The sequence below is a fragment of the [Erwinia] mediterraneensis genome, assembly GCF_900604315.1.
In the GTDB taxonomy this organism is placed as follows: domain Bacteria; phylum Pseudomonadota; class Gammaproteobacteria; order Enterobacterales; family Enterobacteriaceae; genus Pantoea; species Pantoea mediterraneensis_A.
In genome coordinates this window covers 3,296,013-3,352,196 of record NZ_LR026978.1, presented here as the reverse complement: position 1 = coordinate 3,352,196, position 56,184 = coordinate 3,296,013, and the positions used below count along the sequence as shown (strand labels likewise).

Genomic DNA, 56,184 nt, shown 5'->3' with positions numbered 1-56,184 from the left:
CTGTTTTTATTACCTTTCTCCGCTTTTCCGTGGGAAAATAACCGCGCGCCGATTGAAGTCTTATTGAAGACCAGTAGTGTAAGCTGTTGCTGGCAACCTTTTATTCGGATAAAGATTAACTTACCAGGTTTGTGTCTTATACTCATCAGAGGATATGGCGATAAACATGGCGCATTTTTGATAAAGGAGTTTCTGATGATCAAGCGTTTAGCAGCCGTGGCACTGACGGGGTTTATGCTGGCAGGCTGTACCAATACCAGCACTCTTTCGGGTGATGTCTACAGTGCCAGTGAAGCCAAACAAGTACAGAGCGTGTCCTACGGTACGCTGGTATCTGTTCGTCCGGTTCAGATCCAGGGGGGCGATGAGAATAATGTGATTGGCGCTATTGGCGGTGCCGTACTGGGTGGTTTCCTCGGGAACACCATCGGTGGAGGCAGCGGTCGCAGTCTGGCTACCGCAGGCGGCGCGGTGTTAGGCGGCGTTGCCGGACAGGGTGTTCAGGGCGCGGTGAATAAAACGAACGGCGTCGAGCTCGAAATCCGTAAGGATGACGGTAACACCATTATGGTGGTGCAGAAACAGGACGCCAGCCGCTACTCAGTAGGCCAGCGTGTGGTTCTGGCCTCAAATGGCAGTCAGGTCACTGTGTCTCCGCGCTAAGGCAGCCAGCAACAAAAAACCGACGCCCGGGCGTCGGTTTTCTTTTATTTCTCTTTGTGCTGCAGGTCGAGGATATTTTTCTCCAGACGGGCAATAAGATTCACCATCTGATTAATTTCCTCACGACTGATGCCGGAGAGAATATCGTCCCGGGTGGCATCAATCACACTTTCCACTTTCTCAATAATAGGCTCAGCCTGGCGGGTCAGTTTGATGCGTTTCGCGCGGCGGTCGCTGGTGCAGGTGGAGCGGGTAATCAATCCCTTCTCTTCCAGCTGATCCAGGGTTCGCACCAGGGAGGGTTGCTCAATCCCGATGGCTTTCGCCAGCTGAATTTGCGACTGTTCCGGTGGCAATTGATGAATATTGTGCAAGGTTACCCAATGCGTCTGGGTCAGCTCCAGCGGCTTAAGGCGTTGATCAATTAACGCGCGCCAGATGCGTACCAGCCGAGCCAAATCCGTTCCAATAGGCGTATCCATTTTATCTCCTTATAATTATCTTGCTAGCTATCAACCCTGATTTTACACTATTTTGCGGCGTAACAGGACAAATTACAAATCGTCCGCTACTGGTATACGTCCTTTGCCCTTTGCGCTGCTGAAATAAAGATGCGAAGAAGGACATCTTTACTGACAATATTGCGCCTGCTGCCGTTCAAAATCATTATGAATCTGCTGAAGCGTTTTAAGATCCTGAAAGCGACTTTTATCTTGTGCTGATACCGGCTCGATCACCAGCGCTTTTTCACCCGGAGAAAAAATAAAGCGACGCGTAATCTCTTCGCCGGTGAAGTTTTTGCCCTTAATTTCGCCACACACCATGGTCATCGAATGCTGATAAATGCGGGTGCGGGTAAAGCTGGTTTCGGTTGAACTGCGCAGCACATGCTGACACTCCTGCGCTTCCAGCTGCTGCACGGTTTTTTTGCTCAGTCTTTCGCGTCCACGTGCAATCTGTTCACAGACACCACGCTGGGGATTCATGTCTATGGTGCGCTGCAGCTGATGGCCAGTTTCGGTTATCAGCTGGGTTTCATCCGGACGATCACATCCCGCCAACAGCAGACACAGTATCAGCGCGCCCGTTTTCTTCATTTCTTCTTCCTTTGTCCCGCTTAATAACACCCTTCCTGTCAATTATCAATATCATAGGCCTGAACGGCCCGGGATGATATAGCCCACAGGTAAACAGAAACCGGATCGCGAAAAAATGTGCAGGGAGGCCAACGGGCCTCCCCTGGCTGATTAAATCACACCACAGGCAAAACGCCCACCGCCACCGCCGAGCGGTAATGGCTTATCCTCATGGTTATCTCCCCCCACATGAACCATCAACGCTTTCCCCTTAATTTCACTGATATTTTTCAGACGCGGCGCCAGAACCGGATAGGTTGACTCGCCTTCCGCGTTGACATAAAGGGCCGGGAGATCGCCAAGATGGCCGTTACGGTAAGGTCCGGCATGCTTCCGGGTATTGGCGGGGTCAAGATGGCCCCCTGCGGCGCCAGCAGCGACGATTTTGCCTTCGGATACGCCCGGTTCACAGCTGCCTTTCGCATGCACGTGAAAACCGTGAATGCCTGGCGGTAAACCGTGCAACCGGGGCGTAAACTGCAGCCCGTAAGGCGTTTCGTCAATTTTTATCGTGCCAATAGCCGCACCTTTGCCTTCTACCGTCACCTGATGGAGCTGGATCTCGGTGGTAGCAGCATGTGCGCCCATGCAAACGCATAGCGCGGCGGCGAGAGTGAATAAGCGTTTCATAGCATCACCTTTGACTTCACAGAATTTCCTTTAAGCCTGGATCGCTTTTATCCGCTTCGCCTGGTTTTAACCCGGTTTTGCGCTTCAGGGCACATCAAAACCCAGCGCTGCCTTACGGATACGAAACCACTGCTGACGATCCAACTGCAGCGACGCGGCATCTGCCGCTTCCCGCACCCGTTCTGCTTTCCCGGAGCCGATGATTGGCAAGGGACAGGAAGGCAGCTTCATTATCCAGGCATAGACCACCTGCTCCAGCGAAGTGGCGCCAGTCTCTTCTTTGATCAAGGTAAGTTCATCGCGCAGCGGCTGATAATGGGGATCAGAGAACAGACGGCCGCCGCCAAGACATGACCAGGCCATCGGCCGAATACGCAGCTGCTGGCACTGATCCAGGGTGCCATCCAGCAAAGTGCTTTGTTGTACCGGCGAAATTTCTACCTGATTGGTGACCAGGGTGAACGGCAGCCGCGACTGCAGCAGCGCATACTGCGCCGGAGTGAAGTTAGACACGCCAAAGTGCAGCACTTTGCCGCTTTTATGCAGCGAGAGAAAGGCTTCCGCCACCTCATCCGCCGCCATCAGCGGATCGGGGCGATGAATTAACAGTAGATCGAGCCGATCGGTAGCGAAGTGACGCAGTGAATTTTCTGCGCTGGCGACAATATGCGTCTGGCTGGTGTTGTAGTGGCCTATCTGATGCTCTGGTTTTGCACGTGTCGCAATGCCGCACTTGGTGACAATCTGCAGTTTTTCCCGCAGCCCTGGCGCCCGGCGCAGCGCCTGGCCAAAAGTGGCTTCACAGCGGTAATCGCCGTAAATATCGGCATGATCGACCGTGGTGATCCCGAGCTCAAGGTGATGCTCAATAAAGGCCAGCAGCTGATCGGGTGTCATGCCCCACTCCATCAGACGCCAGTAACCCATTACAAAATCGGAAAAGACCGGCCCCTGCGGGGCGATGGGCGAAGCTTGTCGCATAGCAATACTCCCTGTTATTACGTTAAGGCGAGGTAAGGTGTCAGGGAGTATAACGGAAAGTGCAGGAGTAAATGTTTGATCAAAACAGCGAAGGCTGCTCAGGCGTATCGGTCGGGTCCTCTTTACCGTGCCGCTGCAGACGCAGCCAGCGCTGACGGCACAGCCTCAGCACCTCACGTTTTTGCGCATCGCTGTAACGCATCCAGTTAAAGCGTTCTTCCCGGCTGCGCAGGCAGCCACGGCAGTAGCCACGGGCATCGCTCTGGCAGATCCCCCGGCAGGGACTGGGAACAGGAAAAAATTCAAGTTGTTCGGCCACCTTGACTCCCGGAGAAAAATTTCAGGGTTATGCCGTCAGCTTAGCCTGTCTGCGCCAGGTTTAAACCCCGTAAGCGCAAAAGCGTGCCCGTTTTCGCCTCTTTTCTCACCTGTCTGCACATCCGGGCGGATTCCTGCGCTGGCTTATCCTTTTGTGCCAGAGTGGGTGCGCGAACTTGCAACCGACCAGTCGGTCTATTACGCTGCATCACTATGAACAAAACGCTGCAACGTAACGAAACCCGTGAACATCTGCTGGCTACCGGCGAGCAGCTCTGCCTGCAACGGGGTTTTACCGGTATGGGTCTCAGTGAACTGTTAGCCCTGGCAAAGGTGCCGAAAGGCTCTTTCTATCACTATTTCCCGTCAAAAGAGGCGTTCGGTGTTGCACTGCTCGAACGCTACTTTGACCACCATCTGCGAGAGATTCAGCAGCAGCTGAGCGTGGAAGACGTTTCGCCACGGGAACGCCTGCTGCAGCACTTTCGTTACGCTGAAACGCTGTTCCGCCAGCAGGGACATATTGTCGGCTGTCTGGGAGTAAAGCTCTCAGCTGAAGTGTGCGATCTTTCTGAGCCGATGCGCAACGCGCTGCAGCAAGGGGCCAGCCGTACCATGGCGGTGTATGCCCGCGCCCTTGAGCAGGCACAGCAGCAGGAAGAAATTTCCCGGCATTACGCGGCACCGCAGCTGGCAGAGCTGCTTTACCTGTTATGGCTTGGCGCCAGCCTGCAGAGCAAAATTTCGCGTGAGGCTGGTTCGCTGACTCTCGCACTACACGCTATCGAACAACTGCTGACGCAGCAGTAATTAAAAAAACGCCAGTTTCAAGACGACTGGTCTATTTTTTAGGAGTACTAATGGCAAGCACTGAGCTTTTCCGTCCGTTACAGGTGGGCGCAATCAGCGTACCCAACCGTATTTTTATGGCACCCCTGACGCGTCTGCGCAGCATTGAGCCGGGCGATATCCCCACTCCGCTGATGGGCGAATATTATCGTCAACGCGCCAGTGCGGGGCTGATTATCACAGAAGCGACGCAGGTCTCTTTCCAGGCAAAAGGCTATGCGGGCGCGCCGGGGCTGCACACCGCAGAGCAGATCGCTGCATGGAAAAACATCAACGAAGGCATTCACCAGGCGGGGGGGCACAGCGCTGTCCAGCTGTGGCACACTGGCCGCATTTCCCACAGCTCGCTGCAGCCGGAAGGCCGGGCGCCGGTCGCGCCTTCTGCAATCTCCGCCGGTACGCGCACTTCGCTGCGCGATGCGCAGGGCCAGACTTACCGTGAAGAGACCTCTATGCCGCGCGAACTGAGCGTAGCGGAAATCAGACAGATCGTGGCTGATTTTGGTCAGGCAGCAATTAACGCACGTGAAGCGGATTTTGATCTGCTGGAACTGCACTCTGCGCATGCCTACCTGATGCACCAGTTCCTGTCGCCCTCCTCTAACCAGCGTACCGATGAGTATGGCGGCAGCCTGGAAAAACGCGCGCGTTTCCCGCTGGAAGTGGTTGACGCCGCGATTGCCGGCTGGTCTGCCGATCGTATCGGCATTCGTCTCTCCCCCATCGGCGTCTTCCAGAATCTGGATAATGGCCCGGACGAAGAGGAAGCGGCGCTCTGGCTGATTGGCGAACTGGCAAAGCGTAAACTGGCCTATCTGCATCTCTCCGAACCCGACTGGGCGGGCGGCCAGCCTTACAGCGAGGCATTCCGCCAGAAAGTACGCGCGCTGTTCCCTGGCGTGATTATCGGCGCCGGCGCTTACACGGTGGAAAAAGCGCAGGATCTGATCGCGCGCGGCCTGATCGATGCGGTCGCCTTTGGTCGTGATTTTATTGCTAACCCCGATCTGGTTGAGCGTCTGCGTCAGGATGCACCGCTGAATGAACAGCGTCCGGAAAGTTTTTATGGCGGTGGCGCGGAAGGCTACACCGACTATCCGACCCTGTGATCTCTGCTGTCGTAACCGAGTGTTACGACAGCGATTATTCTTTCCGGGGTTTCCTCGCTATACTTACCCCTTGTGCGATTTACAGATAACAATTTAATAAAAGAGGATGTTATGCGTTTACTTCACACCATGCTGCGCGTAGGCGATCTGCAACGTTCCATCGATTTCTATACACGTGTTCTCGGCATGCGTCTGCTGCGTCAGAGCGAAAACGCCGAATATAAATATACGCTGGCGTTTGTCGGTTATACCGAAGAGAGTGAAGGTGCGGTGATTGAGCTGACCTATAACTGGGGCGTAGAGAGTTACGATCTGGGCAACGCTTATGGTCATATTGCGCTGGGAGTCGATGATGTTGCTGCCACCTGCGATCGTATCCGTCAGGCGGGTGGTAAAGTCACGCGTGAAGCGGGCCCGGTAAAAGGCGGTAGCACGGTGATTGCGTTTGTTGAAGATCCGGACGGTTATAAAATCGAGCTGATCGAAAACAAACACGCAGGCCATGGCCTCGGCAACTAAATTTGCTGCATCAGCCTGTCCCTTCAGGACAGGCTGTTCTCTGCATTATCCCTTCTCTGCTGCACCGCCCGCCAATTTTTGCCATAATGCGCGCTGCCTTATTCCACCAATGAGATACTGATGTCCGAATCGAATCAACAGAACGCGCTGCATCAACGCTTCCGTGGCTTTTATCCTGTCGTTATTGATGTAGAAACGGCGGGCTTTAATGCGCAAACCGATGCGCTGCTGGAAATCGCCGCCGTCACGCTGAAAATGGATGAGGAGGGTTGGTTACATCAGGACCAAACGCTGCATTTTCACGTCGAGCCTTTCGCCGGTGCCATTCTCAATCCTGAAGCCCTGGCGTTTAACGGTATCGATCCCGGCAACCCTTTACGCGGCGCGGTCAGCGAATATGAAGCGCTGCACGCGATCTTTAAGCTGGTGCGTAAAGGGATCAAGGATAGCGGCTGCAACCGCGCCATTATGGTGGCCCATAATGCGACCTTCGATCTCAATTTTATGATGGCGGCAGCGGGACGTGCCGGACTGAAGCGCAACCCCTTCCATCCTTTCGCCACCTTTGATACTGCCGCATTAAGCGGTCTGGTACTGGGACAGACGGTACTGGCGAAGGCATGTAAAGCGGCCGGTATGGATTTTGACAGCACCCAGGCCCATTCGGCGCTGTATGATACCGAGCAGACCGCAACGCTGTTTTGCGAACTGGTGAATCGCTGGAAACGTCTGGGTGGCTGGCCCTTGCCCTTTGCAGAAGAGCCGGTGACCCAGGAAAGTGCAGAATAAGCGCGACGGGTAAAAGGCCGACATAATGCCGGCCTTTGCTGTTACTCCGCTTCTTTATGTTTTTCCGCGGTTTCTTTGATGATCTGCTGCAATTCGCCGCGCTGGAACATTTCTACAATGATATCGCAACCGCCAACCAGCTCGCCATCGACCCACAGCTGAGGGAAGGTCGGCCAGTTAGCATATTTCGGCAGCTCAGCACGAATATCAGGATTTTGCAGAATATCGACATAAGCGAAGCGCTCGCCACAGGCAGAGAGTGCCTGTACCGCCTGCGCAGAGAAGCCGCAGCTGGGCAGCTTCGGTGAACCTTTCATGTACAGCAGAATCGGATTTTCTGCGATCTGGCGCTGAATTTTTTCAACAGTACTCATAATTGCCTTCCTTAATTCCTAACTTCGTGTTTGTTTATTGTAGCGGCTTCACCCTGACACTGAAAACGACATTTTGCACCGGAAACCGCATACCGCCCTCTTTGCTAAGTCAGCGCCGGGCTTAATACATTTTCATCTTATTTACAGGTATGAATCAATTAATACTCTGTAATATTTTTGTTGGCTTAAGCGCCTGAAATTGTTTATTTTCGCCGCAAAGGCTCCCGGGTAAGGGCTTCGCTAAAAAAGACCTTACCTTTTACAAAAAATCTGGATTAGAATTGCTTCGACCCTGATCGCGGATCAGATTATTCCAACTTCATCGCGCCAGATTTTGCTGTTTATGATCGGGCGCTGAGCATGTAACCGGACTATGCGTTTACTGATTACGCTTTTTATACTGGCCATTGCGCAACTGTTCTTTAATGTCGCTTCTGCCTCACCGCAGGCGCCAGTGACTGCCAGTTTGCCCAAGGCGGAGAAAAAAAGTGCGCGCGCTGATGAGCGACGCAAACGACGTCCCGTTAAAGCCTCGGTGAAAAAGTCACGCGCTGAGCCCGTGCAGAAGAGTAAGGTTAAAAAAGCAAAACCCCTGCAAGCCGCTACGCTGCATACGGTCAGCAAAAAGCAGACCGCTGTACGCCATAAGAGCAGCGAGAAAAAGCTCGCCGCCACCGGCAAACACTACGGTAAGGCGCGTAAAGGGAAAGTCCGCGCGACGGAGACCCTTGCGCCGATCAAAATGAGCAAGGCGCACCGTTTACGCTACCAGAAGGCACGTGAAACCGCGATGAATAAGCTGATGGGGCAGCTGGGCAAACCCTATCAGTGGGGCGGCACGTCACCACGCACCGGTTTCGACTGCAGTGGCCTGGTGTGGTACGCCTATAAAGATGTGGTGAAATTTAAAATCCCGCGCACCGCGAACGAGATGTATCAGTTGCGCGATGCGGCTCCGGTGAAGCGCGAAGCGCTGGAGAAAGGCGATCTGGTCTTTTTCCGCATTAATAACCGCGGCGCGGCAGATCATGTTGGCGTCTATCTGGGGAATGGCAAGTTTATTCAGTCGCCGCGCACCGGCAAAGATATTCAGATTAGCGCGTTGGGCGAAGAGTACTGGCAACGGCACTACGTGGGCGCGCGACGGGTGATGACGCCCAAAACCATTCGCTAAAGATCAATCTGGCCGGGCTTGCCCGGCTTTTTGTTGCGCAACAGACCAGGGGCATGAAGCGCACACCTTAAACTTCACGCCTGGCCCACCAGAATACCCCATGCCGCTGAGCATTAAGTGCGCTACCCGCCAGCAAAGTTAATCAATTTGCCCTTTTTCCCCCTGGCCTTTGGTAAAAATCTCGTTTTATCAGATTAGCCTTGCTAGAATTCGCCCTTTCGTTGCGCAACCATTGCGACGCTGTCTCGTCCGCTGCTTTCCCTTAGACGTCCCCTGTCGTCAGAAAGTCAATTCACAGGCAATAAAGCATGTCAAAAGGCTGGCAACACCCTGAGCGGACGCAAACGTTTAACATTATGCTTATCAGCAACTTGAGATAGGCCGGGAGTACTCTTTTCATGGCAACAATTAAAGATGTGGCCAAACGCGCCGGTGTTTCCACCACCACCGTTTCACACGTCATCAATAAAACGCGTTTCGTTGCGGAAGAGACGCGTAACGCTGTCTGGGAAGCGATCAAAGAACTGCACTATTCACCCAGCGCGGTTGCCCGCAGCCTGAAAGTGAATCACACCAAAACGCTGGGACTGCTGGCCACCTCCAGCGAAGCTCCCTATTTCGCCGAGATTATCGAGGCGGTAGAAAACCACTGCTTTGAGCGCGGCTACACCCTGATTCTGGGGAATGCCCATAACGATCTGCAGAAGCAGCGCGCCTATTTATCGATGATGGCGCAAAAGCGCGTCGATGGCCTGCTGGTGATGTGTTCCGAATACCCTGATGATCTGCTGAAAATGCTGGAAGAGAACCGCAATATTCCTATGGTGGTGATGGACTGGGGCGAATCGCGCGGGGACTTTACCGATACCGTGCTGGATAATGCGTTCGAGGGCGGCTACCTGGCCGGACGCTATCTGATTGAGCGCGGTCATCGTGACATCGGTGCCATTCCCGGTCAGATGGAGCGCAACACCGGCGGCGGACGTCATGCCGGCTTTGTTAAAGCCCTGAGCGAGGCGGGTATCGAATTGCGCCCGGAGTGGACGGTACAGGGCGACTTTGAGCCAGAATCGGGTTATCAGGCGATGCAAAAGATTCTGTCGCAGAAACAGCGTCCGACGGCGGTATTTTGCGGCGGCGACATTATGGCGATGGGGGCGATTTGCGCAGCCGACGAGGCTGGCCTGCGGGTGCCACAGGACATCTCTGTGATTGGCTATGATAACGTACGCAACGCCCGCTACTTTACCCCGGCGCTGACTACCGTACATCAGCCGAAAGCGCAGCTGGGCGAGAAAGCGCTGGAGATGCTGCTGGACCGTATCACCAGTAAGCGGGAAGAGCCCCAGACCATTGAAGTGCACCCTACGTTAATTGAGCGCCGTTCCGTGGCGGATGGCCCCTTCCGCGATTATCGTCGTTAACCCCGGCTTAACCTTCGCTCAGCCACTCCTGATTCAGCGTTTGCGCATCACCCAGATAGTTTAACAGCCAGCTGAGCGCAGGAGAGGCGCGCTGTTCTGACCAGCTGACGCAGCAGGGACTTTCCGGAAAGGGGTCCGGCAGCGTCAGCTCACTCAGTTCCCCGGCCAGCAGCAGCGGTCTGGCCAGATGCCCCGGTACCATCGCGACGCACAGGCCCGCCAGCAGGCAATCCAGCCCGGTTTGCCAGTCAGGCACCACCAGCCGCCGCTGATTATCCAGCGTCCATGTGATGCGGCGCGGCAGCGCGCGCGAAGTATCTTCCAGCACCAGCGACGGCCAGGCGCGCAAGGCGTCATCTTCAATCTTTGTCAGCTGCGCCAGCGGATGCCCGCTTTTCACCACACAACGCCAGTTCAGCGCGCCCATATCGCGAAAGGCAAAGCGTCCGCCTACCGGAATCGCCTGTGTCGCGCCGATCGCTACATCCACACGGCCGTCCGCCAGCGCATCCCAGACGCCGTTGAACACCTCATAGCTGATCAGCAGCTCCATATCGGGAAAGAGACGATAAAAATCTTTCACCAGTTGCCGCGTACGGTCGGGCTTTACAATCCGATCAATGGCGATGCTCAGCTGGCCGCGCCAGCCGTTCGCCAGCTGCTGACACTGGCGGCGTGTAGCAAGCATTTTTTTGATAACAGTGCGCCCTTCGCGCACAAAATGCTCCCCGGCTGCGGTCAGGACCACTTCGCGATGCTGACGTTCAAACAGCGACACCGCCAGCCACTCCTCCAGCTGGCGCACCGTATAGCTGACCGCCGAGGGCACGCGGTGCAGCTCCTGGGCCGCCGCGCTGAAGCTGCCATTGCGGGCGACTGCATCCACCACTTCCAGACTGTATTCAGACCACATAGGTTCCCTTCAAAAATTTTCACAGCAACCTGCAAATATTAGCGTTTCACAAGGCGCCTCGCATCCTTTTACACTCAGCAGCGTTTAATTCTGGCTTCGGGGAACATATGCTGAATTCAAAAGGATTTCTTCTCTATCTGGCCGTGCTGAGTATGCTCGGCTTTCTGGCTACCGATATGTATTTGCCCGCTTTCGGCGCGATGCAACACGATTTTCATAGCGAACCCGGCACCATCAGCGCCAGCCTGAGCCTGTTTCTCGCCGGTTTTGCCTGCGCACAGCTGATTTGGGGGCCGCTCTCCGATCGCATTGGCCGCAAGCCGGTTCTGCTTAGTGGCCTGCTACTGTTTGCTGTCAGCTGTGGCGCAATGCTGTGGGTGACTGATGTCTGGCTGATGCTGGCGCTGCGTTTTCTGCAGGCCGTGGGCGTCTGTGCGGCGGCGGTCAGCTGGCAGGCGCTGGTGGTTGATCGTTATCCGCAGGCGCAGGCCAACAAAGTCTTTGCCACCATTATGCCGCTGGTGGCACTGTCACCCGCACTGGCTCCGCTGCTGGGCGCCTGGCTGCTCAGCCACTTCTCCTGGCGCGCCATTTTTCTTGTGCTGCTGCTGGTGACGCTGGTGCTGATCGCGGCTACGCTGCGTTTACGGGTCAAGCAGGAAAAAAGTAAAGTGACAGGGTCACAACTCAGCTTTTTTACCCTGCTCCGCTCCGGCGTCTATAGCGGTAACGTGCTGATCTATGCCGCCTGCTCCGCCAGTTTTTTCGCCTGGCTGACCGGCTCGCCCTTTATTCTGGCAAATATCGGGCTGTCGCCCGCCGATATCGGACTCAGCTACGTACCACAAACCATCGCTTTTCTGACGGGTGGCTTTGGCTGCCGCGCGCTGCTGACCCGCTTTAGCGGCACCCGGCTGTTACCCTGGCTGCTGGCGCTGTACAGTCTGAGCATTCTGGGCCTGTTTACTGTCGCATCAGGCGAGGCGACGGGGCTGATGGCGCTGTTACTGCCCTTCTGCGGCATGGCGCTGGCGAACGGCGCTATTTACCCGATTGTTGTTTCCAGCGCGCTGTTACCTTTCCCGCAGGCCAGCGGCAAAGCGGCTGCCTTACAAAATATGTTGCAGCTTGGCCTCTGTTTTCTGGCCAGCACGCTGGTCTCATCCGGTATTACGCAGCCCCTCAGAGTAACTACCACGGTAATGCTGGCGACCATCGTACTGGCGTTGACGGGTTACGTTGTGCAACGTCGCGCCAGTATTTGTGCTGGTAAGACCTCATCCGCTACCCAATGCGGGGATAATCCGCAAAGCACGATTTGATTAGCAACCTAACAATAAATCATTGAATCTCACTGAGAGTGGGCATATACTCACTCTCACTAAGAATATTTCATTAAATCAATAACATAGTACCATTTTTTTAGCGGCCCTGTCGCCAGGATAGTGCCTGCGCGCTATTCTTCCTGTTGGGCTGGAATTTTTTTCAGATTCAATCCTCTGTAAAACGTCGAAAATCAGACCCACGGCTTGCCGTGAGTTTTCTCACAACCCTTGAGAAATTGACTATTCTTTTCTCAGGTTCAGATTGGACAGGTGATGGAGAAACTATGAGTTCATCGTGTATAGAAGAAGTGAGCCTTGAAGAAAACCATTGGTATCGCATCGCCCATGAAATGCTGGAAAAGGCGGATATCGAAATAAATGGTAGCCGTCCCTGGGATATCCAGGTCAAGAACCCGGACTTTTTTAAGCGTGTTTTACAGGAAGGTTCGCTCGGTCTGGGCGAAAGCTATATGGATGGCTGGTGGGAATGCGAGCGTCTCGATATGTTTTTCAGTCGGGTATTAAAGCATAAACTCGATGAGCAACTTCCCCACCACTTTAAAGATACGTTACGCATTGCAGCGGCGCGTTTAACTAACCTGCAGTCGAAAAAACGCGCCTGGATCGTCGGTAAGGAGCACTACGATTTAGGTAACGACCTGTTCTCGCTGATGCTGGATCCTTATATGCAGTACTCTTGCGGCTACTGGAAAGAAGCGCAAACGCTGGAGCAGGCGCAGGAAGCCAAACTGGATATGATCTGCCGTAAACTCCATCTGTCGCCCGGAATGTCGCTGCTGGATATTGGTTGCGGCTGGGGCGGCCTGGCAGAGTTTGCCGCCCGTCATTACGGCGTGAAGGTGCATGGTGTCACTATCTCTGCCGAGCAGCAAAAAATGGCGCAGGAGCGCTGTGAAGGCTTAGATGTCACCATTCTCCTGCAGGATTACCGCGACCTGGACTTGCAGTTTGATCGCATCGTTTCGGTTGGCATGTTTGAGCATGTCGGCCCCAAAAACTATGCCACCTATTTTGATGTGGTTGACCGCAATTTAAAACCAGACGGTATTTTCCTGTTGCATACTATCGGTGCGATTAAAACCGATATGAATGTTGATCCCTGGATCAATAAATATATTTTCCCTAACGGCTGTCTGCCTTCGGTACGTCATATCGCTGAAGCCAGCGAGCCGCATTTTATTATGGAAGACTGGCATAACTTTGGCGTGGATTACGATACCACGCTGATGGCGTGGCATGAGCGCTTTCTGCAGGCCTGGCCGCAGCTGGCAGAGAAATATGGCGAACGCTTTAAACGCATGTTCGTCTACTATCTCAACGCCTGTGCCGGCGCTTTCCGGGCGCGTGACATTCAGCTGTGGCAAGTGGTATTTAGCCGCGGCGTGGAAGGCGGATTACGCGTGCCGCGTTAATCTGGTCGGATACAAAAAAGGCGCTACGGCGCCTTTTTTAGCGGCTCCCTGCCCGCCTTTATTCCGGCTTTGTTTCCTGCAAAGTCTGCATTGCCGTCGCTTCGCGCTGGGCCAGCACCCGTTCCACAGTATCCACAATCGCCTGGGTATGCGGATCGATCTCAATATTCACTCTGTCGCCCAGCTTTTTCGCCCCCAGCGTGGTGCGCTCCAGGGTTTCCGGGATCAGGTGCACACAGAATTTGCTTTTGGTCACGTCACCCACGGTCAGGCTGATACCATCGATGCCGATAAAACCTTTATGCAGAATATATTTCATCTGCGTGACGTCCTGGATTTTAAACCACACTTCGCGGTTATTTTCCGACTGAATAATTTTGCAGATTTCAGCAGTGGTCATAATATGACCCGACATCAGATGACCACCGATCTCATCACTGAATTTCGCCGCGCGTTCAATATTGACGATATCACCCGGCTGTAAATCGCCCAGATTAGTGATACGCAGCGTCTCTTTAATTAAATCAAAACTGACCCGATCGCCATCAATGGCAGTAACCGTCAGGCAGCAACCGTTATGGGCCACCGAAGCGCCCAGCGCCAGCCCCGGCAACAGCGCCTCAGGCAATTTTACCACGTGGGTACGAAACAGTTGTTTTTCCTCAATGGACACAATTTCTGCAGTGCCCTGCACAATACCTGTAAACATAATCGACGCCTCTGCCATTTTTGCTTTAGTTTAACACAGCCCGCGGCCATTTTATTTTACCGGTAAATGGCGCTTTACATTTGCAGAGAAAATAACCTTCTGTCAGTCGTTGGCGAAACGGGCTGGCCCCGTTACACTATGTTGCTCTTTCCAGGGGATTTTTCCCCGCACCCTTCTTTTTAAATGAATACAGGTGTATACGTGCAGAAGTATTTAACAGAAGCGCGTCAACTGCTGGCTCTCGCGATCCCGGTGATCATTGCGCAGGTGGCGCAAACGGCGATGGGTTTTGTGGATACCATTATGGCCGGGGCGGTCAGCGCGACGGATATGGCCGCCGTCGCGGTCGGGACCTCCGTCTGGCTGCCTGCCATTTTATTTGGCCATGGTTTAATCCTCGCGTTGACGCCCACCGTGGCGCAATTTAACGGTTCAGGTCGCCGCGATCGTATCGCCGAACAGGTGCGCCAGGCCTACTGGCTCGCCTTTTTCGTCGCCCTGCTGATTATGGTGGTGTTGTGGAATGCGGCTTTCCTGATCCGCTCGATGCACGATATCGACCCGCGCCTGGCAGATAAGGCGGAGGGCTATCTACATGCGCTGCTGTGGGGGGCTCCCGGCTATCTGTTCTTTCAGGTGGCGCGTAACCAGTGCGAAGGGCTGGCGAAAACCAAACCGGCCATGGTGCTGGGCTTTCTCGGGCTGCTGGTCAATATTCCGCTGAATTACATCTTTATTTATGGTCACTTCGGCATGCCAGCCCTGGGCGGCGTAGGCTGCGGCGTAGCTACCGCCTCGGTTTACTGGGTGATGTTTATTGTGATGCGCTACTGGGTAAGTCGCATGGGCAGTATGCACGATATCCATCTTGAGAGTCGCTGGTCTCCGCCGTCACGCTCTATTCTCTGGCGCCTCTTTTCCCTCGGGTTGCCGGTGGCGCTGGCGCTCTTTTTTGAGGTGACCTTGTTTGCCGTGGTGGCGCTGCTGGTGTCACCACTGGGTATCGTGAATGTTGCCGGCCACCAGATCGCCCTTAACTTCAGCTCGCTGATGTTTGTGTTGCCGCTGTCGCTGGCCGTCGCTACCACTATTCGTGTGGGATACCGTCTGGGTCAGGGGTCGGCAGAAAATGCGCGTATCGCCGCCTGGACCGCGCAAGGGGTAGGTATCAGCATGGCGGCGATTACCGCCCTGTTCACCATAGCTTTCCGTCACCAGATCGCCCTGCTCTATAACGATAATCCGGCCGTGGTGACGCTGGCGGCCCAGCTGATGCTGCTGGCCGCGATTTATCAGTTCTCCGACGCTATTCAGGTGATTGGCAGTGGCATTTTGCGCGGCTATAAAGATACGCGCTCAATCTTTTTTATTACCTTTACCGCTTATTGGGTGCTGGGACTTCCCAGCGGCTATATTCTGGCGCTGACCGACTGGGTTTTCCCGCCGCTCGGCCCCGCCGGTTTCTGGTGCGGTTTTATCATTGGCCTGACCTCGGCGGCGATCCTGATGATCTGGCGTATCCGACGTCTGCAACGCCTGCCAGCCCAGGTGATCCTGAGTCGGGCGGCACGCTAAGTCGCTGAGCGGACCTGAAAAGGTTCGCTCAGCGACGAAAAAAGCAGCCGATAGCGCAGTTGCTGGTCAGTCATCACGAAAAAAGCATTTTTCCCCTTGCCAGTCTCACGGCGTGCCGTTAATATTCGTCCCCGCTGTCACTCTGACAGCGCGTTGCGTTCTTAGCTCAGTTGGTTAGAGCACCACCTTGACATGGTGGGGGTCGATGGTTCGAGTCCATTAGAACGCACCATGTGCGTCCGTAGCTCAGTTGGTTAGAGCACCACCTTGACATGGTGGGGGTCGGTGGTTCGAGTCCACTCGGACGCACCAGGTTTTTTATGCGTTCTTAGCTCAGTTGGTTAGAGCACCACCTTGACATGGTGGGGGTCGATGGTTCGAGTCCATTAGAACGCACCACTCTCTGCTTCCCGTTGCGCAACTTTTGTATATCCCCTGACTGCTTTTTCTGTTCTCTGCTTTTTAATTGGTTTTCGCACACTTAGCGACTATACTAGCGCCCGTTGTTTTACTTGAAAGGTTTCAGCGATAGCGTGCTTATGGTGTTAACTCCTAAAATTTGCGCAACACCGCCCCGGTTATCCGCCATAACCGTACAACTTCCGCTGCACGCTCAGTCTTCGTCACCTATCCTTACTCTGTACCATTCGTTTCGATACCTGAAAGAATTTTTATTTCGATGCCGTGGCATCGAATCCAGACCTTTATCATCCATCACAACTTACAGATAACCTGTCATGAAAAAGACCAAGATCGTTTGTACTATCGGTCCGAAAACCGAATCTGAAGAGATGCTGACTCAACTGCTTGAAGCCGGCATGAATGTTATGCGTCTCAACTTCTCGCACGGTGATTACGCCGAACATGGCCAGCGCATTAAGAATATGCGTGCGGTGATGGAAAAAACCGGTCGTCAGGCAGCCATCCTGCTGGACACCAAAGGCCCGGAAATCCGCACCATGAAGCTGGAAGGCGGTAACGACGTTTCGCTGAAAGCGGGCCAGACCTTTACCTTTACCACCGACCAGAGCGTGATCGGCAACAATGAACGCGTTGCGGTGACCTACGCTGGCCTGACTGAAGATCTGAAAATCGGCAACACCGTGCTGGTGGATGATGGTCTGATCGGCATGGAAGTGACCGAAGTGACTGAGCATACCGTGGTCTGTAAAGTGCTCAACAATGGCGACCTTGGCGAGAACAAAGGCGTTAACCTGCCGGGCGTCTCTATCCAGCTGCCAGCCCTCGCGGAAAAAGATAAGCGCGACCTGATTTTCGGTTGTGAGCAGGGTGTCGATTTTGTCGCTGCCTCCTTTATCCGTAAACGCTCTGACGTGCTGGAAATTCGCGAACACCTGAAACAGCACGGCGGCGAACATATTCAGATCATCTCTAAAATCGAGAACCAGGAAGGTCTGAACAACTTTGACGAGATCCTCGACGCCTCTGACGGCATCATGGTTGCCCGTGGCGACCTGGGTGTGGAAATCCCGGTTGAAGAAGTGATCTTCGCGCAGAAAATGATGATCGAGAAGTGTAACAAGGCTCGTAAAGTGGTGATCACCGCCACCCAGATGCTCGACTCGATGATTAAAAACCCGCGCCCTACCCGTGCAGAAGCCGGTGACGTGGCGAACGCCATTCTGGATGGCACCGACGCCGTGATGCTGTCTGGCGAGAGCGCTAAAGGCCGTTATCCGCTGGAAGCGGTGACCATTATGGCCACCATCTGTGAGCGTACCGATCGCGTGATGAAATCCCGTATCGATACCCTGAATGACAGCCGTAAGCTGCGTATCACCGAGGCAGTGTGCCGTGGTGCGGTTGAGACCGCCGAGAAGCTGGAAGCGCCGCTGATTGTGGTTGCCACTGAAGGCGGTAAGTCTGCCAAGTCAGTACGTAAATATTTCCCGAACGCCACCATTCTGGCGCTGACCACCAATAAAACCACCGCTCGTCAGCTGATCCTGAGCAAAGGGATTGAAACGCGTCTGGTGACTGAAATTGCCTCTACCGATGATTTCTACCGTATCGGTAAAGAAGCGGCACTGGAAAGCGGTTACGGCCAGAAAGGTGATGTCGTGGTAATGGTATCCGGTGCGCTGGTACCAAGCGGAACCACAAATACCGCCTCCGTACACGTGCTTTAATTACATCCATTGGATATTTCGTAGCGCCCTTAACGGGCGCTTTTTTTTATTTCCCTTTACGCCGAAAGCCAGAATTTTCCAATCGAAAATAACTATCTAAGCCCTGCCGGGATTAAGGTTAATCCGATTAAATCCCCCTGTTTTCGCTAAATTTTTTCACCTATCGCATTGAAACGCTGCTTCTTTGAGCGAACAGGCAAAATTAAGCATCTTCTCATCAAAAATTTATTCTCAACCTAAAAAACTTTGTGTAATACTTGTAACGCTACATGGAGATTAACTCAATCTAGAGGGTATAAATAATGAATCGTACTAAACTGGTACTGGGCGCGGTAATCCTGGGTTCAACTCTGCTGGCTGGTTGCTCAAGCAACGCTAAAATCGACCAGCTGTCTTCAGACGTTCAGACTCTGAACGCTAAAGTTGACCAGCTGAGCAACGACGTGAACGCAGTGCGTTCTGACGTGCAGGCTGCTAAAGATGACGCAGCTCGTGCTAACCAGCGTCTGGACAACCAGGCTCACTCTTACCGTAAGTAAGAGTTCTGGTAGTAAAAATGGCGCCTTTATGGCGCCATTTTTTTTGCCTGAACCACGGCCCTGGCTGGTCCTGATTTATTTCAGGGTTCTGACGCATCACTGCCCAGCGCCTGTCCCAGCGTGAGCGGCATGTTGCCCTGCGCTTCCACGCTATTCTCTGGCTGCATTACTGCAGGAAGCGGCGTATCCTCCGCAACAGGCTCACCCTTACTCACCAGCACCGGCATGCCTGAGCGCCGCGCGAGGGCCGCTTTAATCAACGCACTGTCGCTCGCCTTGTGATTAATGAACTGCTTCATGCCTTTGCTGAGCGTAATCGGCATGGTTTGCGGATCGTCTTTCTCGCTCTGCGATAATGGCTGGTGCACCTCAATATAGCGTTTTCCATCAGGCTCTACCGCATACTTTACCGGTTGGTTAACGATCTGTACCCGGGTGCCTTTGGGAACGTGCTTAAACAGCGCCTCGATATCTTCCGGCCGCAGACGAATACAGCCGGAGCTGACGCGCATACCGATACCAAAATCGGCATTAGTGCCGTGGATAAGATACTGCCCCGTGCCGCGCGCCAGACGCAACGCAAACAGCCCCATCGGATTATCCGGTCCTGCCGGCACCACCGCTGGCAGCGTGACGCCCTCTTTCGCATAGCGTTTGCGGATATTGGTGGTCGGCGTCCAGGTGGGATTGGCGATCTTCTGGCTGATGGCGGTCACCATCACCGGCGTGGCGGCGCCTAACTGGCCGATACCGATTGGATAGACCACCACGCTGTCGCTTCCTTTCGGATAATAGTAAAGGCGTAGCTCCGCCAGATTCACCACGATGCCTTCCCGGGGCGTATCGGGCAGCAGCATCTGCTGCGGGATGGTCAGCTGTGTCCCCGCCTTCGGCAGCCAGGGATCGACGCCAGGATTAGCTTCCAGCATTCCCAGCAGACCAATCTTATAATGAGTGGCAATCGCCTCCAGCGGGCGATGGTCGTCTGGCACCACAGTCAGGGTGTTTTCGCCAATCAAACGGCTGTTCTCTGGCGGTAACGGATACTCCGTAGCAAGCGCAGGTGCAGAAAGTCCAAAGCAGGACAGCAGCAATGCACCGGCCAAACGTAAGGCTGGTTTCATGCGAGTTTCTCTTTGTGGGATAAAGACAAACACCTCGTTAGCGCAACGAGGTGTGTGTTGGAGTGTAACTTAGCTGAGGCTTTGAGCGTTAATGCGAATCGCGCGGATCATGGCTTCCAGACCCTGCGAACGCGAGGGCGTGAGGTGTTGTGTAAGCGCGAGTTGTTCAAACCAGTGACGCACATCCAGCGCCACAATTTCCGCAGCTGTCAGGCCCTGATAAAGGCAAAACACAACGGCAATCAAACCTTTAACAATGGCGGCATCGCTGTCGCCCTGAAAATGGATGGTCCCATCCGCCTGAGGTTGCATCCTGATCCAGACCTGACTCTGGCAGCCGGAAATGACGTTCTCAGGCTGGTATAAGCTTTCAGACAATTCCGGAAGTTTGCTACCCAGTTCAATAATGTACAGGTACTTCTCTTCCCAGTTGGCGCAACGGTTAAAGTTGCGCACCAGTTTCTCTTTTTCTGGCAAATTTGCCATCAGTTCCTCCCCGTGGTGCCTGCTCAACTTCCCAGCAGACGATGAATACGCGTCAGGCCAGCAGCCAGACGGTCCGCTTCTTCTTCGCTATTATAAAACGCAAAGGAGGCGCGGCACATCGCGGGTACGCCGTAATGTTGCATTAACGGCATAGCGCAGTGATGGCCGGTGCGGATGGCAATGCCATACTGATCGAGGAAGCTACCCACGTCATAGGCGTGATGTTTACCGAGGTTAAAGGCAATCACGCCGGTACGCCCTTGCGGGCCATAAATTTGCAGTTCCGGCACGGAGGCGAGTTTATCCATGGCGTAGCGCATCAGCACTTCTTCACGCTGCTGAATGGTTTCGATGCCCAGCGCGTTGACATAAGCCAGCGCGGCGCCAAGACCGATAATACCGCCGGTATTGGGCGTGCCCGCTTCAAAGCGCCACGGCGCTTTACCAAAGGTAGTGCCGGTGGGCAACACCACGGTATCAATCATCGAGCCGCCCCCTTCCCAGGGTGGCATCATCTCCAGCACCGCCTGACGACCATACAAGATCCCAATACCGGTCGGTCCATAAATCTTATGGCCGGAAAAGAGATAAAAGTCGCAGCCAATCGCCTGCACATCCACTTTATGGTGCATAACCGCCTGCGCGCCATCCACCAGCGTCACCACGCCTGCGGCTTTCGCCTGTGCCACGATCTCTTTCACCGGGTTAAGCGTACCCAGCACGTTAGAGACGTGGGTTACCGCCAGCAGACGCGTGCGGCTGTCAATCAGCGAGGGCAGCTGATCCAGCGCCAGCTCCCCTTCTGCGGTCAGAGCAAGGACGCGGATCTCCGCTCCGGTACGCTCCGCCACCATCTGCCAGGGCACGATGTTCGCATGATGCTCCATCGCGGTGATGATGATGTTATCGCCCGGCTGCAGCTGACTGCCGCCCCAGCTGTTAGCGACCAGGTTAATGCCTTCCGTAGTGCCCTTAACAAACACGATCTCTTCAGGCGATGCCGCATTCAGAAAACGTGCCGCCTGCTGGCGCACGTTTTCCATATCGGTGGTCGCCTGTGCGCTCAACGTATGAATGCCACGGTGCACGGCGGCGTAGCCGTGCTGGTAGAAGTGGCTTTCTGCGTTGATCACGGCCAGCGGACGCTGTGCGCTGGCCGCGCTGTCAAGGTAGGCCAGCGGATGTCCGTTGACCTCACGCTTCAGGATAGGAAAGTCCGCCCTGATGCGCTCGAGATCGAATGTCATGATGCTCCTCCGGGAAAACGGATAGCGATACGCTCAAGCACGGCCTGACGCAGTACGCTGTCTTCCAGCGCTTCCGTCAGTTCCGCCGCAAAGGCGTGGATGATCATACGCTGTGCCGCATCTTCGCTGATGCCGCGCGCGCGCAGATAGAACATTTGCTCTTCGTCGATACGCCCTACGGTAGCACCGTGGCTACACTTCACGTCATCGGCATAGATTTCCAGCTGCGGCTTGGTGTCCACCTCCGCCAGACGTCCCAGCAACAGGTTGTTGTTGGTCATCTGTCCGTCAGTTTTCAGCGCATGCTGCGCCACTTTGATCATACCGTTAAACACCGCACGTCCTTTGTCACGCACGATAGTTTTATGCAGCTGACGGCTCATACAGTGGCCTTTATTGTGCTCCAGGTAACTGCGCGTGTCGCATACTTCCTGATTCACCGGCAGCGCCAGGCTGTTAATCGACAGCATAGTGTTTTCGCCGTTCAGCTGGGCACTGGTGTTATGACGAGACAGGCCGGCACCCAGCAGGAAGCTGGTAGTCGTTACCTGAGCGTCACGGCCAATCACCACGTCGTTGTGCGCGAAGTGATAGCTTTTCGCACTTTCAAACGCCAGCTTGGTATGCGTCAGACGGGCGTTATCCGCCACCGTCATGGTGAAGCGAGCGCCGGTAAAGTGCGCGGCGTCGTTCAGGCTGACGTAATGCTCAATCACCTGCGCTTCTGCACTCTCTTCCAGCTGCAGATGGTGACGATGATGTACGGTATTCATAGCGGCGTCCTGGCCACTGGTGATATGCAGCAGATAGAGCGGACGCGTCGCCACTTTGCCGCGCGCCAGACGCAGGGTGGTCACCTCTTCCGCCAGACTCTCGGTCAGATGCAGAAATACTTCTGGCTGCACCGGCGCAGGCAGCGGACCGCGCTCTGCCGCCGCAACGTGCTGAATCTCGAACAGATCGTATTCACGCACGCTCAGCGCAGGCTGGAAACGGCCATCGACAAACACCAGACGTACCGCATCAAGCGGTAACGCCAGTGCATCAACCTGCTCAGCACTCAGCGTCTTCGGCTGCGGCAAAACAAACTGCTGCGCCAGCAGGGTATCCAGCGGTGTATATTTCCAGTTCTCCTGCTTGCGCGTCGGCAAGCCGAGACGCATCAGTTGCTGCCAGTGCTGCTGAGCCTGCAGTGAGCGAACCTCACCACGTGATTCAAACAGATGGTGCCACTGTTGCAGAGCGTTATCACTCTTCGTCGGTAAGCCAGCCATAGCCTTGCTCCTCCAGCTGTTTCACCAGCGTAAAGTCGCCAGATTTCACGATTTTGCCCTGCGAAAGCACATGCACATAGTCTGGCTTGATGTAATCCAGAATACGCTGATAGTGAGTCACAATAATAAAGGCGCGTTTACCGTCGCGCAGGCTGTTCACGCCGTTGGCAACGATTTTCAGCGCATCAATATCCAGACCGGAGTCGGTCTCATCCAGAATGCAGAGTTCCGGCTCCAGCGCCGCCATCTGCAGGATATCGTTACGTTTCTTCTCACCACCGGAGAAGCCGACGTTCACTGAACGGGTCAGCAAATCTTCCGGCATTTTCAGCAGTTGAATTTTCTCTTCAATGAAATCCTGAAAATCGAAGCGATCCAGCTCCTCCTGCTCACGATATTTACGCACCGCATTAACAGCGGTCTGCAGGAAGAACTGGTTACTGACGCCCGGGATCTCAACCGGATACTGGAACGCCATAAAGATGCCTTCGCCTGCGCGCTCTTCCGGTGCCAGTTCCAGCAGATCTTTTCCTTTGAACTCTACTGAGCCGCCGGTAATTTCATAATCTTCACGACCAGCCAGCGTTGCTGACAGCGTACTTTTGCCCGATCCGTTCGGTCCCATAATGGCGTGCACTTCACCCGGCTTCACCTCAAGGTTCAGTCCGCGCAAAATTGCTTTGTCTTCAACGCTAACCTGTAAATCTTTAATGCTTAACATACTTTTTCCTTCACATTGCTGTACGGCAACGCGTCTCAGGGCCATCAGCCCACGCTGTGTTCAAGGCTGATCGCCAACAATTTTTGTGCTTCTACCGCAAATTCCAGCGGCAGTTCAGAGAAAACGTCTTTACAGAAGCCATTCACAATCATCGAAATCGCATCTTCTTCGCTGATGCCGCGCTGCAGGCAATAGAACAGTTGATCTTCACCGATACGGGAAGTGGTCGCTTCGTGCTCCAGCTGCGCCGTATTATTGCGCGTCTCTACGTAAGGGAAAGTATGAGCACCGCACTCCGCGCCTATCAGCATTGAGTCACACTGGGTGAAGTTTCGTGCGTTGGTGGCGGTAGGCATAATTTTCACCAGGCCACGGTAGGTGTTCTGGCTTTTACCCGCAGAGATCCCTTTCGAGATAATGGTCGATTTGGTGTTTTTACCAATGTGGATCATTTTGGTGCCAGTATCCGCCTGCTGGCGGCCGCTGGTCAGCGCCACGGAGTAGAACTCACCAATGGAGTTGTCACCGCGCAGGATGCAGCTCGGGTATTTCCAGGTGATGGCAGAACCGGTCTCGGACTGAGTCCAGGACATCTTACTGTTCTCGCCTTCACAAAGCGCACGCTTGGTCACGAAGTTCAGAATACCGCCTTCGCCTTCGCCGCCAGGGAACCAGTTTTGCACCGTAGAGTATTTCACTTCCGCGTTTTTGTGGATGATGACCTCAACCACGGCCGCGTGCAGCTGATAGCTGTCACGTACCGGCGCGGAGCAGCCCTCAATGTAGCTGACGTAGCTGTCTTCATCCGCCACCAGGATGGTGCGCTCAAACTGACCGGTTTTTGCCGCATTGATACGGAAATAGGTCGAGAGCTCCATCGGGCAACGCACCCCTTTCGGGATGTAAACAAAGGTGCCGTCTGAGGCAACCGCAGAATTCAGCGCGGCAAAGAAGTTATCATTGTGTGGCACCACGGTACCCAGATACTTTTTCACCAGTTCAGGATGTTCCTGAATCGCCTCGCCAAACGAACAGAAGATGATGCCCTGTTCGGCCAGTTTATGACTATAGGTGGTGGCGACGGAAACGGAGTCAAAAATGGCGTCTACCGCTACCTCTTTGCCCTCACGTACCGGCACGCCCAGCTGATTAAAGGCGTTTTCCACTTCCTGCGTCAGGTAATTGCTCGCCGGCTCGCTGCCGGAAGCCTGCATGGCGCCCGGTTCAGACGCGCAGGTATCATCGCAATGACCGCAGGACGGTGCGGAATAGTAGCTGTAATCCTGATAGTCGAGCTTGTCGTAATGGGCCTTCAACCAGTGCGGCTCTTCCATCTCCAGCCACGCATGATAGGCTTTCAGACGAAACTCCAGCATCCACTCTGGCTCGTTACGTTTTGCCGAAATGGCGCGCACCACATCTTCACTAATGCCGTGTGCCAGCTCATCGGTTTGCAGTTGGGTAAAGAAGCCCTCTTTATAATTGAGCTTGCTTTCCCACATTTGTACATCGTCAGATGCTTCGCTGTGTCGTGACATATTTCACTTACTCGACGCCAAAGCTTTCACCGCACCCGCAGGCGTGTTGAGCTTTAGGGTTATTGAATTTAAAAATCTGGTTCAGGCCTTCACGCACGAAATCCACTTCGGTGCCGTCAATAAACGGCATCGCCTGGAGGGGCACAAACAGGGTTGCGCCGTGCTGCGTAAACTGCAGATCGTCACTGTCAGGCGTTTTCACCAGATCCATAACATAACCAAAACCTGCACAGCCGGACTGTTTTACACTCAGGCGCAGTCCTTTAACTTCAGGATCCTGTGCAGCCAGCGTGTGAATCTGTTTAGCGGCGGTTTCGGTCAGCGTCAGCCCCTTCCAGACGAATTCATCGGGAGAAAAGGTGGCTGGATTAACAGATGCCATTTTGATACCTCATAAGTCTGAACCTTTTCAGGCTATCCCCCTATGGTAGTGATATCGGGTATCACTTCAACCTCTTGTTTTGCAGGGATAATCATCTTGTGCTGTTTTAATCGCTACTTTATTAAGCATAGCCCCTCTGCCCGACTTTGCGGACAGCTGAAGTCGGGGGGAGTAATTTGCGTAACTTACTCAATTTGCGCAGAAAAAAATTCTGCCGCTTTTACATTATCAGCCTATTGATAGGTTACGCCTTTTTGCAATGTAACAGGATTGTTATTACCGATTTTATTAACAGGCAAGGTAAATCGACAAATTTCTGACGTAACGTTGCATATTTAAAGCGGATGTATATGATAATAATTATCATTACCTGTTTAAGGTGGCGCTATGACGCACTCTGTTTCCGCCTGGCTGCAACATAAAATCGACGATTATCACCATCTCCTGCGTGATATGACCATCGACTTCTGGCTGGCGCAGACCAGGCTGAACCGTGCTGATTGTACGCTCGCTAACCTGCGCACCTTTAATGATGCCTGCCTGGCGATGGCGGAAATCTGCCAGCGCAACGGTGACGATCAAAGCTACCTGCATGCGCTGGGCCAGCTCTGTCATCGCCTGGTGCAGGAGATGGGCAACGGCGAACGGGAGCGGCTTTTCCGTATTCAGGCGTATCAGCTGGCGCGTCCTTCTCTGGCCCGCCTGTGTCAGCAGCTGACATTAGCGGGCGAATGGGAGAAGGCCGAAACCCTGCAGCGCGACTTTATACGTCACGCCGGCTGGATATTTTAATCCAGTTATGACGTGACGTCGCCTGAAATTCGTCTTACATCATTTCCAGTAGTGCCTGCAGCGGATGACGGATGCCATTTCCCTCAATGCGCTTTACCTGGCTGCGACAGGAGTAACCCGTCGCCAGACAGCGCTGACGCGGCAGCTTCTGCAGCTGCGGATGCCAGGAGAGCGTATAAATCCCGAGTGAATTCTCCAGGTTACGGCTTTCGTGACCATAACTGCCCGCCATCCCGCAGCAGCCCACATTGATATTTTCCAGCTTCGCGCCGAAACGGGCAAAAATATCCTGCCACTGATTCGGTGTCGCGGGCAGCGCGGTGACTTCGGTACAGTGCGCGAACAGATACCAGGACTCGCCGCTGAGCGGCTGGGCCTCACGTCCGGCAAGCGCCTGTTGCAGCCACTCATGCACCAGCTGCACATGAAATTCGCCGCGTTTTTCCCCCAGCACCTGACGATACTCATCGCGATAGCAGAGCACCGTGGCCGGATCGACCCCCACCATCGGGATGCCGAGCTGCGCCACGCGATTTAAAAAGGCGGAGGTTTTACTGGCGGTGCGGGCAAAACGCTGCAGGAAACCTTTCACATGTTGCGCTTTTCCGTTTGGCGAAAAAGGCAGCAGCACCGGGCGTAAGCCGAGTTTCTCAATCAGCTTCACCAGATCATTCACCAGTTGCGCTTCGTAATAGCTGGTAAAGGGATCCTGCACCACCAGCACAGTGTCAGCGCGCTGCGCTCTGTCCATCGCTTCCAGCTGCTCCAGCGTCAGGCTCATGGCAGGATGCCCCGCCAGCTGCTGCTTCAGCGAGGGAGAAGAGAGCAGCGGCAGGTCAACCATGCCGATATGCTTTTTGCTCAGCTCGCGCATCCAGGGCTGCTTCAGGAAAAAGTTGAAGACCTTCGGCGCCTGCGCCATTAACGGGGCATAGTTCTCTACTGCGGATACCAGATGATCGCTCACCGGACGCAGATAACGCGTATGGTAGAGCTGGAGAAAACGCGCGCGGAAATTGGGCACATCGATCTTAATCGGGCACTGGGTAGAGCACGCCTTACAGGCCAGACAGCCCGCCATCGCCTCTTTCACTTCATGGGAAAAGTCGTACTCTCCCTTTTTCGCGTGCCAGCTGTTGCGCGTACGGGCAATAAAGGTGCGCATGCTCAGGCGTTTTTCCGGCAGCTCTCTTTCCAGCGTCAGCGGATCCACCCCTTGCTCCGCCAGCAGACGTAACCATTCACGCGTCAGGGTGGCCCGTCCTTTCGGTGAATGAATGCGATCGCGGGTGATTTTCATCGACGGGCACATGGGGCTGCGCGCATCAAAATTGAAGCACAGGCCGTTACCGTTACACTCCATGGCACCGCGCCACTCGTTGCGTACCGTCAGCGGAATCTGGCGATCCCAGCTGCCGCGTTTCACCGCATCGACCTGCATCATCGGCTCGTTACTGCCTGCCGGGGTACAGATTTTGCCCGGGTTCAGACGGTTGTCGGGATCGAAAGCCGCTTTGATCAGTCGCAGCTCATGAAACAGCGTCTCGCCAAAGAAGGCCGGGCTGTATTGCGCGCGGAAGCCTTTACCATGTTCGCCCCACAGCAACCCGCCATAGCGCGCCGTCAGGGCAACCACTTCATCGGAGATCTGCTTCATCAGCATCTCCTGTTGCGGATCGCACATATCCAGCGCCGGGCGTACATGCAGCACCCCGGCATCAACGTGACCAAACATGCCGTAGCTCAGGCCATGGCTGTCCAGCAGCGTACGGAACTCCACGATATAGTCCGCCAGGTTTTCCGGCGGCACGGCGGTATCTTCTACAAAGGGAATCGGTTTCGCCTGTCCTTTTGCATTGCCCAGCAACCCTACCGCTTTTTTACGCATATTGTAGATACGCTCAATACCAGCCGCATCCTGACAGAGCTGATAGCCAATCACGCCGCCTTGCTGTGCAGCCATCAGCCCTTCCAGGCGTTCACACAGCGCCGTCACCTGGCGATCAATCAGCGCGCTGTCATCACCGGCAAACTCAACGATATTCAGCCCCAGCATGGTTTTATCCGGCACATCGGTGATGTATTCACGCACCGAGTGCCAGACAATATCTTCCCGCGCCAGATTCAGCACTTTGGAGTCAACGGTTTCGACCGACAGCGCCTGCGCTTCTACCATCAGCGGCGCATTACGCAGTGCCGAGTCGAACGAATCATATTTGATGTTCACCAGGCGACGCACTTTCGGCAGCGGAGTAATATTGAGGCGCGCCTCACTGATAAACGCCAGGGTGCCTTCCGCGCCGCACAGCAGGCGCGTCAGGTCAAAGGTCTGCATATCGTCGCTGAAAACGTGGCGCAGATCGTAGCCGGTGAGAAAGCGATTGAGTCTGGGGAATTTTTCCAGAATCAGCGCGCGCTGCTCCCGGCAGCGTTCGATAACCGTGCGATAAATGCGCCCTTCCGGCGTCTGCTCTTGCGCCAGATGTTCCGCCAGCGCGGTGGGCATTGGCCGGGTATCTAAAATCTCACCGCCCAGCAGCACCGCACGCAGGCCGAGCACATGGTCAGAAGTTTTGCCATACACCAGCGAGCCCTGGCCGGACGCGTCGGTATTGATCATCCCACCCAGGGTAGCGCGGTTGCTGGTGGAAAGCTCCGGCGAGAAGAAGTAACCATAAGGTTTCAGCCAGGCATTCAGCTGATCTTTCACCACGCCCGCCTCAACCCGGACCCAGCCCTGTTCCGGGTTGATCTCAAGGATGCGGTTCATATAACGCGACATGTCCACCACAATGCCCTGGTTCAGCGATTGTCCATTGGTGCCGGTGCCGCCGCCGCGGGGGGTAAAAACCAGGCTGGCGAAACGCGCTTCGCCAGCCAGCCGGGCGATCAGCGCCACATCCGCCGTCGAGCGCGGAAAAAGAACAGCATCGGGCAACAGCTGATAGATGCTGTTGTCGGTGGACATGAGAAGACGATCGGCGTAACTGGTGGCGCTGTCGCCGCTAAAGCCTTGATCTTTGAGCGCCTGCAGGAATGTCAGCACCTGTTGAACAAGGCCCGGTGCCTGGGAAATCTGTGGGATCATTATTCGGTGACCGAGATGTTGGAAACGTTTGCGTCTGTCTGTTTTTATGAATCTCTTCTTTTATCACATTTTTAACCTGCCCGCTGTTTTTTCCGGAACAGGGCAATATCCGCTGCTTTTTCCTCTGTCTTAACAGCCGGAAATACCTCATCATGAGGCTGGGCCTGTGATGCTCATACCGTAAAGGAACCAATCGAGGTCGACAATTTTCTATGAAAACCCTGTATCAAGGTAAGGACTTACCGCAAATACTGTTCACCCTGATGTTCATCCTGCTGATGATCGTGGCCTGTCTCTGGGTGGTGCAGCCTTTTATTCTCGGATTCGCCTGGGCCAGCATGGTGGTCATCGCCACCTGGCCGCTGATGTTAACGCTGCAGCGCTGGCTGTGGGGTCGCCGCTCGCTGGCGGTGATTGTCATGACCTTTATCCTGTTGCTGCTGTTTATTATTCCGGTCGCGCTGCTGGTTAACAGCCTGATTGATAACAGCGCCCCGGTGATCGCCTGGGTCACCTCAGGCCATTTTCAGTTTCCTGCACTCACCTGGCTGAGCGATCTGCCGATGGTGGGCGATACCTTGTATACCAGCTATCAGAAAATGGTGGCGGGCGGCGGTGCGGCGCTGGTGGCTAAGCTGCAGCCTTATGCGGGACGCACTACCGGCTTTTTCGTGGCGCAGGCGGGACATTTTGGCCGTTTTATGCTGCACCTTGGCCTGATGCTGCTGTTCAGCGTGCTGCTCTACTGGCGAGGTGAACAGGTGGCGCAGGGGATACGCCACTTCGCCTGGCGTATGTCGGGCCGCCGCGGCGATGCCGCCGTGCTGCTGGCGGGTCAGGCGATCCGCGCCGTGGCGTTAGGCGTGGTGGTGACGGCACTGGTGCAGGGCGTGCTGGGCGGTATCGGGCTGGCTCTTTCCGGCATTCCTTACGCCACCCTGCTCACGGTACTGATGATTCTGTTCTGTCTGGTGCAGCTCGGCCCACTGCCGGTGCTGATCCCGGCCATTATCTGGCTCTACTGGAGCGGCGATACCACCTGGGGCACAATACTGCTGGTCTGGAGCTGCGTGGTAGGTACGCTGGATAACGTGCTGCGGCCGGTGCTGATCCGTATGGGCGCCGACCTGCCGATGATTTTGATTCTCTCCGGGGTGATCGGCGGCCTGGTGGCGTTTGGCATGATTGGGCTGTTTATCGGCCCGGTCGTGCTGGCGGTTTCCTATCGTCTGGTTTCGGTCTGGATGCACGAAGCCCCGGCCCCGGAAGCCAGTCCGCAAGCGGCGGTGGAAGCACTGGCCAACCATGAAGATGATAAAATATCATCATAAAAAGCGCTGATTGATTAAGGCGGCTAACCCCGGTTAGCCGCTTTTTTTTTCAGCGGACCAGGTTACGACATTTTTTGATTAGTTATTTTTAAGATAAAAGCCACTTTTCTGCCCTTACTCCTCCATTTCCGCATGGAATGATTATTTTGTGCACTGAATCTGGCCGGAAACCTGCCGAAGAGAGTGACAAAATATAACTGGATTTAAACTAATAAGAGGATTCTTAAAGACGGCAGAGGGTCGGGTGAATAACATGAGTCATATGTTTGAAATCAAACTCCTGATTTTTAAACAACCTTTTTCCCCTGAGTAAAGTGAAGAATTGCTGTGTGTAGTCTTTGCCCATCCCCTGTGATGGGCTTTTTTTTGCCTGCAGAAAACCAGAAAGGCCAGAAAATCTGGCCTTTAATAGAAAATAGCGGTGCGTTCCGCCTAATCGCAACGGAACGCAGACTTAAGCGCGGTTAATGCGCCTCTCTACTGGAGTTGAGTTCTGACAGACTCAGCCAGGTCTCTACGACGGTATCCGGGTTGAGTGATAAGCTGTCGATGCCCTCTTCCATCAGCCAGGCAGCGAAGTCCTGATGATCGGAAGGCCCCTGACCACAGATGCCGACATATTTACCCTGCTTTTTCGCGGCCGTAATCGCCATCGAAAGCAGCGCTTTTACCGCATCGTTGCGCTCATCAAACAGCTGGGACACCACGCCGGAATCGCGATCCAGTCCCAGCGCCAGCTGCGTCATATCATTGGAGCCGATAGAGAAGCCGTCAAAGTGCTCAAGGAAAGCCTCAGCAAGCAGCGCATTCGACGGAATTTCACACATCATGATCACTTTCAGGCCATTTTCGCCCCGTTTCAGTCCCTGACGCGCCAGCTCTTCAATCACCGCTTCAGCCTGGGCAACGGTACGCACAAAGGGGATCATGATCTCAACGTTGGTCAGACCCATCTCGTTACGCACGCGTTTTACCGCCTCACACTCGAGGGCAAAGCAGTCACGGAAATTGTCCGCCACATAGCGACCGGCGCCACGGAAGCCGAGCATCGGGTTTTCCTCTTCCGGCTCGTAGCGTTCGCCACCCACCAGGTTAGCGTATTCGTTGGTTTTAAAATCGGACAACCGGACGATAACGCGTTTTGGCGCAAACGCCGCCCCCAGCGTGGCAATGCCCTCGGTCAGACGACCAATATAAAACTCCACCGGATCGTCAAAGCCGCGCATCATTTCCCGAATCTGCTGCTGCAGTTCGGCAGGCTGCTGCTCAAACTCCAGCAGCGCTTTTGGATGCACGCCAATCATGCGGTTAATAATAAACTCGAGGCGTGCCAGCCCTACGCCATCGTTCGGCAAACGGGCAAAGTCGAAGGCGCGATCAGGGTTGCCGATATTCATCATGATTTTCAGCGGCAGCTTCGGCATCTCATCCACCTGCGAGCTGATCACTTCAAAGTCGAGCAGATTATCATACACATAACCGGTATCGCCTTCGGCGCAGGAGACGGTCACCTTACGGCCATCCTGCAACCGATCCGTCGCATCGCCACAGCCGACGACTGCCGGAATGCCCAGTTCACGGGCAATAATCGCGGCGTGGCAGGTACGTCCGCCACGGTTAGTGACAATCGCCGCCGCTTTTTTCATGATCGGCTCCCAGTCGGGGTCGGTCATATCGGTTACCAGCACATCTCCTTTCTGGATGCGGTTCATTTCGCTGATATCGTGAATAACTTTGACTTCACCCGAGCCGATACGATGACCAATGGCGCGCCCTTCCACCAGCACCGTGCCCTGGCCCTGCAGGTTGTAACGCTCCATCACCTGTCCGCTGGAGCGTACCGTTTCCGGACGCGCCTGGACGATAAACAGTTTGCCGGTGTGCCCATCTTTCGCCCACTCAATGTCCATGGGGCGCTGATAATGTTGTTCAATCAGCACCGCCTGGCGCGCCAGCGCCTGCACTTCATCCTCGGTCAGACTGAAGCGGTCACGCTCTTGCTGCGCCACATCTTCAATTTTGACCTGCTCGCCGTGCGCCTGAGAATCGGCATATACCATGCGCACTTTTTTCGAACCCATGGTACGGCGCACGATCGCCGGGCGATCGGCAGCCAGCGTCGGCTTGTGCACATAGAATTCGTCGGGGTTCACTGCCCCCTGCACTACCATCTCCCCCAGACCATAGGCGGCGGTAATAAACACCACCTGGTCGAAGCCCGATTCGGTATCAATGGTAAACATCACCCCGGCAGAGGCGAGATCGGAGCGCACCATGCGCTGGATGCCCGCCGACAAGGCGACGCCACGGTGGTCATAGCCCTGATGCACACGGTAGGAGATGGCGCGATCGTTAAACAGCGAGGCATAAACATGTTTCACCGCGGTCATCACGGCATCGATGCCCTGCACATTAAGGAAGGTTTCCTGCTGACCGGCAAAAGAGGCATCCGGCATATCTTCGGCAGTGGCCGATGATCGTACCGCAAAGGAGGCTTCGGCATCGTCAGCCGAAAGCTGATCGTAGGCTTCGTGAATAGCGGCTTCCAGCTCAGGCTGGAACGGCGTCTCGACGATCCACTGACGGATTTGCTTACCCGCCTTCGCTAATTCATCAACATCATCAATATCGGTCTTATCCAACAGATCATAGATGCGCTGGTTCAGCCCGCTTTGATCGAGAAACTGATTAAAAGCATAAGATGTCGTCGCATAACCGTTGGGTACAGCCACACCCAGCGAAGACAAATTGGTAATCATTTCACCCAGAGAGGCGTTTTTCCCTCCGACCCGATCAACATCATGCATACCAAGCTGGTTATACCAGAGCACTAGCGGCTGTTCGCCATTATTGGACATTGAGCTTATCCTTTTACAATAAGTGGGGGCACATGGATCAAACTGCTATTTGCAAAATCAGCCTGGCACAGAGGTCAAATAAAGACTAAGGGTTGAATCGTTAAAGCAAAACAAATTCAGATTAATACCCGCTGCGCTGTGTGTTGCGCAAACAGCGAAATAAACAGTAAGCTGTTGCTGTCTATAAAACTTTTAGCATTTCAGAAGGTAAGCGCCACCCATGCGTTGCGCAACAAGATGCCAGCTTTTTATTCTTTTATCCTGTACATCGCAGTAAAAATAAAAAAAGAAACACGATTTCATTTGTTATCTTTATTAGCAGAACCGTCGCAGCAAAAAAAATAAAATATTCAAAAGCCGTTAATATGGATTTTTCATTTTATTATGCCGCCGCGTTTTCACTGGAATTTTATTCCTGTTATGCCAATGCTGACCACGGGAGTCATTATGAATATGGCAACAGAAAGAAGTGTCTTTTACATCTCCGACGGCACCGCCATTACCGCCGAAGTGCTGGGTCATGCCGTGCTGTCGCAATTTCCTGTGAATACCAACAGCGTGACCTTACCTTTTGTGGAAAATGTGCAGCGCGCACAGGCGGTAAAAGCGCAGATCAATGCCCTGTATCAGAAAAGCGGCGTCAGGCCGCTGGTGTTTTTCTCGATAGTGACGCCGGAAGTGCGGGAAATCATTCTGCAGAGCGAGGGGTTTTGTCAGGATATTGTCCAGGCGCTGGTGGCGCCGCTGCAACAGGAGCTCGGCCTGTCTCCGTTGCCGGTGGCGCATCGCACCCATGGGCTGACGGCCAGTAATCTCGGCAAATATGATGCGCGTATTGCCGCTATTGATTACACCCTGGCGCATGACGATGGCATTTCATTGCGCGGACTGGATGAGGCGCAGGTGATTTTGCTGGGGGTCTCGCGCTGCGGCAAAACGCCAACCAGTCTCTATCTCGCCATGCAGTTTGGTATCCGCGCCGCTAACTATCCTTTTATTGCCGATGATATGGATAACCTCAAGCTGCCGCCTGCCCTGAAGCCGCATCAGCATAAGCTGTTTGGCCTGACTATCGATCCTGAGCGGCTGGCGGCGATTCGTCAGGAGCGCGCGGAAAATACCCGCTACGCCTCGCTGCGCCAGTGCCGGATGGAAGTGGGTGAAGTGGAGGCGCTGTTCCGTACCCATCAAATCCGTTATCTCAACAGTACTAACTATTCGGTGGAAGAGATCGCCACGAAAATCCTCGATATTATGGGTCTGACGCGTCGCATGTACTAGTTTCCCTGCGCGGCAGCGGTCAGTTATGTAAAGGCTGGCTGCCGCGCCGGTTTCGCTATTTGTGTGCAATCGCTTGAATCCGCGGGCTAATGGTTTATTGTGACCAGCATCACTTCCCGGTATTTCACCGTCGTGAAGAACAGACCTTAGAGAAAGTAATGAACAAAACTGACGAACTGCGCACTGCGCGTATTGGCAGCCTGGTGACTCCGGCCATGCTTGCGCAACAGTATCCCCTTACCCCGGCCATCGCGGCGAATATTACTGCCGCCCGCCAGCGTATTGCCCGAATCCTGAGCGGCGAAGATAAGCGCCTGCTGGTGATCGTCGGCCCCTGCTCGCTGCACGATCCGCAGGCAGCGCTGGAGTATGCACAACGCCTCGCTGTGCTGCGCGAACGTTATCAGGATCAGCTGGAGATTGTGATGCGCGCCTATTTCGAGAAGCCGCGTACCGTGGTGGGCTGGAAGGGACTGATTTCCGATCCCGATCTTGATGGCAGCTTTGATGTGAATCGCGGCATCGGCATCGCCCGCCAGCTGCTGCTGGATATCAATGCGCTGGGCATGCCTACTGCGACTGAATTTCTTGATATGGTGATCGGCCAGTTTATCGCTGACCTGATCAGTTGGGGCGCAATTGGCGCACGCACCACTGAAAGCCAGATCCACCGTGAAATGGCTTCCGCGCTCTCCTGCCCGGTGGGCTTTAAAAACGGCACCGACGGTAACGTCCGTATTGCGGTGGATGCGATCCGCGCGGCGCGCGTCAGTCATATGTTCCTTTCTCCCGATAAAGACGGGCAGATGACCATTTATCAGACCAGCGGCAATCCCCATGGTCATGTGATCCTGCGCGGCGGCAAGCAGCCTAACTATCATCCACAGGATATCGAGGCCGCTACCGCCCAGCTGCGCGAGTTTAATTTGCCGGAGCAGCTGGTGATCGACTTCAGTCACGGCAACTGCCTGAAGCAGCATCGTCGCCAGCGTGACGTGGCTGAGGCGGTGGCGCAGCAGATTCGCGACGGTTCCACGGCGGTTGCCGGCGTGATGATCGAAAGCTTTCTCGAGGAAGGTAATCAGAAAGTGGTGAGCGGCCAGCCGCTGGTGTATGGCCAGTCGATCACCGATCCCTGCCTGGGCTGGGAAGAGAGTGCCAGGGTGCTGGCGCTGCTGGCAGAGGCGGTCGCGACCCGCCTCTGAGGATTTGTCAGCTGGAGCAGCTGACCTCCAGCGTTTTCCCCCAGTCCGGCGGACGACGGGGAAATTCCTCCCACGCCGGATTGTCTGAGTAAGGATGTTGCAGGGCCTGATGCAGGCGCTGCAACAACGCCGTTTCCCCCCGCTCCGCCTCTTCAATCACCTGTTGCGCCAGATAATTACGCAGCACCACCGCCGGGTTCGCCGCCTTCATTACCCGCTGCCGCTCCTCATCCGTGCGCTCTTCCTGCAACAGCCGCTGACGATAGCGCTGATACCAGCCGTCAAACGCTTCGCGGTCAATAAACTCGTCGCGCAACGCTGAGCGGCTCTCCTGCTGCTGCGTGTTGCTCAACAGGCGGAAAGTGCGCGTATAGTCGCTGCGCTCCTGCGCCATCAGCGCCAGCAGATCGCTCAGGATGGCGTTATCCTGCTCATCGGCAGTCAGCAGCCCGAGCCGGGCGCGCATCCGCTCGCCCCAGAGGCGCATCAGCTCCGGCTCATATTCACCCAGTCCCTGCTTCAGCTGTTCCGTGGTCAGCAGGCCAGAGAGCGCGTGGGCCAGGCGGTTGAGATTCCACAGGCCGATGGTGGGCTGATTATTGAAGGCATAACGCCCCTGATAGTCGCTGTGATTGCAGATAAAATCGGGTTGATAATCATCCAGGAAGCCGTAGGGGCCGTAATCCATGGTCAGGCCGAGGATCGACATATTGTCGGTGTTCATTACACCATGGGCAAAGCCGAGACTCTGCCAGAGGGCGATCAGGCGGGCGGTGCGTTTTACAATATCGCTGAACCACAGCAGATAGCGATCCGCCTGCGATGCCAGTTCAGGCCAGTGATGATGAATGGCATAGTCCGCCAGCTGCTGCACTTTTTCCGGCTGACCGCTGTAAAAAAAGTGCTCAAAGTGACCAAAGCGCAGATGGCTCTGCGCAATACGCATCAGCATAGCACCACGCTCGGTGGTTTCACGCCGCACCGGTTCGTCGCTGATGGCGATGCTCAGCGCGCGCGTGGTGGGGATCCCCAGATGATGCATCGCTTCCGAGGCGAGAAATTCACGCACCGTTGAGCGGATTACCGCACGGCCATCGCCCATTCGCGAATAAGGGGTCAGACCCGCACCTTTCAGGTGCCAGTCCAGCTTGTCTCCGCCCGGCAGCTGCTGTTCGCCCAGCAGGATGCCACGTCCGTCGCCCAGTTGCCCTGCCCAGACGCCAAACTGATGACCGCTGTAGACCTGCGCCAGCGGCTGCATGCCGGGCAGCAGATCCTCGCCATACCAGACGCCATGCCCGTCTCCGGCAAACAGTGACGCGTCCAGCGCCATCTCCGCAGCCAGCGGCGCGTTGTGATAGAGCAGGCGCCCGCCCTCAAGGGGCGTGGGCTTCAGGGCGGTATAGGTGCCCGCCAGTTCGTGGTACCAGGTATTATTGAATTGCATTCGCGCCTCCCGAGACTCTCAAAGTTGCGCCCGGCGGCACAACCCGTTTGTCCGGTTACAGATTGATTATCTCACCAGTGTAATGCCCACAGCGACATTTAGACAGGAAAGCGGCGTGATGGACCGGGAGAGGATCAGATACGGCGCGCCTGCCAGAAGGCTTTGCGCCAGTAGCTGTTGTTGAGTGAAGAGCGGATCACACCCTGGCTGGTAGACGCGTGGATAAAGGCGTTATCGCTGTCGTAAATGCCGACATGCAGGCCATTCTCTCCCCGACCGGTTTTAAAAAACACCAGATCGCCTGGCAACAGATCATCTTTATCGATACGCGTGCCGATATCACTCTGCGCACGGGTGGTACGCGGCAGTTGCAGATCAAATTTATCGCGGAAGGTAAGAAAAACGAAGCCGGAACAGTCTACGCCGCTGCGCCCCAGGCCGCCATAGCGATAAGGAGTGCCGCGCCACTGGCTGAGCTGATCGTTGAGTTGTGCCAGCACGGTAATGGAATCAGACAGCCTGCCGTTGGGTGGTGGGGTATGATGACTGCAGCCCGCCAGCAACAGTATGACGATCAGTAATCCAATCCGCATGACAGATATTTCCTGGATGTGACGTAACTGGCGCTACTTTAACGGGAAATTATCCCTGGTGGCAAGTGGCCCCGGGGCTTAACGCAACACCATTAACTGGGGACGGCCATCCAGCTCTGCCTGGCGGAACGCGATCTGATACAGCGGCGCCAGCTGCTCCGGGGTAAGCACGGTGCTGGCCGCACCCTGCGCCACCACTGCGCCCTGATGCAACAGCCAGACGCGTTGCGCATGTTGCAGGCTGTGATTGAGATCGTGCCCGCTGGTCACCACTGTAATGCCTGCCGCACAGAGGCGCGCGATCTGATCGTCCACCGCTTTCTGCTGGGCGATATCCAGTGCCGTCATCGGCTCATCCAGCAGTAACAGCTTTCCCCGGGGATTGATGGCGGGATCGATCTGCAGCATCACCGCCGCCAGACGTACCCGCTGCCACTCCCCGCCGGAGAGCTGCGTCAGCCGACGCTGCAGTTTATCGCTCAGCTGCAGCGCGGCCAGCAGTGCGCTTAACGCGTCATCAATGCCGCTGCGATCTGGCACGCGTGGCAGATGCAGGCGTAAATAGTGAAAAACCGGCATCTCGCTGAGCGGCATCTGCTGCTGCGGCAGCCAGGCGCGTGCCAGCGCCAGCGCCGGACCCTGCCAGTGCGCTAACGGCCGCTGCAGAAACTCGATGACGCCCTGCGCCGGCAGCAGTCCTGCCAGCAGCGCCAGCAGAGTGCTTTTTCCCGCACCATTCGGCCCCACCAGGTGCAACAGCTGCCCGGAGGGCAGCGCCGCAGAAAAAGGTGCCAGCCGTCCGGGGACGGCGGCATCCTTAAGCGTCATCAACATCTATTTTGCCAGCGCCTGCTCAATACTTTGTGCAATCAGCGTATCATCCGGCGACATATCGGGCGAGAAGCGCTGTATCACGTTGCCTTCACGATCGATCAGAAACTTTTCAAAGTTCCACAGTATGTCGCCTGGCTGTTGCGGCGCCCGCCCTTTGCTGATCATCCGCTCGCGGAAGCCGCTTCCCTCTGGCGCAACGGCTTCCGGGCGGGCAGCGATCAACTGTGCGTATAACGGATGACGGTGCGGGCCGTTCACATCGGTCTTGCTGAACATCGGGAACGTGACGCCCCAGGTAGTACTGCAGTAGATTTTGATCTCCTGGTTACTGCCGGGCTCCTGTTCCAGGAACTGATTACAGGGAAAGCCCAGCACGCTGAAACCACGCGCCTGCCAGGTTTTATGCAGGTTTTCCAGCTGGCCATATTGCGGAGTCAGGCCACATTTTGATGCCACGTTCACTACCAGCAGTACCTGCCCCTGCCATTGGGCCAGGGTCGTTTTTTCGCCATCCAGCGTTTCCAGCTCAGTTTGAAAAATGCTCATCATTCACCTGTCTCGGTTAGAAGCGCCAGCCGCAGCTAGCGTGGGGATTTCAGTAACAGCATGATAAACAGCGGCGCGCCCAGCGTGGCCGTGACCACGCCAATGGGCAACTCCGCTGAGGTCAGCACCAGGCGGGCCAGGATATCCGCCCCCAGCAGTACCAGCGCTCCCGCCAGCGCCGAGGCGGGCAGCAGGTAGCGGTGATCGTTCAGGCCGCTCAGGCGCAGCAGATGGGGGATCACCAGGCCGACAAAGCCGATGGCGCCCGCCAGCGCCACGCTGACGCCCACCAGCCAGCCCATCGCCAGTACCAGCAGGTTACGCCAGAATAACAGAGGCAGCCCCAGCTGACGTGCAGAGGTTTCCCCCAGCGCCAGCAGGTTAAGTACTCGTGCGGTCGCCATCAGCGCCAGCGTCACTGGCAGCAATCCCAGCATCATCCAGCCGTAACGCCAGTCGATGCCGCTGAAACCGCCCATCAGCCAGTACATCAGCTGGCGCAGATCCAGGGCCGAGCTGAAATAGACCGCCCAGGTCATAATGGCGCTGCAGATAATGCCCAGCGCCACGCCGGTTAACAGCAGGCGGCTGACGGAGAGCTGGCGGTGCGCAAAATGCAGCAGGATCAGGGTGATCAGCAGTGCCCCCGCCATCGCCGCCAGGCTCAGGCTCCAGAGCGAACCGCTGCCAAGCATCACGCCCAGCACCAGGCCGATCCCCGCCCCATTGGATACCCCCAACAGGCCAGGCTCCGCCAGTGGATTGGTAAACAACGCCTGCATCACCACGCCGCATACTGCCAGCGCTGCGCCTACCAGCATCACCGCCAGCGTACGCGGCAGGCGCAGTTGCCAGACAAACAGATCGCCTGCAGGGGTGAACCAGCGATGCGGCGCAATCCAGCTGTCACCGGCGCACAGGCTGAGTATAAACAGTAATACTAACCCGAGGCTCAGACGAATCAGCCAGCGCTGGCTACGGCGGTCGGTTTGATGGGCAAGCTGATCCAGCAAGGTCATGGCAGGAAACACGGCTGAGAAAACAGAGATTTGATTGTAGTGAGATTGCGGGAAAAAGAAAGATCGGGATAACCGGAGCCTCAGACGCAGGCGGGTGCGAATCGTCGCCAGACCTGCCGCTGGCAGGCCAGCAACAGCGATAAAAAAGGCCGCTGAAGCGGCCTTTTGTACACTGAAATGAGTCAGTCGTTTTTCGGTGAAGCGTTTTCTACGCGGCTTTTTAACTTCTGTCCGGGACGGAAGGTCACCACGCGACGAGCAGTAATCGGGATATCTTCCCCCGTTTTCGGATTCCGACCAGGACGTTGGTTCTTATCGCGCAGGTCGAAATTACCAAATCCAGACAGTTTGACCTGTTCACCATTTTCCAAAGCGCGGCGGACCTCTTCAAAAAACAGTTCTACCAGCTCTTTTGCATCACGTTTGCTCAGCCCGAGCTTTTCAAACAGGTACTCTGACATTTCAGCTTTTGTAAGCGCCATAGGTTCAATCCCTCAAGGTTGCCTGGAATCGCTCTTTTAATGCCGCAACGCATCTGGCAACGGTTGCAGCAATCTCCTCTTCTTCGAGTGTCCGGCTGGTATCCTGCAAAATCAGGCTAATCGCGAGGCTCTTATAACCCTCGTTTACACCCTTACCACGGTACACGTCAAACAAGTTTACGCCAACTATCTGATTTACGCCAACTTTCTTACACTCTGCAATAATATCTGCTGCGGGTACATTTTCCGGCACCACAACGGCGATATCACGACGGTTTGCCGGGAAGCGTGAAATCTCGCGCGCATCAGGCAGGACGCGGTCTGCGACCTTATTCCAAAGCAGTTCAAAGACTAAGGTGCGTCCGTTGAGATCCAGCTTACGTTCCAGTTCCGGATGAACCACCCCGATAAATCCGATTCGTTCATCTTTCAGGTAAATCGCCGCACTTTGACCCGGATGTAACGCCGGATTGGCTTCGGCGCGGAAGCGGATATCGTCAAGCTTACCGGTGAGTTCCAGTACCGATTCCAAATCACCTTTTAAATCATAGAAGTCTACCGTATGGCGCGCCAGATCCCAGTGCTCTTCGTCACGGTTACCGCTTATCACCCCTGCCAGCATAAGATCCTGACGGATACCTAAATCCGCTTGTGTATCCGGTACAAAGCGCAGACCGCTTTCAAACAGACGCACGCGGCTCTGCTGACGGTTCTGGTTATAGACCACCGCACTCAGCAGGCCGCTCCAGAGCGACAGACGCATCGCCGACATTTCGCTGGAGATAGGGCTCGGCAGAATCAGCGCCTTTTCGCCCGGATGCAGCAGCGACTGCACTTTAGGATCGACAAAGCTGTAGGTAATCGCTTCCTGATAGCCTTTATCTACCAGCAGCGTTTTCACGCGTTTCAGCGACAGCGAGGCTTCACGATGAGAGGTCATGACCAGACCCGCCTGCACCGGCACATTGGGAATGTTGTTGTAACCGTAAACGCGGGCCACTTCTTCGATCAGATCTTCTTCGATAGTCATATCGAAGCGCCAGCTGGGGGCGACCGCTTGCCATTCGCCATTGCCCGCCGTGACTTCACAGCCCAGACGCTGCAGAATATCGGTGACCTGCTCGTCGCCAATCACATGACCAATCAGGCGGTCCAGCTTCTCGCGACGCAGTGTAATGGTCGCACGGGCCGGCAGCGTCTCACTGTGCGTCTGGTCGATCACCGGACCAGCTTCACCCCCGCAAATCTCCAGCAACAGCTGGGTCGCGCGTTCCAGCGCCTTGTGCTGCAGTGCCGGATCGACACCACGCTCGTAGCGGTGAGAAGCATCGGTATGCAGGCCGTGGCGGCGTGCGCGCCCGGTAATCGCCAGCGGATCGAAATAAGCGCACTCAAACAGGATGTTTTGCGTCTCTTCATTCACGCCAGAGTGTTCGCCGCCAAAGATACCGCCCATCGCCAGTGCCTTATGGTGATCGGCAATCACTAAGGTGTCGCTGCTCAGCGTCGCTTCGCTGCCATCCAGCAGGGTCAGGGTTTCTCCCTCTTCTGCCATCCGCACCACGATGCCGCCGTCAATGCGGTTGAGATCGAAGGCGTGCATCGGCTGACCCAGCTCCAGCAGGACATAGTTGGTGATATCCACCACCGGATCGATAGAGCGAATACCGCAGCGGCGCAGTTTCTCTTTCATCCACAGCGGCGTGGCCGCTTTCACATTAATTCCTTTAACCACGCGTCCCAGATAGCGTGGGCAGGCGGCAGGCGCATCGATACGAATCGGGAAGGTCTCATTCAGCGTGGCCGCCACCGGGGTGATTTCCGGCTGGGTCAACGGCAAACCGTTCACCACCGCAACGTCACGGGCGATACCGATGATGCCCAGACAATCGGCGCGGTTCGGGGTGACGCTGATTTCAATGGTGTTGTCGTCCAGCTGCAGATAGTCGCGAAGATCGCGGCCAATGGGCGCATCGGCTGGCAGTTCGATAATACCGTTGTGATCGTCAGTAATACCCAGCTCGGAGAAGGAGCAGAGCATCCCTTCTGATGGCTCGCCGCGCAGTTTTGCTGCTTTGATTTTAAAGTCGCCCGGCAGTACCGCGCCCACGGTCGCCACGGCCACTTTCAGGCCCTGACGGCAGTTGGGTGCGCCGCACACGATGTCCAGCAGACGATCGCCGCCAACATTCACTTTGGTGACGCGTAGTTTATCGGCGTTCGGGTGCTGGCCGCACTCTACCACTTCACCAACCACCACGCCGTGGAACGCGCCGGCAACCGGCTCGACGCCGTCCACTTCCAGGCCTGCCATGGTAATTTGTTCAGCCAGCGCAGCGCTGTCCAGGGCTGGATTTACCCATTCGCGTAACCAGAGTTCACTGAATTTCATTGGATAACCTGCCCTTATTTAAATTGTTTGAGGAAACGTAAATCATTTTCGAAGAAAGCGCGCAGATCGGTCACGCCGTAACGCAGCATGGTGAGACGCTCCATCCCCATGCCGAACGCGAAGCCGGAATAGACTTCCGGGTCGATACCCACGTTGCGCAGCACGTTCGGATGCACCATGCCGCAGCCCAGCACTTCCAGCCATTTGCCGTTTTTACCCATCACGTCCACTTCAGCAGAGGGTTCGGTAAACGGAAAATAGGAAGGACGGAAACGCACCTGCAGATCTTCTTCAAAGAAGTTGCGCAGGAAGTCGTGCAGCGTGCCTTTCAGGTTGGTGAAGCTGATGTTTTTATCGACGATCAGGCCTTCCATCTGATGGAACATCGGGGTATGCGTCTGGTCGTAATCGTTGCGGTAGACGCGTCCCGGCGCAATAATGCGGATCGGCGGCTGCTGATTCTTCATGGTACGGATCTGGACGCCGGAGGTTTGCGTACGCAGCAGACGTGTGGCATCAAACCAGAAGGTGTCGTGATCGGCGCGCGCCGGGTGGTGTCCCGGAATATTCAGCGCGTCGAAGTTATGATAGTCATCCTCGATTTCCGGGCCGGTGGCGACAGCAAAGCCCAGCTCGCCGAAAAAGGTTTCGATGCGATCAATGGTACGGGTGACCGGATGCAGCCCACCGTTCTCCGTACGACGGCCCGGCAGGGAAACGTCGATCGTTTCTGCCGCCAGTCGCGCATTCAGCGCAGCTGATTCCAGGTTGTTTTTACGGGCGTTAAGGCACTCCTGTACCTGCTGTTTGGCCTCGTTGATCACCGCACCGGCAGCCGGACGCTCTTCCGCAGGCAGATCGCGCAGCGTGTTCATTTGCAGCGTCAGATGCCCTTTTTTACCCAGGTATTCGACACGCACGGCGTCAAGGGCGGCGATATCCGTCGCCTCATCGATGGCGGCCGTGGCGCGCGCCACCAGTTCTGCGAGTTGGGACATGGTTTCCTCTTCTTCCAGCCAGGCTGGTCTGTTCTCGTTGGGACCTGTGGGTCCAATGTGATGTCGCCAGAAACAAAAAAGCCTCCACGAGGGAGGCTTTCAGCGCGATTTTTCGTTTCTTTTCTATGCGCAAAAGCCCCTGGATGTCAGGTGCTAAAGTAAAAAAAGAAACGGAAAATAGCAGCGTGCATGCTTGCGTTACCTTGTCATCATTTTAACGGCACTATTGAAATGCCCATCGTGATAAATGTCAATCGTTTACGCAGATTAGGGACAATAAAAAAGGGAGCAAGCTCCCTTTTTTACCTGACTTACGCCAGAGCTGTTTTTGCTTTTTCAACCAGTGCAGTAAATGTCACTTTGTCGAATACAGCGATGTCAGCCAGAATCTTACGGTCGATTTCAATAGAGGCTTTTTTCAGGCCATTGATGAAACGGCTGTAAGAGATACCGTTCTGACGGGCCGCAGCGTTGATACGTGCGATCCACAGCTGACGGAACTGACGTTTACGTTGACGACGGTCGCGGTAAGCATACTGACCAGCTTTGATAACAGCCTGGAAGGCAACGCGGTATACACGTGAACGTGCACCGTAGTAGCCTTTAGCTTGTTTTAAGATTTTCTTGTGACGTGCGCGGGCAATGACACCACGTTTTACACGAGCCATGAGTGCTCTCCTGTTCTATATTCTGTTGTAAAAAATTAACTTATGCGTAAGGCAGGCAGGCTACTACCAGACCCAGATCGCCTTTAGATACCAGGCCTTTCGGACGCAGGTGACGTTTACGCTTGGTTGATTTTTTGGTCAGAATATGACGCAGGTTAGCGTGCTTGCGCTTGAAGCCGCCAGAAGCGGTCTTCTTGAAGCGCTTAGCCGCGCCACGGACAGTTTTAATCTTTGGCATTTTGACAAATATCCACTTCGCATTGTTAATAAAATGACCCAGACAGGCGAACAAAAAGCCGCACAACGCGAACGCTGCGCGGTATCTGTTACTTGAAGGCCTACTGTTTCTTCTTGGGTGCGAGCACCATGATCATCTGGCGGCCTTCGATCTTCGACGGGAAGGATTCGACTACGGCCAGTTCATTCAGATCTTCTTTCACGCGGTTAAGCACTTCCATACCGATCTGTTGGTGCGCCATCTCACGGCCACGGAAACGCAGCGTGATTTTGGCTTTATCGCCTTCTTCCAGAAAACGAATCAGGTTGCGTAGTTTGACCTGATAGTCGCCTTCATCGGTACCAGGACGGAATTTAATTTCCTTAACCTGGATGACTTTTTGCTTCTTCTTCTGTTCCTTAGAAGATTTGCTTTTTTCATAGAGGAATTTGCCGTAGTCCATAATGCGGCAAACTGGCGGTTCGGCGTTAGGGCTGATCTCTACTAAATCAACACCTGCCTCTTCAGCTTTTTCTATAGCTTCACGTAGACTGACAATGCCAATCTGCTCGCCATCAACGCCGGTTAAGCGCACTTCTGTGGCACGGATTTCACCGTTGATACGATTCGGACGCGTTGGTGCTACTCGTTTTCCGCCTTTAATACCTTATTCCTCCAGTTGGTGAAGATTTCGGCTGCGAATCTCTTGTTGCAGCTTCTCAACAAACACATCGACATCCATCGACCCAAGGTCTTTGCCACGGCGGGTACGCACGGCTACCTTGCCGGCCTCCACTTCTTTTTCACCGCAGACTAACATATAAGGGACGCGACGTAATGTGTGCTCGCGGATTTTAAAGCCTATCTTCTCGTTTCTCAAGTCTGCTTTTACACGAATGCCGGCATTTTGCAATTTGCGCGTCAATTCGTTGACATATTCGGCCTGATTATCGGTGATATTCATCACCACGGCCTGTACCGGGGCCAGCCAGCTCGGGAAGAAACCGGCAAATTCTTCGGTCAGGATGCCAATAAAGCGCTCCATTGACCCCAGAATAGCACGGTGAATCATCACCGGTGTCTGACGATCGTTGGTTTCACCCACATAAGTGGCGTCCAGACGCTTCGGCAAAGAGAAGTCTAGCTGAACTGTACCACACTGCCAGGCGCGATCGAGACAATCATACAGGGTAAATTCGATTTTAGGGCCATAGAAAGCGCCTTCGCCCGGCTGATATTCAAAGGAAATATTATTTTCCTTCAGCGCGGCCGCCAAATCCTGTTCTGCGCGATCCCACATATCATCGGTACCGATACGTTTTTCCGGACGCGTAGAGAGTTTTACCACAATTTTCTCAAAGCCGAAGGTGCTGTACATATCATACACCATTCGGATGCAACTGTTTACTTCGCTGCGGACCTGCTCTTCCGTACAGAAGATATGCGCATCGTCCTGGGTGAAGCCGCGTACGCGCATCAGACCATGCAGCGCGCCTGACGGCTCGTTACGATGGCAGCTGCCGAACTCCGCCATACGTAACGGCAGATCACGGTAGGATTTCAGCCCCTGATTGAAGATCTGCACGTGGCCCGGGCAGTTCATCGGCTTGATGCAATATTCACGGTTCTCGGAAGAGGTGGTGAACATCGCTTCTTTATAGTTTTCCCAGTGTCCGGTTTTTTCCCAGAGCACACGGTCCATCATAAAGGGCCCTTTCACTTCCTGGTACTGATACTCTTTCAGCTTGCTGCGTACAAACACTTCCAGCTCGCGGAAGATGGTCCAGCCGTCGTTGTGCCAGAACACCATACCCGGCGCTTCTTCCTGCATATGGTAGAGATCGAGCTGCTTACCAATTTTACGGTGATCGCGCTTCGCCGCCTCTTCCAGACGCTGCAGATAAGCATTCAACTGTTTTTTATCCGCCCAGGCGGTGCCGTAGATACGCTGCAGCATTTTATTGTTGCTGTCGCCACGCCAGTAGGCACCGGAAATTTTCTGCAGCTTGAAGAAGTGGCAGAAACGCATGTTCGGCACGTGCGGACCGCGGCACATGTCGATATATTCTTCATGATGATAGAGGCCAGGACGGTCGTCGTGGCTGATATTCTCATCCAGAATGGTGGTTTTATAAATCTCACCGCGGGCGGCGAAAACGTCACGCGCTTCCTGCCAGCTCACTTTTTTCTTGATGACGGTGTAATTGGTTTCTGCCAGTTCATGCATGCGCTTTTCCAGCAGCTCAATGTCTTCCTGGCTCAGCGTGCGGTCGAGATCCACATCATAATAGAAACCGTTATCGATCACCGGACCGATAGCCATTTTGGTATCTGGCCACAGCTGTTTAATCGCGTGCCCTAACAGGTGCGCGCAGGAGTGACGAATAATCTCCAGGCCAGCTTCATCTTTGGCGGTGATAATGGCGACAGCGGCATCTTCATGGATGAGATCAACGGCATCCACCAGTTCGCCATTGACGCGTCCGGCGATACAGGCTTTTGCCAGACCAGGACCGATATCCTGCGCGATATCCATCACGCTGACGGGACGATCAAAAGAACGCTGGCTTCCATCAGGAAGCGTAATTACGGGCATTTCATATCCTTAATTGCAGTGGTAAGCCACACGAAAGCTTACATGCAACATTGATGGTGAGAATCTGCCGGGCGTAATGTCAGACCCACATTGTCGGAATGACGCCAGGCATTTTTGTGCGTTAATAATAACAGCTTTCCGGAAGCAGCAAAACCCGGAAAAGCAGTGACTTTTTGCTTGTTTCACCGTCACAGGGACAGAAAAAACCCGCAGCGGAAGCGATTTCCGGCTGCGGGTTTAGCGGTGATAGCGGTGCGCCAGCGCCCTTACATAGCGTAAGAGAGCAGCACAGAAGTTTTAGTATCGGTACGATCCGGCGCAGATTCCGGCGGATTGTTATTCCAGGTTACGTTATACGCCAGCTTCAGCGCAAAGTGAGCATTGATCGCCACCTGCAATCCGGTTTCAGAGTTCAGGGTGGTATCGTCATCAAAGCTGCTCAGCACGGAAACGCCCTGAATAAATTTGGTGTTGTCGGTAAGCTGCCACTGGTAGCTCAGCGCGCCGTAGCCCAGCGCTTTGGTTTCATGACCGCCATCGTGGAAATCATCATAACGCACGCCCGGACCGAATTCAGTACGCAGCGAGTGCACTGGACCATTCAGAATCTGACGACCGTAACCAGCGGTCAGAACATCACGCGCGTCATAACCGTTGAAGCGGTCGCTCAGCCAGCTCGCCTGGCCGAACAGGTAATCATTGCTGGTCATATTGTAGCGGGTACGACCACCGACATTATAGGTTTCGGATGAACGCTCGTCGTTTGAAGAGGTGTTCGCCGCGTTCCCCCACAGGCTGTAGGCGTAATTGGTGGTATACCACGTCATATTGGTCTGCGCGGTCAGTGAGGAGCTTTTGGTATTGCCCGTTTGAGCCAGGTAACCGGCCGACGCGCTACCTTCAAAAGGTTTCTTCGCGCTGGAAGGATCGTCCATGGACGTAAACACGTTGTTATCCGCTAATGCCTGGTGACAAAGTGCTCCGGAAGAGAGCAAAAGAACAGCAGAGAGCTTTGTTAACGCTTTCATTAAAATGGGTCCGTACGACAAGTTTAAAAACACGAAGAGTCTGAAGGGTTTTACCGGCCGATCAATGCCCTTTATGGTGACTATTGTAAAAAAATGTTTAATCGCGCCAAAAACCCGGCATCCCGCTGCTTCAGGCTCTGGAATGGGATTGTTCCCATTCCCGGCGCGCATTATAAGAGGCAGGTAATAAAAATGCAGCCAAATTGCTACAAGAATTTTCTGAAGCCCGGCGTGCCTCATTTCCCTTGATTTAGCGCTTTTCAGCGCGTGCTTTAGCGTTTCTGATGCGCAACTCTCGCTCAAATTTTGACCATGGTCTACGCTGACAGCGTAACTTAACCACGAGGTATATCATGAGTGCAGCCGAGGTAAAACGTTACATTGTCACCTTTCATTTTCATGATCAGGGCCTGAGCGATATTCTTGAACTGGATAGCGCAATGGTAAACGGCGGTTTTTCCACCACCCTGACTGACGAAGTGGGCCAGTCGCACGAGCTGGGCACCCACAGCTATGGTCTGCTGAGCGCGTTACCGGCCGAAGAGATTACGCAACAGGCTACGAGGCTGGGTGAAATGGTGCTGGGCCAGAAGCCCGAAGTAGAGGTCACGACGCTGGAGGCGTTTCTTAAACCGTAAGCCTGAAACGCTTTGTTTTATAAAAAGCGTCGCCAGGCTGGACGCAACAGTGATTTTGGTGAATATTTAAGCGTTACAATCGATCTTACGCAGCGAATAAAGAGGACAACCCGATGTGGTCAGCCATTAGTCGTCTGTTAAGTGAGCAGTTGGGCAGCGCCGAAATCACCCGACGTGAGGAACTGCCGGGAGGAGAGGTCCATGCCGCCTGGAAGGTTCGTTACGGCGAGCAGGAGATCTTTGTCAAATGTAACGATCGCGACAAACTCTCCCTGTTCAGCTGGGAAGCGGAGCAGCTGGAACTGCTGGCGCGAACCCATACCGTGCGCGTTCCCAAAGTGTATGGCGTTGGTTATGACCGTGACTACAGCTTTCTGCTGCTGGAATATATCGCGCCGCAACCGCTGGACGCCGCCGCCGCCTTTCAGCTTGGCCAGCAGCTGGCGCATCTGCATCAGTGGAGCGAACAGCCGCAGTTTGGCCTCGATTTCGACAACAATATCACCACCTCCCCCCAACCCAACAGCTGGCTGCGTCGCTGGTCATTTTTTTTTGCTGAGCAGCGCATCGGCTGGCAGCTGCAGCTGGCCGCTGAAAAAAATATTCACTATGGCGATATCGATCTGATTGTCGACTGCGTGCAGCGCGCGCTCAGCAGCCACCATCCTCAACCTTCTCTGCTGCATGGCGATCTCTGGCCGGCTAACTGCGCGGGCAGCCAGGCAGGCCCGTGGATTTTCGATCCCGCCTGCTACTGGGGCGACCGCGAGTGCGATCTGGCGATGCTGAGCTGGTACAGCCATCTGCCACGCCAGATTTATGAGGGATATCATGCTGTCTGGCCGCTGCCCGCCGGTTTCTCTCAGCGTCAGCCGGTGTATCAGCTCTACTATCTGCTTAATCGCGCCAATGTCTTTGGCGGCAGCTGGACGGAAGAAGCGCAGCTGGCGGTAGGCCAGCTGCTTAGCCGGGATCAGGCGGGGATGAGTCAGGCCGAACAGGCCTGACCCGTTACAGAAAGCCGAGCAGCGACAGTACGAAATAGCCGATCAGGGCGATCACGACGGGAAGAATATAGAGCGGGAAAATCTGCAGCAGGATGGTGTGATTTGGCACCCGAATTTTCTCCTCGAGCAGCTGTCGGGTACGCCCTTCGCTCCCCTTTGCCTGTTCAATAATCAGCTGGTCTTCAATGCCTTCTTTGATATGACGTGACTGACGCCACATGCGTGCACCCGACGCCTGCAGCGCCAGCCCGACAAAAATCAGGATGTAGATAATCCAGAACCCGACATTGGCCTCTCCCCGGAACTCCGGCACCGGCGAGTGACGCCAGAAAAAATCGAGGAAGGTCGTATTAAAGCGGATCATATCGATAATGACATGGATAAAATCGAGCAGCACCGCATTAATGCCCGGCTGTTTCTCGCTGTGTTTGAACATAAAGCTGAGCAGTGAAATCAGCGTGGACAACAGCGCCGGGATAAAAACGACCCAGCCAGCCACGCGCTTAAGGATGGCAATGCGGCCAGCCTGTTGGTATGTCATGGTGTCTCCTTGACCTGTAAAGTTACGCTGTAAGTCTACCTGCCCCGGTCTGTTTTTTCCTGGAAAAAGAGAGAGCTGCGTAAAAGCCAGGCACTGCCTTCTCCTCCCTTATCCGTGCTAAGGTAACGGAAATCTTACATGGAGCCTCTGTATGTCATTTCAACGCCCTGTTCTTGCCGCTATTTTTGATATGGACGGTTTGCTTATTGATTCTGAGCCGCTGTGGGATCAGGCGGAGCGGGAAGTCCTGTCTGCCCTCGGGGTTGATGTTTCCCGTCGTCATGAGTTGCCGGACACACTGGGATTACGCATCGACCAGGTGGTGCGGATGTGGTACGAAACCCTGCCGTGGAACGGACCGAGCCAGCAGGAAGTGACGGCGCGGGTTATCGCCCGTGCGCTGACGCTGGTAGAGGAAACGCGTCCGCTGCTGCCCGGCGTTGAGCATGCGCTTGCGCTCTGTCAGCAGCAGGGCCTGAAAATTGCGCTGGCTTCCGCCTCACCGCTGGCGATGCTGGAGCGCGTGCTGGAGATGTTCAATCTGCGCCACTACTTTTCGGCCCTCGCTTCAGCCGAAGCCCTGCCGTACAGCAAACCGCACCCGCAGGTCTATCTGGATGCTGCCGCAAAGCTGGGCATCGATCCACTCAACTGCGTCGCGCTGGAAGACTCGTTTAACGGCATGATCGCCTGTAAAGCGGCGCGTATGCGCTCGATAGTTGTACCGGCGGCGGAGCATCGTGATGATGCGCGCTGGTCGCTGGCGAACGCCCGGCTCGACTCGCTGCAGGCGCTTACCCCTGCCCATCTGGGTCTGTAAAACGCCCTGCCTGGCTCGCCGCCTGCGGCGAGCTTTCACCTCCACTCTGTCAGCAAGGTTTGATCGCGCCTGCAAAACAAATAAAACGTTGTTTCATTTTTATTGAATTGATGTACCAGGCTGCCTAAGATGCTTCAACACGCCCCAACCGGGCGATTCAGTCATCAATCCGCAGAGAGGTCTGAGATGGATATTCGTCAAAGCATTCACAGCGATCACGCCAGGCAACTGGATACCGCCGGTTTACGCCGCGAATTCATGATCGAAAAGGTTTTCGTCGCCGACAGCTATACCATGACCTACAGTCACATCGACCGCATTATTATCGGTGGCGTGATGCCTGTGCAGCAGAGCGTAACCATCGGCAGCGAAGTGGGCCAGCAGCTGGGTGTCAGCTACTTCCTGGAGCGGCGTGAACTGGGGGTAATCAACATTGGCGGCCCGGGCCTGATTGAAGTGGATGGCAAGACCTGGGAAATTGGTCATGAAGAGGCGCTGTATGTTGGTAAAGGGGCGCAGTCGGTGGTATTTCGCAGCGCCCATGCGCAGCAGCCCGCCAAATTTTATTACAACAGCGCCCCGGCGCATACCACCTACCCGGACAAAAAAATCACCCTGGCGGAAGCTTCTCCCACTACGCTTGGCGATCCGGCCACCTCGAACCGCCGTACCATTAACAAATTTATCGTGCCGGCTGTGTTGCCCACCTGCCAGCTCACCATGGGGCTGACCAAACTGGAAGAAGGCAGCCTGTGGAACACCATGCCCTGTCATACTCATGAGCGCCGCATGGAGGTCTACTTCTATTTCGATATGGATGAGGAAACCGCCGTGTTCCATATGATGGGAGAGCCGCAGGAGACACGTCATCTGCTGGTGCATAATGAACAGGCGGTGATCTCGCCCAGCTGGTCGATCCACGCCGGGGTGGGCACCAAACGCTATACCTTTATCTGGGGCATGACAGGTGAAAATCAGGTATTCGACGACATGGATCACGTCAGAGTCAGCGAATTACGCTGAACCGGAGGAGAAGACAGCATGATACTGAATGCCTTTAATCTGGAAGGGAAGATCGCGCTGGTCACCGGCTGCAATACCGGCCTGGGCCAGGGAATGGCGCTGGCGCTGGCCGAGGCCGGATGTGACATTATCGGCGTTAACCGCGCCGGGAGTGAGGAGACGCAGACACGCATTCAAGCGCTGGGCCGACGCTTCTTTCCGTTCCAGGCCGACCTGACCGATGCGACACGGACCGCGCAGATTGTGACGCAGGCCGTTGCCGCCGCCGGAAAAATAGACATTCTGGTGAATAATGCTGGCATTATCCGCCGCGAGGATGCGCTGAATTTCAGTGAGAAGGACTGGGACGATGTCATGAATATCAACAGCAAAACGCTGTTTTTCCTCTCCCAGCAGGTGGCGCGTCAGTTTATCGCGCAGGGCCAGGGGGGGAAGATCATTAATATCGCGTCGATGCTGTCGTTCCAGGGCGGGATTCGCGTGCCTTCTTATACTGCCTCGAAGAGCGCGGTCATGGGGCTGACGCGCCTGATGGCTAACGAGTGGGCGCAATATGGCATCAACGTAAATGCCATTGCGCCAGGCTATATGGCAACCAATAATACCGGGCAATTACGTAACGATGAAGCGCGCAATGAAGCGATCCTGGAGCGTATTCCTGCCGGACGCTGGGGAACGCCGGACGATATGAAAGGCCCAATCGTTTTTCTCGCCTCTCCGGCCGCTGATTATGTGAATGGTTATACGCTGGCGGTTGATGGCGGCTGGCTGGCGCGCTAAGCTCTCTTAACGGGCACCGCCACGGTGCCCGCTGTTCGCCTTCTGCCACAGATATTCATGCTTCGTTACAGCGTCACATATTCTCATTTACTGGATAAATCCCTATACTGGATGCATCGACAGTTTTGCAGCCAGGTTTTATCATGACGGCCGAAGGCCATGTAATTTTTGCTATTGCCAGTGCGATTTTTGCCAGGCGCGCCGAGTTAACACCGGTGCTGGCGGAGGCTGACTGGTGGCATCTTGTTCCCGCAACTTTATTAACCTGCCTGCTGCCGGATATTGATCATCCAAAATCGGTGCTGGGCCAGCGGCTGAAATGGCTGTCGGTGCCCATCGCGCGCGCTTTTGGTCATCGTGGCTTTACCCACAGCTTACTGGCGGTGGCGGCCGGACTCTGGCTGTTGCAGATCAACATTCCCGCCAGCTGGCCGATCCCGGCAGATGTTTTACAGGGCATGACCCTTGGCTATCTGAGCCATATTGTGGCCGATATGCTGACGCCCGCCGGTGTTCCCCTGCTCTGGCCCTGCCGCTGGCGCTTTCGCCTGCCACTGTTGAGAACGCAGAAAGGCAATCAGCTGGAGCGGACCCTGTGTCTGGCGCTGGTCGGCTTTGCTCTGTGGTTTCCGGCGGAAACGCCGCTGTTCAGCGCCAGCGGCTGGCCGGCGTCGCTGTTCAATTCACTGCAGAATGATGTCAGCCGCTTTATTAGCGCGCAAACAGCACGTTAAAAGCATCTCTTAGCACATCAGGTTATATGCCATACCATTTGAATATAAGCCTGCCGCGCGTCAGCTGTTACCATGCCGCCATTCCGCTTTGACGGAACCTTTATCTGCCCCTGTTATCGCTGCGCTTGTCAGCGGACGGGGGTTTCAACTTTTGGAGAGACAGAATGAATCTTCCCCTCATTCTTAATATTGTCGCCTTTGTGGCGCTGTTATTGCTGGTGTCACGCACCGGCCGTACGACATGGAGCCTGTCGAAAAAAGTGCTGTTTGGTCTGGTGCTGGGCGTGCTGTTTGGCCTGGCGCTGCAGCTGATCTATGGCGCGGAGAATGCCACTGTCGCCGCATCCATCAGCTGGTTTAACATTGTCGGTAGCGGTTATGTGCAACTGCTGCAGATGATTGTAATGCCGCTGGTGTTTGCCTCGATTCTCAGCGCGGTTGCACGTCTGCACAGCGCCGCCTCGCTGGGTAAAATCAGCGTGCTCACCATTGGCGTCCTGCTGTTCACCACCGCGATCGCCGCGCTGGTGGGGGTCTTTGTCACCGCACTGTTTGGCCTCAGCGCAGAGGGTCTGGTTCAGGGCGCGCAGGAAACAGCACGCCTGAATGCGCTGCAAAACAATTACGTGGGCAAAGTGGCTGACCTGACGGTGCCGCAGCTGCTGCTGTCGTTCATTCCGAAAAACCCCTTCGCTGAGATGACTGGTGCCAGCCCGACCTCGATTATCAGCGTGGTGATTTTCGCTGCCTTTCTCGGCGTCGCGGCACTGCAGTTATTAAAAGACGATACAGTGAAAGGCGAACGCGTACTGCTGGCAATCGATACGCTGCAGTCCTGGGTGATGAAACTGGTGCGTCTGGTGATGAAACTCACCCCTTACGGCGTACTGGCGCTGATGACCAAAGTGGTCGCGGGCTCCAACCTGCAGGATATTATCAAGCTGGGCAGCTTTGTAGTCGCCTCCTACCTTGGCCTCGCCATTATGTTTGGAGTCCATGCCCTGCTGCTGTCGCTGAACGGCATCAATCCGCTGCGCTTCTTCCAGAAAGTCTGGCCGGTGATCACCTTCGCCTTTACCAGCCGCTCCAGCGCCGCCAGTATTCCGCTGAACGTGGAAACGCAGACGCGTCGCCTGGGCGTGCCGGAATCGATCGCCAGCTTCTCCGCCTCCTTTGGCGCGACCATCGGGCAGAACGGCTGCGCCGGGCTTTATCCCACCATGCTGGCGGTGATGGTAGCCCCTACCGTGGGCATTAACCCCTTCGATCCGCTGTGGATTGCGACGCTGGTAGGGATCGTGACCCTGAGCTCAGCCGGGGTGGCGGGCGTCGGCGGCGGTGCAACCTTTGCTGCGCTGATCGTGCTGCCCACTCTGGGACTGCCGGTCACGCTGGTGGCACTGCTGATCTCCATCGAACCGCTGATTGATATGGGACGTACCGCTCTGAACGTGAACGGTGCCATGACTGCCGGTTCGCTGACCAGTCGCTGGCTGGGTCTGACCGATCGCAAAGTGCTCAACAGCGACGAAACCGGTGAGCTGGCGCACCGCTAAGCCACTCACTACCCTGACAGCAGGCGCGTCTGTGCCTGCTGTTTTCTCCCGCTTTTTCTCCTTTTTCCGCCTCTTCTGACGCTTCCGGCTGCGTTTTTCGTTATATCCCTGGCTTTAGCAGGCGTATGCATGACGCTGTTCTATAGTTAATGCTGAAACCTGAACCGCTAAAAGGGAGCAGCAGATCATGTCTAAACAAACAGATCTGTCTCTTATACACATCTCCGAGCCCACGAGACTAGGCATGATCTCGTATGCCGTCTTCTGCTTGAAAAAAAAAAAAAAAAAAAAAAAAAAAGAAAAAAGAAAACAAACAAAAGATAAAAAG

The 56,184-nt window shown here is 55.0% G+C and carries 55 protein-coding genes, 3 tRNA genes, 1 other RNA gene and 1 other annotated feature; of the genes, 27 read left to right on the top strand and 32 right to left on the bottom strand.

The window, feature by feature from the left end:
• Positions 1–195 precede the first annotated feature (195 nt).
• Positions 196–663, top strand: coding sequence for an outer membrane lipoprotein SlyB (gene slyB, locus E0E17_RS15775; RefSeq protein ID WP_130834948.1), 468 nt, complete (start codon positions 196–198; stop codon positions 661–663).
• Positions 664–707: 44 nt separating this feature from the next.
• Here slyB and slyA read toward each other — a convergent pair whose 3' ends face one another.
• The 5 genes from slyA to E0E17_RS15750 form a co-directional block, all read right to left on the bottom strand.
• The gene (gene slyA, locus E0E17_RS15770; protein ID WP_130834947.1) at positions 708–1,145 is read right to left on the bottom strand and encodes a transcriptional regulator SlyA; all 438 of its coding nucleotides are present in this window, start codon (positions 1,143–1,145) and stop codon (positions 708–710) included.
• Positions 1,146–1,292: 147 nt separating this feature from the next.
• A complete protein-coding gene (locus E0E17_RS15765) occupies positions 1,293–1,760 on the bottom strand; it encodes a hypothetical protein (protein WP_130834946.1) in 468 nt (155 codons plus the stop codon).
• A 150-nt stretch (positions 1,761–1,910) separates the two neighbouring features.
• A complete protein-coding gene (gene sodC, locus E0E17_RS15760) occupies positions 1,911–2,429 on the bottom strand; it encodes a superoxide dismutase family protein (RefSeq protein ID WP_130834945.1) in 519 nt (172 codons plus the stop codon).
• An 84-nt stretch (positions 2,430–2,513) separates the two neighbouring features.
• Complete coding sequence (locus E0E17_RS15755) at positions 2,514–3,410, bottom strand: aldo/keto reductase (RefSeq protein WP_130834944.1); 897 nt, start codon at positions 3,408–3,410, stop codon at positions 2,514–2,516.
• Between the two features lie 79 nt (positions 3,411–3,489).
• Positions 3,490–3,729, bottom strand: a complete 240-nt coding sequence (locus E0E17_RS15750; RefSeq protein ID WP_130834943.1) for a DUF1289 domain-containing protein — start codon at positions 3,727–3,729, stop codon at positions 3,490–3,492.
• A 212-nt stretch (positions 3,730–3,941) separates the two neighbouring features.
• Here E0E17_RS15750 and E0E17_RS15745 point away from each other — a divergent pair, with 212 nt between their 5' ends.
• The 4 genes from E0E17_RS15745 (at position 3,942) to rnt (ending at position 6,994) form a co-directional block, all read left to right on the top strand.
• Positions 3,942–4,538 (top strand): TetR/AcrR family transcriptional regulator, encoded by a 597-nt coding sequence (locus E0E17_RS15745; RefSeq protein WP_130834942.1) that lies wholly within the window; start codon positions 3,942–3,944, stop codon positions 4,536–4,538.
• 50 nt (positions 4,539–4,588) lie between these two features.
• The gene (locus tag E0E17_RS15740; protein ID WP_130834941.1) at positions 4,589–5,686 is read left to right on the top strand and encodes an alkene reductase; all 1,098 of its coding nucleotides are present in this window, start codon (positions 4,589–4,591) and stop codon (positions 5,684–5,686) included.
• Between the two features lie 111 nt (positions 5,687–5,797).
• On the top strand, positions 5,798–6,205 hold the full coding sequence (gene gloA / locus E0E17_RS15735; RefSeq protein WP_130834940.1) for a lactoylglutathione lyase: 408 nt from the start codon (positions 5,798–5,800) through the stop codon (positions 6,203–6,205).
• A gap of 120 nt (positions 6,206–6,325) precedes the next feature.
• Positions 6,326–6,994 (top strand): ribonuclease T, encoded by a 669-nt coding sequence (gene rnt / locus E0E17_RS15730; RefSeq protein ID WP_130834939.1) that lies wholly within the window; start codon positions 6,326–6,328, stop codon positions 6,992–6,994.
• A 41-nt stretch (positions 6,995–7,035) separates the two neighbouring features.
• On the opposite strand, the gene E0E17_RS15725 is transcribed toward rnt, so the two are convergent.
• A complete protein-coding gene (locus E0E17_RS15725) occupies positions 7,036–7,371 on the bottom strand; it encodes a Grx4 family monothiol glutaredoxin (protein ID WP_207302093.1) in 336 nt (111 codons plus the stop codon).
• A 370-nt stretch (positions 7,372–7,741) separates the two neighbouring features.
• Between E0E17_RS15725 and E0E17_RS15720 the strand changes: the two genes are divergently transcribed.
• Both E0E17_RS15720 and purR read left to right on the top strand, forming a co-directional pair.
• Positions 7,742–8,542: a C40 family peptidase gene (locus tag E0E17_RS15720; RefSeq protein WP_130834937.1), complete on the top strand. Its 801-nt coding sequence runs from the start codon at positions 7,742–7,744 to the stop codon at positions 8,540–8,542.
• A 398-nt stretch (positions 8,543–8,940) separates the two neighbouring features.
• Positions 8,941–9,966, top strand: a complete 1,026-nt coding sequence (purR, locus tag E0E17_RS15715; protein ID WP_130834936.1) for an HTH-type transcriptional repressor PurR — start codon at positions 8,941–8,943, stop codon at positions 9,964–9,966.
• Between the two features lie 7 nt (positions 9,967–9,973).
• Here the strand turns inward: purR and punR are convergent, their stop codons facing one another.
• On the bottom strand, positions 9,974–10,879 hold the full coding sequence (punR, locus tag E0E17_RS15710; protein WP_130834935.1) for a DNA-binding transcriptional activator PunR: 906 nt from the start codon (positions 10,877–10,879) through the stop codon (positions 9,974–9,976).
• A 107-nt stretch (positions 10,880–10,986) separates the two neighbouring features.
• On the opposite strand from punR, the gene punC reads away from it, so the two are divergent.
• Positions 10,987–12,201, top strand: a complete 1,215-nt coding sequence (punC, locus tag E0E17_RS15705; RefSeq protein WP_130834934.1) for a purine nucleoside transporter PunC — start codon at positions 10,987–10,989, stop codon at positions 12,199–12,201.
• Between the two features lie 287 nt (positions 12,202–12,488).
• Positions 12,489–13,637 (top strand): cyclopropane fatty acyl phospholipid synthase, encoded by a 1,149-nt coding sequence (cfa, locus tag E0E17_RS15700; protein WP_130834933.1) that lies wholly within the window; start codon positions 12,489–12,491, stop codon positions 13,635–13,637.
• A 58-nt stretch (positions 13,638–13,695) separates the two neighbouring features.
• Here cfa and E0E17_RS15695 read toward each other — a convergent pair whose 3' ends face one another.
• Positions 13,696–14,346, bottom strand: a complete 651-nt coding sequence (locus tag E0E17_RS15695; RefSeq protein ID WP_130834932.1) for a riboflavin synthase subunit alpha — start codon at positions 14,344–14,346, stop codon at positions 13,696–13,698.
• Between the two features lie 201 nt (positions 14,347–14,547).
• On the opposite strand from E0E17_RS15695, the gene E0E17_RS15690 reads away from it, so the two are divergent.
• From E0E17_RS15690 to E0E17_RS15665, 6 genes are all read left to right on the top strand, one after another.
• The gene (locus tag E0E17_RS15690; protein WP_130834931.1) at positions 14,548–15,921 is read left to right on the top strand and encodes an MATE family efflux transporter; all 1,374 of its coding nucleotides are present in this window, start codon (positions 14,548–14,550) and stop codon (positions 15,919–15,921) included.
• A 155-nt stretch (positions 15,922–16,076) separates the two neighbouring features.
• A tRNA-Val gene (locus tag E0E17_RS15685) sits at positions 16,077–16,153 on the top strand.
• 3 nt (positions 16,154–16,156) lie between these two features.
• Positions 16,157–16,233, top strand: a tRNA-Val gene (locus tag E0E17_RS15680).
• Positions 16,234–16,243: 10 nt separating this feature from the next.
• Positions 16,244–16,320: transfer RNA gene (locus tag E0E17_RS15675), tRNA-Val, on the top strand.
• Positions 16,321–16,658: 338 nt separating this feature from the next.
• A complete protein-coding gene (gene pykF, locus E0E17_RS15670; RefSeq protein WP_130834930.1) occupies positions 16,659–18,071 on the top strand; it encodes a pyruvate kinase PykF in 1,413 nt (470 codons plus the stop codon).
• Between the two features lie 302 nt (positions 18,072–18,373).
• The gene (locus tag E0E17_RS15665) at positions 18,374–18,610 is read left to right on the top strand and encodes a major outer membrane lipoprotein (protein WP_006118977.1); all 237 of its coding nucleotides are present in this window, start codon (positions 18,374–18,376) and stop codon (positions 18,608–18,610) included.
• Between the two features lie 80 nt (positions 18,611–18,690).
• Here E0E17_RS15665 and E0E17_RS15660 read toward each other — a convergent pair whose 3' ends face one another.
• The 7 genes from E0E17_RS15660 to sufA all read right to left on the bottom strand — a co-directional run bounded on the left by E0E17_RS15660 (position 18,691) and on the right by sufA (position 25,382).
• A complete protein-coding gene (locus E0E17_RS15660) occupies positions 18,691–19,734 on the bottom strand; it encodes a L,D-transpeptidase family protein (RefSeq protein ID WP_130834929.1) in 1,044 nt (347 codons plus the stop codon).
• Positions 19,735–19,803: 69 nt separating this feature from the next.
• Positions 19,804–20,220, bottom strand: a complete 417-nt coding sequence (gene sufE / locus E0E17_RS15655) for a cysteine desulfuration protein SufE (RefSeq protein WP_130834928.1) — start codon at positions 20,218–20,220, stop codon at positions 19,804–19,806.
• Positions 20,221–20,243: 23 nt separating this feature from the next.
• The gene (gene sufS, locus E0E17_RS15650; RefSeq protein WP_130834927.1) at positions 20,244–21,467 is read right to left on the bottom strand and encodes a cysteine desulfurase SufS; all 1,224 of its coding nucleotides are present in this window, start codon (positions 21,465–21,467) and stop codon (positions 20,244–20,246) included.
• The gene (sufD, locus tag E0E17_RS15645) at positions 21,464–22,741 is read right to left on the bottom strand and encodes a Fe-S cluster assembly protein SufD (RefSeq protein ID WP_130834926.1); all 1,278 of its coding nucleotides are present in this window, start codon (positions 22,739–22,741) and stop codon (positions 21,464–21,466) included. Before sufD ends, sufS begins: the two co-directional genes overlap by 4 nt.
• Entirely contained in the window at positions 22,716–23,462 is a 747-nt protein-coding gene (gene sufC, locus E0E17_RS15640; protein ID WP_130834925.1) for a Fe-S cluster assembly ATPase SufC, read from the bottom strand. The genes sufD and sufC overlap by 26 nt, the downstream gene beginning before the upstream one ends.
• A gap of 44 nt (positions 23,463–23,506) precedes the next feature.
• Complete coding sequence (sufB, locus tag E0E17_RS15635; protein ID WP_130834924.1) at positions 23,507–25,000, bottom strand: Fe-S cluster assembly protein SufB; 1,494 nt, start codon at positions 24,998–25,000, stop codon at positions 23,507–23,509.
• Between the two features lie 7 nt (positions 25,001–25,007).
• Entirely contained in the window at positions 25,008–25,382 is a 375-nt protein-coding gene (sufA, locus tag E0E17_RS15630) for a Fe-S cluster assembly scaffold SufA (RefSeq protein WP_130834923.1), read from the bottom strand.
• Positions 25,383–25,769: 387 nt separating this feature from the next.
• On the opposite strand from sufA, the gene E0E17_RS15625 reads away from it, so the two are divergent.
• The gene (locus E0E17_RS15625) at positions 25,770–26,174 is read left to right on the top strand and encodes a hypothetical protein (protein ID WP_130834922.1); all 405 of its coding nucleotides are present in this window, start codon (positions 25,770–25,772) and stop codon (positions 26,172–26,174) included.
• A gap of 34 nt (positions 26,175–26,208) precedes the next feature.
• On the opposite strand, the gene ydiJ is transcribed toward E0E17_RS15625, so the two are convergent.
• Entirely contained in the window at positions 26,209–29,262 is a 3,054-nt protein-coding gene (gene ydiJ, locus E0E17_RS15620) for a D-2-hydroxyglutarate dehydrogenase YdiJ (protein WP_130834921.1), read from the bottom strand.
• Positions 29,263–29,474: 212 nt separating this feature from the next.
• Here ydiJ and ydiK point away from each other — a divergent pair, with 212 nt between their 5' ends.
• Together ydiK and rprA are read left to right on the top strand one after the other, a co-directional pair.
• Entirely contained in the window at positions 29,475–30,593 is a 1,119-nt protein-coding gene (gene ydiK / locus E0E17_RS15615) for an AI-2E family transporter YdiK (protein ID WP_130834920.1), read from the top strand.
• 260 nt (positions 30,594–30,853) lie between these two features.
• An RNA gene (gene rprA / locus E0E17_RS15610) (antisense sRNA RprA) lies at positions 30,854–30,963 on the top strand.
• A gap of 94 nt (positions 30,964–31,057) precedes the next feature.
• Here the strand turns inward: rprA and ppsA are convergent.
• Positions 31,058–33,451, bottom strand: a complete 2,394-nt coding sequence (ppsA, locus tag E0E17_RS15605; protein WP_130834919.1) for a phosphoenolpyruvate synthase — start codon at positions 33,449–33,451, stop codon at positions 31,058–31,060.
• Between the two features lie 447 nt (positions 33,452–33,898).
• On the opposite strand from ppsA, the gene ppsR reads away from it, so the two are divergent.
• Complete coding sequence (ppsR, locus tag E0E17_RS15600; RefSeq protein WP_130834918.1) at positions 33,899–34,732, top strand: posphoenolpyruvate synthetase regulatory kinase/phosphorylase PpsR; 834 nt, start codon at positions 33,899–33,901, stop codon at positions 34,730–34,732.
• A 158-nt stretch (positions 34,733–34,890) separates the two neighbouring features.
• Positions 34,891–35,937, top strand: coding sequence for a 3-deoxy-7-phosphoheptulonate synthase (locus tag E0E17_RS15595; protein WP_130834917.1), 1,047 nt, complete (start codon positions 34,891–34,893; stop codon positions 35,935–35,937).
• A 7-nt stretch (positions 35,938–35,944) separates the two neighbouring features.
• Here E0E17_RS15595 and E0E17_RS15590 read toward each other — a convergent pair whose 3' ends face one another.
• The 14 genes from E0E17_RS15590 to E0E17_RS15520 all read right to left on the bottom strand — a co-directional run bounded on the left by E0E17_RS15590 (position 35,945) and on the right by E0E17_RS15520 (position 48,757).
• A complete protein-coding gene (locus E0E17_RS15590; RefSeq protein WP_130834916.1) occupies positions 35,945–37,384 on the bottom strand; it encodes a protein adenylyltransferase SelO in 1,440 nt (479 codons plus the stop codon).
• A gap of 134 nt (positions 37,385–37,518) precedes the next feature.
• Entirely contained in the window at positions 37,519–37,977 is a 459-nt protein-coding gene (locus E0E17_RS15585; protein ID WP_130834915.1) for a C40 family peptidase, read from the bottom strand.
• Between the two features lie 78 nt (positions 37,978–38,055).
• The gene (gene btuD / locus E0E17_RS15580; RefSeq protein WP_130834914.1) at positions 38,056–38,811 is read right to left on the bottom strand and encodes a vitamin B12 ABC transporter ATP-binding protein BtuD; all 756 of its coding nucleotides are present in this window, start codon (positions 38,809–38,811) and stop codon (positions 38,056–38,058) included.
• On the bottom strand, positions 38,812–39,357 hold the full coding sequence (locus tag E0E17_RS15575; protein ID WP_130835583.1) for a glutathione peroxidase: 546 nt from the start codon (positions 39,355–39,357) through the stop codon (positions 38,812–38,814). It abuts the gene before it with no gap.
• Between the two features lie 35 nt (positions 39,358–39,392).
• A complete protein-coding gene (gene btuC / locus E0E17_RS15570; RefSeq protein ID WP_130834913.1) occupies positions 39,393–40,376 on the bottom strand; it encodes a vitamin B12 ABC transporter permease BtuC in 984 nt (327 codons plus the stop codon).
• 182 nt (positions 40,377–40,558) lie between these two features.
• Positions 40,559–40,858 carry an integration host factor subunit alpha gene (gene ihfA, locus E0E17_RS15565; RefSeq protein WP_078001505.1) on the bottom strand — a complete coding sequence of 100 codons (300 nt, stop codon included), beginning with the start codon at positions 40,856–40,858 and terminating at the stop codon, positions 40,559–40,561.
• 4 nt (positions 40,859–40,862) lie between these two features.
• Positions 40,863–43,250 (bottom strand): phenylalanine--tRNA ligase subunit beta, encoded by a 2,388-nt coding sequence (gene pheT / locus E0E17_RS15560; RefSeq protein WP_130834912.1) that lies wholly within the window; start codon positions 43,248–43,250, stop codon positions 40,863–40,865.
• 14 nt (positions 43,251–43,264) lie between these two features.
• Positions 43,265–44,248, bottom strand: a complete 984-nt coding sequence (pheS, locus tag E0E17_RS15555; protein WP_130834911.1) for a phenylalanine--tRNA ligase subunit alpha — start codon at positions 44,246–44,248, stop codon at positions 43,265–43,267.
• A gap of 71 nt (positions 44,249–44,319) precedes the next feature.
• Positions 44,320–44,444, bottom strand: a sequence feature (Phe leader region).
• Positions 44,395–44,439 carry a pheST operon leader peptide PheM gene (pheM, locus tag E0E17_RS20245; RefSeq protein ID WP_123912837.1) on the bottom strand — a complete coding sequence of 15 codons (45 nt, stop codon included), beginning with the start codon at positions 44,437–44,439 and terminating at the stop codon, positions 44,395–44,397. Its footprint overlaps the feature before it by 45 nt.
• A 115-nt stretch (positions 44,445–44,559) precedes the next feature.
• Positions 44,560–44,916, bottom strand: a complete 357-nt coding sequence (rplT, locus tag E0E17_RS15540) for a 50S ribosomal protein L20 (RefSeq protein ID WP_130834910.1) — start codon at positions 44,914–44,916, stop codon at positions 44,560–44,562.
• Between the two features lie 40 nt (positions 44,917–44,956).
• Positions 44,957–45,154, bottom strand: coding sequence for a 50S ribosomal protein L35 (gene rpmI, locus E0E17_RS15535; RefSeq protein WP_081137701.1), 198 nt, complete (start codon positions 45,152–45,154; stop codon positions 44,957–44,959).
• Between the two features lie 100 nt (positions 45,155–45,254).
• A complete protein-coding gene (infC, locus tag E0E17_RS15530; protein WP_130834909.1) occupies positions 45,255–45,797 on the bottom strand; it encodes a translation initiation factor IF-3 in 543 nt (180 codons plus the stop codon).
• Positions 45,798–45,800: 3 nt separating this feature from the next.
• Positions 45,801–47,729: a threonine--tRNA ligase gene (gene thrS / locus E0E17_RS15525; protein ID WP_130834908.1), complete on the bottom strand. Its 1,929-nt coding sequence runs from the start codon at positions 47,727–47,729 to the stop codon at positions 45,801–45,803.
• 266 nt (positions 47,730–47,995) lie between these two features.
• The gene (locus E0E17_RS15520) at positions 47,996–48,757 is read right to left on the bottom strand and encodes a DUF481 domain-containing protein (RefSeq protein WP_130834907.1); all 762 of its coding nucleotides are present in this window, start codon (positions 48,755–48,757) and stop codon (positions 47,996–47,998) included.
• 353 nt (positions 48,758–49,110) lie between these two features.
• Between E0E17_RS15520 and ghoS the strand changes: the two genes are divergently transcribed.
• Complete coding sequence (ghoS, locus tag E0E17_RS15515; RefSeq protein WP_130834906.1) at positions 49,111–49,395, top strand: type V toxin-antitoxin system endoribonuclease antitoxin GhoS; 285 nt, start codon at positions 49,111–49,113, stop codon at positions 49,393–49,395.
• Between the two features lie 113 nt (positions 49,396–49,508).
• On the top strand, positions 49,509–50,402 hold the full coding sequence (locus E0E17_RS15510; RefSeq protein WP_130834905.1) for a fructosamine kinase family protein: 894 nt from the start codon (positions 49,509–49,511) through the stop codon (positions 50,400–50,402).
• A gap of 4 nt (positions 50,403–50,406) precedes the next feature.
• Here the strand turns inward: E0E17_RS15510 and E0E17_RS15505 are convergent, their stop codons facing one another.
• Complete coding sequence (locus E0E17_RS15505; RefSeq protein ID WP_130834904.1) at positions 50,407–50,943, bottom strand: YniB family protein; 537 nt, start codon at positions 50,941–50,943, stop codon at positions 50,407–50,409.
• Between the two features lie 151 nt (positions 50,944–51,094).
• Here E0E17_RS15505 and hxpB point away from each other — a divergent pair, with 151 nt between their 5' ends.
• The 5 genes from hxpB to E0E17_RS15480 all read left to right on the top strand — a co-directional run bounded on the left by hxpB (position 51,095) and on the right by E0E17_RS15480 (position 55,856).
• Positions 51,095–51,763 carry a hexitol phosphatase HxpB gene (gene hxpB / locus E0E17_RS15500; RefSeq protein WP_130834903.1) on the top strand — a complete coding sequence of 223 codons (669 nt, stop codon included), beginning with the start codon at positions 51,095–51,097 and terminating at the stop codon, positions 51,761–51,763.
• Positions 51,764–51,949: 186 nt separating this feature from the next.
• On the top strand, positions 51,950–52,786 hold the full coding sequence (kduI, locus tag E0E17_RS15495; RefSeq protein ID WP_130834902.1) for a 5-dehydro-4-deoxy-D-glucuronate isomerase: 837 nt from the start codon (positions 51,950–51,952) through the stop codon (positions 52,784–52,786).
• Between the two features lie 18 nt (positions 52,787–52,804).
• Entirely contained in the window at positions 52,805–53,566 is a 762-nt protein-coding gene (gene kduD, locus E0E17_RS15490) for a 2-dehydro-3-deoxy-D-gluconate 5-dehydrogenase KduD (protein WP_130834901.1), read from the top strand.
• A 143-nt stretch (positions 53,567–53,709) separates the two neighbouring features.
• A complete protein-coding gene (locus E0E17_RS15485) occupies positions 53,710–54,300 on the top strand; it encodes a metal-dependent hydrolase (RefSeq protein ID WP_130834900.1) in 591 nt (196 codons plus the stop codon).
• Between the two features lie 164 nt (positions 54,301–54,464).
• The gene (locus E0E17_RS15480; protein ID WP_130834899.1) at positions 54,465–55,856 is read left to right on the top strand and encodes an L-cystine transporter; all 1,392 of its coding nucleotides are present in this window, start codon (positions 54,465–54,467) and stop codon (positions 55,854–55,856) included.
• Positions 55,857–56,184: the final 328 nt, after the last annotated feature.

What these genes read in the sequence shown, in the direction of transcription:
- slyB (WP_130834948.1), top strand. Translation starts at nt 196, where the DNA reads ATGATCAAGCGTTTAGCAGCCGTGGCACTGACGGGGTTTATGCTGGCA.
- slyA (WP_130834947.1), bottom strand. Translation starts at nt 1,145, where the DNA reads ATGGATACGCCTATTGGAACGGATTTGGCTCGGCTGGTACGCATCTGG.
- E0E17_RS15765 (WP_130834946.1), bottom strand. Translation starts at nt 1,760, where the DNA reads ATGAAGAAAACGGGCGCGCTGATACTGTGTCTGCTGTTGGCGGGATGT.
- sodC (WP_130834945.1), bottom strand. Translation starts at nt 2,429, where the DNA reads ATGAAACGCTTATTCACTCTCGCCGCCGCGCTATGCGTTTGCATGGGC.
- E0E17_RS15755 (WP_130834944.1), bottom strand. Translation starts at nt 3,410, where the DNA reads ATGCGACAAGCTTCGCCCATCGCCCCGCAGGGGCCGGTCTTTTCCGAT.
- E0E17_RS15745 (WP_130834942.1), top strand. Translation starts at nt 3,942, where the DNA reads ATGAACAAAACGCTGCAACGTAACGAAACCCGTGAACATCTGCTGGCT.
- E0E17_RS15740 (WP_130834941.1), top strand. Translation starts at nt 4,589, where the DNA reads ATGGCAAGCACTGAGCTTTTCCGTCCGTTACAGGTGGGCGCAATCAGC.
- gloA (WP_130834940.1), top strand. Translation starts at nt 5,798, where the DNA reads ATGCGTTTACTTCACACCATGCTGCGCGTAGGCGATCTGCAACGTTCC.
- rnt (WP_130834939.1), top strand. Translation starts at nt 6,326, where the DNA reads ATGTCCGAATCGAATCAACAGAACGCGCTGCATCAACGCTTCCGTGGC.
- E0E17_RS15720 (WP_130834937.1), top strand. Translation starts at nt 7,742, where the DNA reads ATGCGTTTACTGATTACGCTTTTTATACTGGCCATTGCGCAACTGTTC.
- purR (WP_130834936.1), top strand. Translation starts at nt 8,941, where the DNA reads ATGGCAACAATTAAAGATGTGGCCAAACGCGCCGGTGTTTCCACCACC.
- punR (WP_130834935.1), bottom strand. Translation starts at nt 10,879, where the DNA reads ATGTGGTCTGAATACAGTCTGGAAGTGGTGGATGCAGTCGCCCGCAAT.
- punC (WP_130834934.1), top strand. Translation starts at nt 10,987, where the DNA reads ATGCTGAATTCAAAAGGATTTCTTCTCTATCTGGCCGTGCTGAGTATG.
- cfa (WP_130834933.1), top strand. Translation starts at nt 12,489, where the DNA reads ATGAGTTCATCGTGTATAGAAGAAGTGAGCCTTGAAGAAAACCATTGG.
- E0E17_RS15695 (WP_130834932.1), bottom strand. Translation starts at nt 14,346, where the DNA reads ATGTTTACAGGTATTGTGCAGGGCACTGCAGAAATTGTGTCCATTGAG.
- pykF (WP_130834930.1), top strand. Translation starts at nt 16,659, where the DNA reads ATGAAAAAGACCAAGATCGTTTGTACTATCGGTCCGAAAACCGAATCT.
- E0E17_RS15665 (WP_006118977.1), top strand. Translation starts at nt 18,374, where the DNA reads ATGAATCGTACTAAACTGGTACTGGGCGCGGTAATCCTGGGTTCAACT.
- E0E17_RS15660 (WP_130834929.1), bottom strand. Translation starts at nt 19,734, where the DNA reads ATGAAACCAGCCTTACGTTTGGCCGGTGCATTGCTGCTGTCCTGCTTT.
- sufE (WP_130834928.1), bottom strand. Translation starts at nt 20,220, where the DNA reads ATGGCAAATTTGCCAGAAAAAGAGAAACTGGTGCGCAACTTTAACCGT.
- sufS (WP_130834927.1), bottom strand. Translation starts at nt 21,467, where the DNA reads ATGACATTCGATCTCGAGCGCATCAGGGCGGACTTTCCTATCCTGAAG.
- sufD (WP_130834926.1), bottom strand. Translation starts at nt 22,741, where the DNA reads ATGGCTGGCTTACCGACGAAGAGTGATAACGCTCTGCAACAGTGGCAC.
- sufC (WP_130834925.1), bottom strand. Translation starts at nt 23,462, where the DNA reads ATGTTAAGCATTAAAGATTTACAGGTTAGCGTTGAAGACAAAGCAATT.
- sufB (WP_130834924.1), bottom strand. Translation starts at nt 25,000, where the DNA reads ATGTCACGACACAGCGAAGCATCTGACGATGTACAAATGTGGGAAAGC.
- sufA (WP_130834923.1), bottom strand. Translation starts at nt 25,382, where the DNA reads ATGGCATCTGTTAATCCAGCCACCTTTTCTCCCGATGAATTCGTCTGG.
- E0E17_RS15625 (WP_130834922.1), top strand. Translation starts at nt 25,770, where the DNA reads ATGACGCACTCTGTTTCCGCCTGGCTGCAACATAAAATCGACGATTAT.
- ydiJ (WP_130834921.1), bottom strand. Translation starts at nt 29,262, where the DNA reads ATGATCCCACAGATTTCCCAGGCACCGGGCCTTGTTCAACAGGTGCTG.
- ydiK (WP_130834920.1), top strand. Translation starts at nt 29,475, where the DNA reads ATGAAAACCCTGTATCAAGGTAAGGACTTACCGCAAATACTGTTCACC.
- ppsA (WP_130834919.1), bottom strand. Translation starts at nt 33,451, where the DNA reads ATGTCCAATAATGGCGAACAGCCGCTAGTGCTCTGGTATAACCAGCTT.
- ppsR (WP_130834918.1), top strand. Translation starts at nt 33,899, where the DNA reads ATGAATATGGCAACAGAAAGAAGTGTCTTTTACATCTCCGACGGCACC.
- E0E17_RS15595 (WP_130834917.1), top strand. Translation starts at nt 34,891, where the DNA reads ATGAACAAAACTGACGAACTGCGCACTGCGCGTATTGGCAGCCTGGTG.
- E0E17_RS15590 (WP_130834916.1), bottom strand. Translation starts at nt 37,384, where the DNA reads ATGCAATTCAATAATACCTGGTACCACGAACTGGCGGGCACCTATACC.
- E0E17_RS15585 (WP_130834915.1), bottom strand. Translation starts at nt 37,977, where the DNA reads ATGCGGATTGGATTACTGATCGTCATACTGTTGCTGGCGGGCTGCAGT.
- btuD (WP_130834914.1), bottom strand. Translation starts at nt 38,811, where the DNA reads ATGTTGATGACGCTTAAGGATGCCGCCGTCCCCGGACGGCTGGCACCT.
- E0E17_RS15575 (WP_130835583.1), bottom strand. Translation starts at nt 39,357, where the DNA reads ATGAGCATTTTTCAAACTGAGCTGGAAACGCTGGATGGCGAAAAAACG.
- btuC (WP_130834913.1), bottom strand. Translation starts at nt 40,376, where the DNA reads ATGACCTTGCTGGATCAGCTTGCCCATCAAACCGACCGCCGTAGCCAG.
- ihfA (WP_078001505.1), bottom strand. Translation starts at nt 40,858, where the DNA reads ATGGCGCTTACAAAAGCTGAAATGTCAGAGTACCTGTTTGAAAAGCTC.
- pheT (WP_130834912.1), bottom strand. Translation starts at nt 43,250, where the DNA reads ATGAAATTCAGTGAACTCTGGTTACGCGAATGGGTAAATCCAGCCCTG.
- pheS (WP_130834911.1), bottom strand. Translation starts at nt 44,248, where the DNA reads ATGTCCCAACTCGCAGAACTGGTGGCGCGCGCCACGGCCGCCATCGAT.
- rplT (WP_130834910.1), bottom strand. Translation starts at nt 44,916, where the DNA reads ATGGCTCGTGTAAAACGTGGTGTCATTGCCCGCGCACGTCACAAGAAA.
- rpmI (WP_081137701.1), bottom strand. Translation starts at nt 45,154, where the DNA reads ATGCCAAAGATTAAAACTGTCCGTGGCGCGGCTAAGCGCTTCAAGAAG.
- thrS (WP_130834908.1), bottom strand. Translation starts at nt 47,729, where the DNA reads ATGCCCGTAATTACGCTTCCTGATGGAAGCCAGCGTTCTTTTGATCGT.
- E0E17_RS15520 (WP_130834907.1), bottom strand. Translation starts at nt 48,757, where the DNA reads ATGAAAGCGTTAACAAAGCTCTCTGCTGTTCTTTTGCTCTCTTCCGGA.
- ghoS (WP_130834906.1), top strand. Translation starts at nt 49,111, where the DNA reads ATGAGTGCAGCCGAGGTAAAACGTTACATTGTCACCTTTCATTTTCAT.
- E0E17_RS15510 (WP_130834905.1), top strand. Translation starts at nt 49,509, where the DNA reads ATGTGGTCAGCCATTAGTCGTCTGTTAAGTGAGCAGTTGGGCAGCGCC.
- E0E17_RS15505 (WP_130834904.1), bottom strand. Translation starts at nt 50,943, where the DNA reads ATGACATACCAACAGGCTGGCCGCATTGCCATCCTTAAGCGCGTGGCT.
- hxpB (WP_130834903.1), top strand. Translation starts at nt 51,095, where the DNA reads ATGTCATTTCAACGCCCTGTTCTTGCCGCTATTTTTGATATGGACGGT.
- kduI (WP_130834902.1), top strand. Translation starts at nt 51,950, where the DNA reads ATGGATATTCGTCAAAGCATTCACAGCGATCACGCCAGGCAACTGGAT.
- kduD (WP_130834901.1), top strand. Translation starts at nt 52,805, where the DNA reads ATGATACTGAATGCCTTTAATCTGGAAGGGAAGATCGCGCTGGTCACC.
- E0E17_RS15485 (WP_130834900.1), top strand. Translation starts at nt 53,710, where the DNA reads ATGACGGCCGAAGGCCATGTAATTTTTGCTATTGCCAGTGCGATTTTT.
- E0E17_RS15480 (WP_130834899.1), top strand. Translation starts at nt 54,465, where the DNA reads ATGAATCTTCCCCTCATTCTTAATATTGTCGCCTTTGTGGCGCTGTTA.